35 protein-coding genes, 1 tRNA gene and 2 pseudogenes (1 of these 38 running past the window's edge) are annotated in these 57,671 nt (G+C 58.7%); 14 read left to right on the plus strand and 24 right to left on the minus strand.

From position 1 onward, the window contains the following. Nucleotides 1-136: 136 nt before the first annotated feature. The 8 genes from JTJ32_RS22665 to JTJ32_RS22700 form a co-directional block, all read right to left on the minus strand. On the minus strand, nt 137-397 hold the full coding sequence (locus tag JTJ32_RS22665) for a hypothetical protein (protein ID WP_078731018.1): 261 nt from the start codon (nt 395-397) through the stop codon (nt 137-139). Nucleotides 398-606: 209 nt separating this feature from the next. Beyond that, nucleotides 607-1,137 carry a contact-dependent growth inhibition system immunity protein gene (locus JTJ32_RS22670; RefSeq protein WP_210043349.1) on the minus strand — a complete coding sequence of 177 codons (531 nt, stop codon included), beginning with the start codon at nt 1,135-1,137 and terminating at the stop codon, nt 607-609. A 1-nt stretch (nt 1,138) separates the two neighbouring features. Then, nucleotides 1,139-1,513, minus strand: a complete 375-nt coding sequence (locus tag JTJ32_RS22675; protein ID WP_210043350.1) for an endonuclease toxin domain-containing protein — start codon at nt 1,511-1,513, stop codon at nt 1,139-1,141. A 112-nt stretch (nt 1,514-1,625) separates the two neighbouring features. Further along, complete coding sequence (imm2, locus tag JTJ32_RS22680) at nt 1,626-1,979, minus strand: Imm2 family immunity protein (protein WP_024672729.1); 354 nt, start codon at nt 1,977-1,979, stop codon at nt 1,626-1,628. Continuing rightward, complete coding sequence (locus tag JTJ32_RS22685; protein WP_210043352.1) at nt 1,979-17,404, minus strand: two-partner secretion domain-containing protein; 15,426 nt, start codon at nt 17,402-17,404, stop codon at nt 1,979-1,981. The genes imm2 and JTJ32_RS22685 overlap by 1 nt, the downstream gene beginning before the upstream one ends. A 39-nt stretch (nt 17,405-17,443) precedes the next feature. Then, on the minus strand, nt 17,444-19,120 hold the full coding sequence (locus tag JTJ32_RS22690; protein WP_236059412.1) for a ShlB/FhaC/HecB family hemolysin secretion/activation protein: 1,677 nt from the start codon (nt 19,118-19,120) through the stop codon (nt 17,444-17,446). 172 nt (nt 19,121-19,292) lie between these two features. Continuing rightward, the gene (locus tag JTJ32_RS22695; RefSeq protein ID WP_210043356.1) at nt 19,293-20,069 is read right to left on the minus strand and encodes a thioesterase family protein; all 777 of its coding nucleotides are present in this window, start codon (nt 20,067-20,069) and stop codon (nt 19,293-19,295) included. Between the two features lie 127 nt (nt 20,070-20,196). Beyond that, the gene (locus tag JTJ32_RS22700) at nt 20,197-20,823 is read right to left on the minus strand and encodes a glutathione S-transferase (RefSeq protein WP_210043357.1); all 627 of its coding nucleotides are present in this window, start codon (nt 20,821-20,823) and stop codon (nt 20,197-20,199) included. Between the two features lie 147 nt (nt 20,824-20,970). Here JTJ32_RS22700 and mapR point away from each other — a divergent pair, with 147 nt between their 5' ends. Further along, nucleotides 20,971-22,380, plus strand: a complete 1,410-nt coding sequence (gene mapR, locus JTJ32_RS22705; RefSeq protein WP_210043358.1) for a GntR family transcriptional regulator MpaR — start codon at nt 20,971-20,973, stop codon at nt 22,378-22,380. A gap of 151 nt (nt 22,381-22,531) precedes the next feature. On the opposite strand, the gene JTJ32_RS22710 is transcribed toward mapR, so the two are convergent. Genes JTJ32_RS22710 through JTJ32_RS22725 form a run of 4 tightly spaced genes read right to left on the minus strand, consistent with a single transcriptional unit; the run spans nt 22,532 to nt 29,103 of the window. Further along, nucleotides 22,532-25,618 (minus strand): efflux RND transporter permease subunit, encoded by a 3,087-nt coding sequence (locus JTJ32_RS22710; RefSeq protein WP_210043359.1) that lies wholly within the window; start codon nt 25,616-25,618, stop codon nt 22,532-22,534. Next, entirely contained in the window at nt 25,615-26,715 is a 1,101-nt protein-coding gene (locus JTJ32_RS22715) for an efflux RND transporter periplasmic adaptor subunit (RefSeq protein ID WP_236059408.1), read from the minus strand. Before JTJ32_RS22715 ends, JTJ32_RS22710 begins: the two co-directional genes overlap by 4 nt. A 49-nt stretch (nt 26,716-26,764) precedes the next feature. Further along, nucleotides 26,765-27,598 (minus strand): MipA/OmpV family protein, encoded by an 834-nt coding sequence (locus JTJ32_RS22720; RefSeq protein ID WP_099226639.1) that lies wholly within the window; start codon nt 27,596-27,598, stop codon nt 26,765-26,767. Then, nucleotides 27,595-29,103 carry an efflux transporter outer membrane subunit gene (locus JTJ32_RS22725; protein WP_210043361.1) on the minus strand — a complete coding sequence of 503 codons (1,509 nt, stop codon included), beginning with the start codon at nt 29,101-29,103 and terminating at the stop codon, nt 27,595-27,597. The genes JTJ32_RS22720 and JTJ32_RS22725 overlap by 4 nt, the downstream gene beginning before the upstream one ends. Before the next feature lie 98 nt (nt 29,104-29,201). Here JTJ32_RS22725 and JTJ32_RS22730 point away from each other — a divergent pair, with 98 nt between their 5' ends. Together JTJ32_RS22730 and JTJ32_RS22735 are read left to right on the plus strand one after the other, a co-directional pair. Further along, entirely contained in the window at nt 29,202-29,891 is a 690-nt protein-coding gene (locus JTJ32_RS22730) for a response regulator (RefSeq protein WP_184322988.1), read from the plus strand. Between the two features lie 5 nt (nt 29,892-29,896). Continuing rightward, nucleotides 29,897-31,072, plus strand: a complete 1,176-nt coding sequence (locus JTJ32_RS22735) for a sensor histidine kinase (protein ID WP_099226636.1) — start codon at nt 29,897-29,899, stop codon at nt 31,070-31,072. Between the two features lie 9 nt (nt 31,073-31,081). Here JTJ32_RS22735 and JTJ32_RS22740 read toward each other — a convergent pair whose 3' ends face one another. Beyond that, a complete protein-coding gene (locus JTJ32_RS22740) occupies nt 31,082-32,323 on the minus strand; it encodes a M20/M25/M40 family metallo-hydrolase (RefSeq protein WP_210043363.1) in 1,242 nt (413 codons plus the stop codon). Between the two features lie 249 nt (nt 32,324-32,572). Between JTJ32_RS22740 and JTJ32_RS22745 the strand changes: the two genes are divergently transcribed. Both JTJ32_RS22745 and JTJ32_RS22750 read left to right on the plus strand, forming a co-directional pair. Continuing rightward, nucleotides 32,573-34,246: an AMP-binding protein gene (locus JTJ32_RS22745; RefSeq protein WP_210043365.1), complete on the plus strand. Its 1,674-nt coding sequence runs from the start codon at nt 32,573-32,575 to the stop codon at nt 34,244-34,246. A 168-nt stretch (nt 34,247-34,414) separates the two neighbouring features. After that, on the plus strand, nt 34,415-35,287 hold the full coding sequence (locus JTJ32_RS22750) for a glycoside hydrolase family protein (protein ID WP_210043366.1): 873 nt from the start codon (nt 34,415-34,417) through the stop codon (nt 35,285-35,287). 14 nt (nt 35,288-35,301) lie between these two features. Here the strand turns inward: JTJ32_RS22750 and JTJ32_RS22755 are convergent, their stop codons facing one another. Beyond that, nucleotides 35,302-35,637: a hypothetical protein gene (locus JTJ32_RS22755; protein WP_099226632.1), complete on the minus strand. Its 336-nt coding sequence runs from the start codon at nt 35,635-35,637 to the stop codon at nt 35,302-35,304. Nucleotides 35,638-36,205: 568 nt separating this feature from the next. Between JTJ32_RS22755 and JTJ32_RS22760 the strand changes: the two genes are divergently transcribed. Beyond that, nucleotides 36,206-36,448: a hypothetical protein gene (locus JTJ32_RS22760; RefSeq protein WP_210043464.1), complete on the plus strand. Its 243-nt coding sequence runs from the start codon at nt 36,206-36,208 to the stop codon at nt 36,446-36,448. After that, nucleotides 36,445-39,171, plus strand: a complete 2,727-nt coding sequence (locus JTJ32_RS22765) for a beta-glucosidase (protein WP_210043367.1) — start codon at nt 36,445-36,447, stop codon at nt 39,169-39,171. Before JTJ32_RS22760 ends, JTJ32_RS22765 begins: the two co-directional genes overlap by 4 nt. Nucleotides 39,172-39,186: 15 nt before the next feature. On the opposite strand, the gene JTJ32_RS22770 is transcribed toward JTJ32_RS22765, so the two are convergent. The 3 genes from JTJ32_RS22770 to JTJ32_RS22780 all read right to left on the minus strand — a co-directional run bounded on the left by JTJ32_RS22770 (nt 39,187) and on the right by JTJ32_RS22780 (nt 41,500). Further along, a complete protein-coding gene (locus JTJ32_RS22770; protein ID WP_210043368.1) occupies nt 39,187-39,837 on the minus strand; it encodes a TetR/AcrR family transcriptional regulator in 651 nt (216 codons plus the stop codon). 32 nt (nt 39,838-39,869) lie between these two features. Further along, nucleotides 39,870-41,231: an MATE family efflux transporter gene (locus tag JTJ32_RS22775; protein ID WP_210043369.1), complete on the minus strand. Its 1,362-nt coding sequence runs from the start codon at nt 41,229-41,231 to the stop codon at nt 39,870-39,872. 193 nt (nt 41,232-41,424) lie between these two features. Beyond that, nucleotides 41,425-41,500 (minus strand) — tRNA-Asn (locus JTJ32_RS22780). 173 nt (nt 41,501-41,673) lie between these two features. Here JTJ32_RS22780 and JTJ32_RS22785 point away from each other — a divergent pair. The 5 genes and pseudogenes from JTJ32_RS22785 to JTJ32_RS26830 form a co-directional block, all read left to right on the plus strand. Then, nucleotides 41,674-43,299 (plus strand): NADP-dependent glyceraldehyde-3-phosphate dehydrogenase, encoded by a 1,626-nt coding sequence (locus JTJ32_RS22785; protein WP_099226629.1) that lies wholly within the window; start codon nt 41,674-41,676, stop codon nt 43,297-43,299. 156 nt (nt 43,300-43,455) lie between these two features. Beyond that, nucleotides 43,456-43,968 (plus strand): sigma-70 family RNA polymerase sigma factor, encoded by a 513-nt coding sequence (locus tag JTJ32_RS22790; RefSeq protein ID WP_099226628.1) that lies wholly within the window; start codon nt 43,456-43,458, stop codon nt 43,966-43,968. Between the two features lie 121 nt (nt 43,969-44,089). After that, nucleotides 44,090-45,085, plus strand: coding sequence for a FecR family protein (locus JTJ32_RS22795; protein WP_210043370.1), 996 nt, complete (start codon nt 44,090-44,092; stop codon nt 45,083-45,085). A gap of 412 nt (nt 45,086-45,497) precedes the next feature. Beyond that, nucleotides 45,498-46,367, plus strand: a pseudogene (locus JTJ32_RS26825) (HAMP domain-containing protein); the annotation flags it as partial. Between the two features lie 315 nt (nt 46,368-46,682). After that, nucleotides 46,683-47,228 (plus strand): annotated as a pseudogene (locus JTJ32_RS26830) (methyl-accepting chemotaxis protein); the annotation flags it as partial. Between the two features lie 311 nt (nt 47,229-47,539). Here the strand turns inward: JTJ32_RS26830 and JTJ32_RS22805 are convergent. From JTJ32_RS22805 to JTJ32_RS22825, 5 genes are all read right to left on the minus strand, one after another. Beyond that, nucleotides 47,540-48,379, minus strand: coding sequence for an energy transducer TonB (locus JTJ32_RS22805; RefSeq protein WP_210043465.1), 840 nt, complete (start codon nt 48,377-48,379; stop codon nt 47,540-47,542). Nucleotides 48,380-48,384: 5 nt separating this feature from the next. Further along, the gene (gene tolR / locus JTJ32_RS22810; RefSeq protein WP_099226625.1) at nt 48,385-48,831 is read right to left on the minus strand and encodes a protein TolR; all 447 of its coding nucleotides are present in this window, start codon (nt 48,829-48,831) and stop codon (nt 48,385-48,387) included. A 9-nt stretch (nt 48,832-48,840) separates the two neighbouring features. Next, entirely contained in the window at nt 48,841-49,539 is a 699-nt protein-coding gene (gene tolQ / locus JTJ32_RS22815; protein ID WP_099226624.1) for a protein TolQ, read from the minus strand. Between the two features lie 87 nt (nt 49,540-49,626). Beyond that, nucleotides 49,627-51,549 (minus strand): phytase, encoded by a 1,923-nt coding sequence (locus JTJ32_RS22820; protein ID WP_210043372.1) that lies wholly within the window; start codon nt 51,547-51,549, stop codon nt 49,627-49,629. 63 nt (nt 51,550-51,612) lie between these two features. Further along, nucleotides 51,613-54,129, minus strand: a complete 2,517-nt coding sequence (locus JTJ32_RS22825) for a TonB-dependent receptor (RefSeq protein WP_210043373.1) — start codon at nt 54,127-54,129, stop codon at nt 51,613-51,615. A gap of 393 nt (nt 54,130-54,522) precedes the next feature. On the opposite strand from JTJ32_RS22825, the gene JTJ32_RS22830 reads away from it, so the two are divergent. Next, nucleotides 54,523-55,437, plus strand: a complete 915-nt coding sequence (locus JTJ32_RS22830) for a GGDEF domain-containing protein (protein WP_184323002.1) — start codon at nt 54,523-54,525, stop codon at nt 55,435-55,437. A gap of 8 nt (nt 55,438-55,445) precedes the next feature. Next, nucleotides 55,446-56,483, plus strand: coding sequence for an AraC family transcriptional regulator ligand-binding domain-containing protein (locus JTJ32_RS22835; protein WP_210043375.1), 1,038 nt, complete (start codon nt 55,446-55,448; stop codon nt 56,481-56,483). Here the strand turns inward: JTJ32_RS22835 and JTJ32_RS22840 are convergent. Continuing rightward, entirely contained in the window at nt 56,470-57,186 is a 717-nt protein-coding gene (locus JTJ32_RS22840; RefSeq protein WP_099226619.1) for a response regulator transcription factor, read from the minus strand. The genes JTJ32_RS22835 and JTJ32_RS22840 overlap by 14 nt on opposite strands. Nucleotides 57,187-57,202: 16 nt before the next feature. Then, nucleotides 57,203-57,671, minus strand: partial view of a phosphatase PAP2 family protein gene (locus tag JTJ32_RS22845; RefSeq protein WP_210043377.1) — the 3' portion only. 401 nt of this gene lie beyond the right edge of the window; only the last 469 of its 870 coding nucleotides appear in the window; the start codon falls outside the window, past its right edge; its stop codon occupies nt 57,203-57,205.

The raw sequence follows: 57,671 nt of genomic DNA on the forward strand, positions 1-57,671 counted from the left end.
ATCTGGCTCATGGGCGGCTCGGATCAGGTGGTCAGGCGTATTTCATCACATTTGAGGACTTGTTCGGAGAATCCCTAGCTACATGTTATGTCCGAACACAAAATTTCTGACAGTCTCGCTTTTACTGATGAGCAAACTACTCCTCGATCAATCCCAGCGCTTCGCCCAAGCTTTCCACAAACTCTGCCTGCTCATCTGAATACTCTATTGCGATGCTTTTAAACTGAGAGCACAAAGATGATTTAGATTCCAAGTCCATCATTTGCAATGTCGAAGCTAATTGTTCAAGCCCCTGCATTGCAGCATCTGGATTTAATGCATCATCTCCCGAAAACTCAAGAAATATAGCAAGCTCAACAATGGCTCGCGCAACGTGCTTATTGATTTCCTGGCTCACGAATCACCTTCACTGAAATATTTTTAATGCTCAGCTCATCAAACATTTTCTGAGTTCTATTTGCTTGAGCCTGCGCAGTTACTCCCCAGCACGCAGTTAACTATTTTGACTTAACACGCTAGGCCAGCCAAAGGAAGGGAGGTTTACACTAAGTAGATAAAGCAACACCAGCATGAAGCCGGTGTTAGATTAATCGAAACCTCAACACATTAAGTACACCTACTAAAAGCCAAGCGCAGGGCCGCGCCTATATCAGAAGGGCTACTACCGCTGGGGATAGTGACATAGTTACTCTCACTTATACCCTTACCACTCCAGGCTTCTAGCTTTTCGTGATGGCTGGGGCGAATAGTGATCTGATCACTCTTACTTTCGATACTGCATTTTTTCATATCTTTAAATAATGCACGCTTGGTCTTGTAGCCATAGCGCTCCAAAGTGTTGCCAACCCATTGATCATATCGTTGATTGGTCAGGTTGTAGTCGTAGAGCTCCATATCAAAAGTAGCTTCAGGATGAATCCAAACATCCTTTCGCGGCTCGGGAAGCACAAATCGGCTATGAGCCAAGGCGTCAAGCAAAGCAAGGCCTAGCTCTTTATCGGCAGCGTCAGGGCTGAAAAAATACTCCACACCTTGCGGATCTGCTTGGCTACTTCGATAGCCAGAAAAAGTTTTTACGGAAATGAAATCTTTATTCATTTTCGCATCTGCCCAAGCTGTTTTTACGACATCACTCATCTTAATCTACCTTGGTAATTTTCACCGCAACGCCTTTGCTATGACCATACTCAATAGCTCTATTAATTTGATCCCACTGAGCACTCGTCGTAGCATTTGGAACTGCCACTTGCAATTCACGACTAGTAATTTGACTAGAGGATACTGTTACGTCTTTCAAACCGTACTCAGTAAACCCTGCGGCGGTATCAATATTTCCTTTGAGTGATGAATATACCTGGCTAGGATTGGCCATTTTAGCCGCAGTGGTCGTATCAAGTGTTTTGGCACTAGTCGCAACACCGGTCGCTCTATCAAAAAAGTCAAATGTCTTAAAGTTTGGGGGTAGTCGAGAGCCAGCTGGCAGTTGCGTCCCAAGGTAATCCTCCCAAGGCATGCCCTGTCCTTGGATACCCTTACCCCACTCAATCCCAGTAGTAGCACGGTCTACCACCCCGCCAGTTGCTTTTGCACCAACAAATATTTCGGACTATATCTGCTTTACCCTATTAACATACACCTAATAATCTAAGGTCATCTTTAAGCTCCACGACTTCATCAGAAGGCAGATCTTCCAAGATAGAGGAGAGTTCAAACTCCTCTAACAATTTAGAGATGGTATCCAGATGATATTTCTGGACCTTTTCCGGAGATCGCCCTGCTGAAAGAATAAGCGCTATAACTTCGAGCATTAACTTTTCAATAGGCAATTCAAATGAGTTTTCAAGCTCGCCATAGGCATAACCCACTTCACTTTCACCTTCAGCCCATGAGCTTTGGTGGCTGAGCTTGACCTTGCAATAGCTATAATAGCTACCCAGAAACCAAGCCCGGATTTCACCATAAGTCACTCTGTCTTCCATTACGGCGTCTTCCTCGGAGGGCGCAGCATAACACCCTGATTATCAAGAATATTAACGGTAATATTGGGGTACTTCGCCTTGAACTGCTCAGCCACATTCAGACAGCTGGCACAAGCCGCTTTCTCCGTAAGGATATTTACTGTTCCTCTTGCGGAGGTATTTCTCCCCAACTGGTCAGCGATATTATCTAGAATTTTGTATTCCGTATCTATTCCCCGATAAACCAAGTCTCCAGCCTTATTGGGTACAGATTGAGCGACAAAATTCCCATTTCCGGAGCCGACAAGCCCCTTACCAGCATCAGAGACTTGGCTGTGTGCGGCCATCTGCTTAGGTATTCCGGGAATATCTATTTCCGCGACAGCTACGTTACCACTTCGCCGTAAGCCAGACGGCAACCCAGCTCGAACGTCCATGACCCGTTGGGCCATCGGAGCAGTGTCAATCACGGTCGCAGTCGCTTTTGCGCCATTATCGTCTTTTTTCGCTTGTTCAAGCAACTCGTCGAGTTTTTTCCCGACAACCTTGTCAGCCAAAGCGTCACCGGCGCTAGCAAGCCCCTTCGCTCCCGCTAATGCCGAAAAAACCCGAATTGCCAGCAAGGTTTTCTGTGCGGTCCCGACATCCTGACTATAGATCGCATTGAGCTTGCTGGAAATATCTGTATTCAGGGCAACTGCTGCTCCCTCACCTATGGCTTGGCCGCTTTCCTTGAAGCTATCGACCAAACCTTGGGGCAGCTCTCCAATTCCGCTTATGATCGCGTCAAGCACAGCGCTAGGATTTTTCTGCGCAGCCTCTACCAGATCAACGGCGCCGTTTTTCAACGCGACACCTGAATCCTTCAATTCTTTGACGAGTCCGTCGCTCAAACTGCGGCTTATACCACTCTGTACGAACTGCTTGTAAAAAGCCGGATCGGCCGAATCGGCAAACATTTCAGGCCGGAACAGTTGATTACCGTCGGTGGTAAAGAGCTTTTGGTCCGTCCCCAAGTCATTCACGAACGTTTTGCCAGATTCTGCCAGAAAAGACATGGCCTTCGGATCATCACCATCGGTCAGCAGGGAACGCCATAGCATGTCTGTATTCTTCAAGGCTTGCTGGCTCAGACGCTCCATCGCTGCCTGTTCCGTGATGCCCTCTTTCTCAGCAAAAGCCTTGGCGTTCTCATTCAGCCATTTCTGTTCTTCAAAGTGCAGTTGCCTATTATAAGTTGTTGCATATTTAGCGACCTCTGCTCCCTTGGCCACATCTCCATTTACAGCCGCTGCCGCCACAATACCTGTGAGCTGAGACGCCATTAGCTCAAGTTCCTTGTTACCGCCTGCCATGTTGCCAATTACATTAATCAGTGCCTCATTGGCACCTGCAGCAATAGCGCCAGTTTTAAAATCACTTCCTGTTGCTTCGGCAACAAGCCCCCCTATAAGGGCGTGCGCCAAAACTTTCTGTATACTACCGTCGTCGTACTTACCGAGAGCCCACCCACCAATTGATTTAAACCCAACCGCCATACCAATATTACTGGCTTGCCCTGCCAATGCATTACCAAGATTCTCTGAATAACTTCCCCCATTAATAACAGTATTAACAAAGGCATCGGATGCTGACTTCATCAACACTGCTTGCGCACTTGCCATGTTAAAACCGAGATTGGTAGGGTTGTAGCCGGGCATCAAACCGGCCATAGCTGCGGAAGTTAGATACCCTTTCAGAGAGCTGGAAGAGGTTATGTCTTTAAAGGTCGCGCCAATATTGCCCCGATTATTAATAACACTGACAGCTGCATTGCTCGCCATCGAGGTCAGTGCGGCAGTCGCTATTACGTTGCCAAGTCCCGCAGAAGTGGCACCTCCAACCGTAGCAGCCGCCATTGTGCTCCCCGCACCCGCCCCCATCATACTTCCTGCCGATGCAGCAAGTGTGCTGGCAGCACCTGCCGTCAAAGCCGTCACGATTATGATGATCGCGAGCATCGCTCCTTGACCCAAGCTCGAACTACCGTACTTGAAGGACTCGTGTATTTCCTTGACCAAGCGCCAGTCCACATCACCACGTTTTTCCGCATCCTTGAGCCAAGCGAGTTGCGGATCAGCCTTGACCATGGCTTCAATAGTCTGGCTCACGCTTTGCTGATCGACTTGCTTAATATCGATCCTCAACCCATCTACCGCTCGAATGGCCAGCTCGCCTTTAGCTACGAGCTCGCTTTGTCGCAGTGTTTCATCGGTACTGCCTTTGCCTTTTACCGAACTCCATGCAAGATCACTTTTGTTTTTCTCATGACTTTCTTGGTGTAGATCCTTCACCCCCTCAAACGTCACCGCCCCGCCACTTTCAATCGTCAGGTCATTCCCACTCTCCAGCTTCGCCACCTGATACTTCTGATCGCCACCACTCGCCAGAACCAGATCACCGCCAGTCGTGATTTCACTGCCGATGTTCTTCACATCGGTCACTTCATCGCGCTTGAAGCTCTTGGCGCCAAACGAGCCCTTTTTCTTTTTTTCGTACAGCGAGTAGTCGCTGTCCTGCGCGGCGAGGATGTCGAGGTTTTCGCCTGCCACCAGGTACGCTTCCTGACCTGCTGTAATCCGGCTGGAGATCACGGCGAGGTTCTGACCGGCCTGCAGGGCCACGCTGCCACCGGCATTCAGGTCGGTGGCTACCTGGCTGACGTGATCTTCTTGACGGGTCAGTTTCTTGCTTTTGGACAGGGAGTGCTCTTCGTCCGCCGCGGAGCTGATGGTCATGTTTTCCGTGGCGGCCATTGCGATGTCGCGCTTGGCATCGATGTCGCTGGCGATTAAGGAAATATCGCGGCCAGCTTTGCCGCTCATGTCGCGTCCGGCAGTGACGGTAGAGCCCAGCTGGGTAATGTCGCTGCTGTTGTGATTTTTGTCGAAGAACAGGCTGTTGTTGACTTCCGTCGTCCCGATCGTCAAATCACGTCCGGCAACGATATTCAGATCACGCCCGCTTTCGAGAACGCTGCCACGGTTGATGAAGTCACGGCCAGCCGAAATGCTCATGTCGTTGGCCGCTTCGATGCGCGCCGCGCTATCAGCGAACTCGCTGTGTCGCTGTCCACGGACATCGTTGTCCATCGACGTGATGCTGCGCTCGTTGATCACGTCGCCATTGAGCGAGGTCAGGGACACATCACGACCTTTGATGATGCCGCCCGCCGTATTGATCAGATCGTTGCCTGCCAGCAAGTCCAGGCGATTGCCCGCCTCGATCAAACCGGTGTTGACAAGGTTGTTGCCCGCGACTGCGGAGAGGTTGTTGCTGGCGAGTAATGTGCCGACGTTATCAAGGTTCTGGCCCGCAATCAGCGAAACGTCATTACCGGCGATCAAGGCACCGGTTGGTCCCAGACGGTTATCCGCCTGCGCCAGGTACAGCACCGGAACCAGAACCTTTTCGCCATTCACTTCATGCTCTTCGAGCCACACGATGTCGTGGGTCAGCGCGGCAACCTGCTGCGAACTCAGCGATACGCCGACGGCAAGGTTCAGTTGTTGCTTGCTCGCGATAGCGTTGTTCATCAGGTACTTGAACTGCGCTTCGTTGGAGGTCTGCCCCTGAATGAACGCCTGACCGGTTCGAGCGACCACCGCTTGTTGCACCAGACGCTGTTCATAAAGGCCGTCGCCCAGACGTTTGGCACTGACTTCCGGGTCGTAGCCAAGACCTGCAAGCAGGTAATCCGAACTCATGAACTGCTTGAGTTCAGTCAGTACCGGGTTGGTTTCAATCAGGTATTTCTGAGGCTTGGAGACGAAGGTGCTAGTGGGCAGACCCTGAACCTTCGCGACCGTTTGTGAGGCGGGAGCTGTGACTGGGGTAATGGCGGTACTCTGAGCGACGGTAACCGGCCGCGCTGCGCTGATGACCGGATTGGCTTGAGCGATCACCGATGGTCTGGCAGACGTCGGGATCTGACTGGCCACTGATGTACCGGTGACCTGGGTAACCGAGGTCATCGCGCTGCCCTGCACTGCACCAGGATTTCGGATCGTGCCGTTATTGGAGGAAGCTATCGTAATCAACGGTACTGCGGTCGACGAACCATTACTCTGAACGGGCAATAGAGCACCATTGCCCTGATTGCTCGCTGTCACTCCGGCAACTGCATCGACGAGCGTTAAGCCAGCGGCGTCCGAGCTGTGACCCGGCAAGACGAATCCACCGGTGTTCGAAAAATCTGGAGCACTGGTGTCGAAGGTAGATGCATTGGCACTCAAGCCTGCAGCCTGCCGTGTGGTTAGCGCAAGCTGGCGAGTGGCGCTGTCGATCTGTCCGACCGCACCGAGTTGGATGATGCCCGCTTGTGCGTCGGGGACGGATTGTTCACGCTGAGCCAGCGATATGCTCGCGCCGCCCATCGTCCAGCTTTGCGGGACGCCGGTGGACTGGGAGATAGACGAGGCGCTGCCTGACTGGCCGCTAAGACGGAACAGGCCATTCTGGCCTGCCGGCAGGCTGAAACCTGGCAGGGCAAGTGGGTTGACTTGCTGTTGGGCAAGGTCAGGGGGGAGTTGGGCGTTTATCCTGATAACTGTAGTGCCAGCGCCTGAAGTACTCGTATCTTGGACTTTACTGACGCCACCACCTACCAGATAATCCTGGCGAATAACGCTATTCTGTAACTGCTGCGTTGCGCTTATAGAAACGTTGCCGCCTGCCTGAATAACAGCACTTCGTCCTCCTACGCTACCGTCACGAGCTCTCTCCACATCACTTACTAAATTGTGCCTCGCGATTTCGTCCGGTATCGTCTGGAATAGGTTATGCGGGTCATACATAGATACCGGCAAAGTCCTATTGAACCCACCCTCAGTGTAGTATACAGAATAAGGTACACTTTCAACATACTGCAAGGTTACGGGATCTTTTATCATGTACACGGTCCAATCTACTGGAGTATCGGACCCAACCGAAGTTATTTCAGGCACCGGCACGCCCAACCGGAGTTCTCCATCAACATCGACATAATAAATATTAGGAAACTCTGGATTATTACGTTGATTATAAGCCTTCAGCAAATCCAGCTCACTATAAACACTATTATCTGAGACTCCATCAGCCTTGTAGATACGCGTACGCTCGATATCACCTCCAATCGCACCAACATTTCTGAAATCAACAGCATTAATACCGATATTGCGACCAGCATTAATATTGCTTTTACTATTTAAAAAATCCCCACCGGAAAAATAAAAATCACGTCCAGCAGAAATCAGAGAAGATGCAGATTCGTCGTCATCTGATACTCCCTCGAAAAACTCTCTCAATACATAATTAACTGAATACGTGTCGCCTTTACAGTCTAGACACTGTAGAGCCAAAATAGCTTTAGTAAGTGTACGACCTGCAGAGACTTTCTTACCATCACTTCCCTCTGTTCGATTTTCAAAAACCTTGGCACCTATGGAAAAGTCACCTCCACTCTCCATGCTTCCTGAGATATTTGCAATTCGATCAGCTTGCTCCACCCCATTACCAACAATAAAAGTATTACCTAAACTGTAAACGTCTCCTTTTTGGTTTGAAAAATCACTAGCACCTAGTTTTATATTCGCACCACTGTAAATCAACCCACCGTAATTGAGCACCAAAGAGGCATTTACAGCAACATCTAATGCTCCTCCTAAAGCCCCGTGATTATTAAGTACATTTGCGGCCACCACAAGATCCGCAGCCGAAGATATACGACCGTAATTATCAAACTGCCCAGACGCTTTAAGCTCGCTGTGAGCACCGCCCGCGACACTTGACGTACCATTCAAGGAAAGTCTGCTAGCCGCCAACTTTAGACTCCCGAGACTAGCTACTCGCCCCCCTCCCGAATAAGCCCCCTCGATTTCTAGCGTCAAGCTCCCATCACTCGCAATCAACCCATCATTAGTCCAATTGCCCCCCGTCCCGACAAACGCATTCGACGCCAGCAACTGCCCGCTCGCCGTCTGATTGAATGTCCCGACATTGACCGTCAATCGCCCTGCCTGAATCACACTGCTGTTTGTCCAGCTGTCAGCCGTGAGCGTCAGTCCGCCGCGCGTTACGACACTGCCGCCTGCGTTGGTCAGATTGGGCGTGGAGATCGCGAAGGTGCCTTCTCCGGCATGCAGCAGAGAACCGTTGGCATTGAGGAAACTGGCGGCATTAAGCGTCAGGTCGCTGCTTGCCACTTCCAGTCGGCCGCTGCGGTTGTCGAACTGGTTGCCGATCTGGAAAAGCGTCGAACCACCTGTCCCTAACGCGCGTAGCTGGCCTGTCTGGTTGTCCAGGTTCGCGGCGCTGATGTTCAGCGTGCTGTCACTCTCGATGATGCCCAGGCGATTGTTCAGCAGCCCGCCGAGATTGAGTTCGACCTGGCCGCCCGCAATCTGGCCGTCGTTATCACCGCTGTTATCGAAGTTGACACCCGTAACGCGCACCAAACCTTTCGCGTACAGACCGCCATTACGGTTATCGAAGTCCGATGTGGTTATCAGCGCTTCGCCGGTCCGGGCAGAAACACGACCGCCGTAGTTATTGAAGCCGCCCAATGCGGTCAGGTTGAGACGCTGGGCCTGGATCACACCTCCTTGCCGCTTGCCGTCATAACCGTTGTTCAACACGCCGGTAATAGTCGAAGTGAATGCACCCTGCAAACTGGAAAGCACACCACCCTGGCTGTTGAGGTTTGCTGCGGTAACTCCAAGATCGCCCCCTTGGGCGATAATGCGGCCATTCAGGTTGTCGACGTCTTTGTTAACCGATACGCGAAGCGCTCCCTGACTTTGCAAAGTGCCAAGCGTGTTGTTGAGACCTGCTGCGTCCACCTCTACATCGCCGCCCTGACTGTAGATCAGGCCGTCTGTAGCGTTGACCACATTGCCGGTAGCGATGAGATGCAGCTTACCGTCAGATGCGAGGGTGCCGCGGTTACTGTTATCCAGTTGCCCGGATGTATTGAGCGTCAACAGGCTTTTGCCGACCAGTTGTCCGCCCTGGTTATTGACTTGGGTACTGCGCCGCAGCAATAACGCGCCGCCGCTGGCCAGCTTCCCGTTGGTGTTGGTCAGGGCAGCCAGCAGGTCGAGGGTCATTGCGCCTTTGCTGCTGAGGTTTCCCACGCTGTTGTCGAGAGTTCCGCCCTCGAAACTCAGGTCCTGCGCGGCCGTCAGATTGCCAGCGGTGTTATCAAGCGTAGCGGCTTTGATCGTCAGTCCGGCCCCACTGTCAATCAAGCCTTTCTGACTGTTGTCCAGCCGGCCGGTAACGGTCAGAGTCTGGCCAGCACCGCTGGACAGGATGCCTCCACTGTTGCTGAGGCTGTCAGATTTGACAGTCAGCGCTGTCTGGCTGACCAGCGCCCCGCCACCGCTGTTGAGCAACGCACCGCTCAGGTCGACGCCAACAGAGCCGTTGCGGCTGGACAGCGTACCGTTATTGCGGTTGTCGAGGCTTTTGCCGTGAACGTCCAGACGTTGCCAACCGGAAATCAGGCCGTTCTGGTTATTGATGCTGTCGGTTGCGACTGTCAGTACGTCGCTGCTGATGACCTTGCCGTTTGTGTTTTCGAGCGCACGGCCGTTCAGCTCAAAGCCTTGCGCGCTGGAGATTTCGCCTGACTGGTTAATGAAGTCGCGTACGCGCTTGAAGGTCAGAGGACCTTTGGCAGAAATCAGTCCGCTACGGTTGTTCAGATCAGCGTCTTTCAGATCAATGGACAGACTGGTGTTGCCCATCAAACGTCCAGAGTCAAGTGACAGCGCATCAAGGATGACGCTCATCGCGCCCAATGCCGAAACTTCACCACCGTTGCCCGAATTCAGACTGTTGGCTGTCAGAACCAGCGTACTGCCGCTATTGATCAAGCCGTTGGCGGTGTTATTGATCGTTGTTGCGTCCAGCGTCAGACCCGTTTTAGCCAGTAACTGGCCCGTCTGGTTATCAAGGACGCCTGAACCCAATTTAAGAAATTGGTTCGCGTTGATGAGACCTTCTTCGCGATTGGTCAGCGTCCCGGTAACCGTCAGTTCCAGATCGTTGCGACTGGTCAGGGTCCCGCCGGTGTTGTCCAGCGCACCGGCTTTGGCATCCACGCCTGCTGCGGCGACCATGCCTTTAACGTTATTCAGTGCATTGGCAATACGCAGAGTGAGGAATTGATTACTGAGTACCTTGCCGCCGTTGTTTTCAAGGCTATTTGCAGACAGCGTGAAAGCTTGCCCACTGGAAATTTCCCCACCCTGGTTCAACACCACACCCAGATTTTTCAGCAGCAGCGTGCCTGGGGCATTGATAAGTCCGCTCTGGTTGTCCAACTGGCCATTGTTCAAATCAAGGCTGAGTGAGGTGTTGCTGAAAAGAGTACCTTTCTGCTGATCCAGACGGCTGACGCTTGCGGTCATCGCCTGACTGCTGCCGATGCTGCCGCCACTGCTGTTGGTGAGTTTCGCGGCAGTCAGTTCCAGTCGGTCACCCGTGCTGACACGCCCATTCTGACTGTTATCGAAATCGCCTGTATTGAGCTTCAGCAAGCCTTTGCTGCTGATGGTGCCGCGCTGACTGTTGTCGAGGACGCTGCTCCCCAGGTCGAGCGCACCATCGGTCACCAGTTTGCCGCCCTGATTACCGAATGCTCCAGCGCTACGCAGGTACAGGGTGTCAGCACTGGAAACATTGCCAGCGGTGTTGGTCAGGCTGCCAGCCTTCAGGATCAGCGTACCCTCACTGCTGACCAGGCCCGTTGTATTATCGAGCAGCCCGGACAAATCGATATTGATGTCCTGCAGCCCACTTAACGTTCCGCCAATGTTGTCCAGAGCAGTACCGACGACCGTCAGGCCTGTTGTGCTGGATAGCAGGCCATCGTTCCGGTTGATAGTCCGGGTCACGTTCAGTTTCAGGGCTTTCTGCGCAAGGATCTGGCCGCTGTCGCCGTTATTCAGTTTGGCGCCGGTCAGTGTGATCGTGTCCTGACCCGAGATTTCGCCACCACGGTTATCAATGTCAGCAACATTGATAACCAGCGCCTGGGTTGCACCAATCAGGCCCTTGTTGCTGTTAGTCAGTGCATCACCGGTCAGCGCCAGAGAGCCCTGCGCGATCAATTGGCCGCCTTGCTGCTGCAGGTTGCCTATGTGCGCAACGAGGTTTTTCTTGCTGGCAAGCTGACCTTCCAGATTGTTAACGGAAGCAGCATTCAGTACGACGTCTGCGTCGGCAATCACCACGCCTTTCGTATTGTTCAGAGCGGTATCGACAGTCAGGTCCAACGCACCGCGGCTGCTGATCAAGCCTGCGGTGTTGTCCAGCCCTGCGCTATGCATATCCAGCGCAGCAGCAGAAATAGAGCCTTTGACGTTGGCCAGCGCCTTGTCGATAACCAGCGTCAACTTCTGACCACTCAGCAACTTGCCGCCACTGTTATCAAGGCTGTCGGCCTTCAGTGTGAAGGTCTGATTGCTGGATATTTCGCCGTTCTGGTTTGCAACACCTTTGAGGTTTTTCAGCAGCAACAGGCCGGAGGCATTGATCAGGCCGCCCTGATTGTTCAACTGGCCGTTGCTGAGGTCCAGACTCAACGAGGTGTTGCTGAACATCTCGCCTGCCTGCTGATCAAGACTGGTAACCGTGGCGGTCAACGCCAGTGCGCTGGCGATACGCCCGGCACTCTGGTTGATGACCTTGCCTGCGATCAGGTCAAGCGTATCGCTGCTGGTCAGGTGCCCTTTCTGGCTGTTATCGAATGTGCCGGTAGTTACAGTAACCTTCGTCGCACCTTTGCCCGACAGTGCTCCACCTTGACTGTTGTCCAGGCTGGCACTGGAGATCGTGAGCGTCGAATCCGTGGTCACAGAGCCGGACTGGTTGGAAAGCGCGCCCTTTGTATCAATCTCCAGTGCATCGGCACTGGACAGACTGCCTTTGGCGTTTTGCAGCGAGTCGGCTGTCACACTCAGTGCAGCCTCGCTGCTGAGCAGGCCGCCTGTGTTGTCCAATGCGTCGGTCAACAGGATTGTCAGGTTGTTCTGACTGGCCAGCGTACCGCCCGCGTTGTCCAGGCGCGCGCCGTCAAGATGCAAGGTGTTGCCGAAAATCAACCCCTTGTTCAGGTTGATGATGCGCGCCACTTCCAATTCCAGCGCAGTACCGGCCAGAACCTTGCCGCCGTTACTGTTCTCAAGCATCTTGGCAGTGATGTCTACGCCAATCTGGCTGGATATCTCACCATTGCGGTTGTCGATATCGTCCACGTTGAGTTTCAGCGCTTTTGTTGCGCCTACCAGACCACCCGATCGGTTATCCAGCGTCTTGCCGACCAAGGTCAGATCACCTTGCGCAACCAACTCGCCACCTTGCTGGGTCAGGCTGTCGATTTCAGCAACAAGATCAGCCTGACTGGCGATACGTCCCGAGTCGTTGAGCGCTGTTGTCACCTGCAATTTCATCAGGTCAGCAGCATTGAGCAGGCCGCTACGGTTATCCAGAAACGTGCCTGTCAATTCAAGGCCAGCGTTACTCTGAATACCGCCTTTCTGTTTTGCCGCCAGATCTGCCTGGTTGTTATCGAGTTGATCGACGAACAGTTGCATGCTTTTTTCAGCACGGATGGCTCCGCCGCGGTTGGCGACGCCATCGCTGTGTACGATCAGCAGATCCCTGGCGACGATGCTGCCACCGCGGTTGTCCACTGAGAGGCTGGATAGATTCATCAGCCCCTTGGCCTGAAGGCTGCCCCCGGTTTGATTGTCCAGTGCCCCCGTCAGAACGAGAGAAAGCTTGCCGTCGGTCACTACCGATCCAGACTGACTGTTGTCCAGGCTCACCGCGTGAATATCGACGCCCTGCCCTGACCCCAAGGTGCCTGCCTGATTGTTGATCGCCTTGCCAACGACCATGTTCAGAAACTTATCGGCCATGACCTGACCCTGGGTATTGTCCAGGCTCAGGGAAGCCAAATCGGTTTTGCCGGCGCTGGTCAGTTCACCGAGTTGATTTGACAGATAGCCGTTAACATCAATGATCAGATCGGCGTCACTGCTGACGCTGCCGCCGTTGTTGTTAAGTTCATTGGCACTAAAATCGATCCCCTTGCCGGAAACCAGACCGCGCACGTTGGTCAGCAACTTATCGACGCGTACGATCAGTGCCTGGTCGCTGATGACCGAACCGTCAGTGTTGTCCAGCGAAGTGGCCGACAGTGTGAAACCATTGGCGCTGGAGATTTCGCCGTTCCGGTTATTGACTGTGGTCAGGTTTTTCAAGAACAGCTCGCCAGGGGCGGTGATCAAACCGCCCAGGTTATTCAGCACACCGTTGTTCAAATCGAGGCTGACGTCGCTATTACTGTAAAGCCGACCGTCTTTGCTCTGGTCAAGGCCGGTGACGAACGCTGTCAGCGCTTTCGCACTGGCGATACGGCCTGCCTCACTGTTGTTGACCTGAGCGGCGGTCAGACCCAGCACATCCGTGCTGGTCAGGCGACCGCCCTGCTGGTTGTTGAACGCTCCTGTATCGACCGTTACGCCTTTGCCTGCGATACGTCCGTTCTTGCTGTTATCCAGACTTGCGCTTTTAACCGTCAGGTCGGCGTTACTCAATATTTCACCGCCCAGGCTGACGACGTCTCCGGTAACAGTCAGCAGGGAAGTGTCAGCGCTGGTGATGCTGCCACCAGCATTGTTAAGCGATGCAGCCTTCAGCTCCAACGTACCATCGCTGCGAACGACGCCCTGACTATTGTTCAGCGCACCGGTAACGTTGAAGCCCAGACTGTTTTTGCCATAAAACCGACCGCTATCCGTATTGGTCAACTTGCCCAGATTGAGCTGTACAGACTGCTGCCCTGAGACGACGCCTGCCGTCTGATTATCGAGGCTGTCGGCCGTCAGCAGCAGGGCACCATTGGCCAGCAAGCGGCCTTTGCGGCTGTTATCGAATTGACCCACTGTTGCCGTCAGCGTACCCAGGCTTGAGACTTCTGCATTCTGGTTGTTCAGCGTCGCGGCATTCAGCTCGAGACCTGTGGCAGAAATCAGACCGCGCAGGTTGTTCAGAAGCTTGTCGACGCGCACGGTCAGTGCCTTGTCGCTAATTAACGAACCGTCGGTGTTATCCATTGAGTTGGCCGTCAGCATGAAACCGTTGGCGCTGGAGATTTCACCGCCCGAATTATTGACGGTGGTCAGGTTTTTCAGAATCAACTGACCCGGAGCGGTGATCAGTCCTCCCTGGTTATTCAATACTCCGTGACTCAAATCGAGGCTGACATCGCCGTTGCCGTACAACCGTCCATCATTGGTCTGGTCAAGGGCAGTCACCACGGCAGTCAACGCCATCGCGCTGGCGATACGACCCGCCTCACTGTTGTTGACCTGTCCGGCAGTCAGACGCATGACTCCGCTGCTGATCAGGCTACCGCTGTTCTGGTTCTCGAACGTTCCAGTGGTCAACACAATGCCGTTGCCGGCGACTCGCCCTTTGCGAGCGTTATCGAGGCTACCTGTCGTAAGCGTAAGACTGGCGTCGCTCAGCACCTCACCGCCATTATTGACGGCAGCTCCGGTGGCAGTGATCGTGGAAGTTTGCGCACTGGAAATACTGCCGCTGGTGTTGTTCAGCGATGCGGCCGTAAGCGATAACGTGCCATCGCTGCGGATAACGCCCTGTTCATTGTTCAATGCACCGGCAATGTTGAAACCCAGGCTGTTTTTGCCGTAAACCCGACCGCTGCCGGTATTGGCCAATTGCCCCAGATTCAACTGGACGGATTGCTGCCCGGAGACCACACCGTTGGCCTGGTTGTCGAAACTGTCTGCAGTCAGCAACAATGCGCCGTTGGCCATCAAACGGCCTTTCTGGCTGTTATCGAACTGGCCGACCGTTGCCGTGAACGCACCGAGGCTGGAAATTTCCGCGTTCTGGTTGTTCAGGGTTGTCGCGTGCAGCTCGAGGCCGTTGGCAGATACCAGTCCGCGCAGGTTGGTCAGCAACTGGTTCACGCGGAGGATCAGCATCTTGTCGCTCAGCAGCGAACCTTCGGTGTTTTCCAGCGAAGTGGCCGACAGCGAGAAGCCGTTGGCGCTGGAAATCTCACCGCTCTGATTGTTCACCACGTTCAGGTTTTTCAGCAGCAGTTGGCCGGGTGCGTTGATCAACCCATCCTGGTTATTCAGCACGCCGTTGTTCAGATCCAGGCTTACGTCGCTGTTGCTGTAAAGACGACCATCATTGGTCTGATCAAGACCTGTGACCACCGCCGTCAGGGCCATGGCGCTGGCGATGCGACCTGCCTCGGTGTTGTTGACCTGAGCAGCAGTCAGCCCGAGGGTGCCGGTACTCGTAAGACGGCCGTCCTTGTGGTTATCGAATGCGCCCGTGGTGACAGTAGCGCCGTTGGCCGCAATCCGCCCGCTCTGACTGTTGTCCAGCGAGCCGCTGGTCAACGTCAGGCTGGCATCACTGAGAATCTGTCCGCCCCGATTGACGACGGCGGCATTGGTGGTAATCGAGGCCGTTCCGGCGCTGGTGACGCTGCCGCCGCTGTTGGCAAGGCTCGCCGCACTCAGGCTCAGGATGCCGTCACTGCGCAGCACGCCCTGATCGTTATTCACGGCTCTGGTGGCAGTCACGCCCAGGCTGTTTCTGGCGTAAACGCTGCCCTTGCCGGTGTTGGTCAGTTGCCCCAGTGTCAGTTGTACGTTCTGCTGGCCTGATACCGAACCGGCGTTCTGGTTGTCCAGCGTGTCGGCCGTCAGTTGCAGGGTGCCGTTGGCCAACAGGCGACCGCTGCTGCTGTTGTCGAACTGAACGAGCGTGGCGGTCAGGTTGCCCAGGCTGGAGATTTCACCGGTGCGGTTGTCAACGGTGCCGGTGTTCAGCAGCAGGCCACCTGCGGCGTTGATGATGCCCAATTGGTTGAGCACCTGGCCGGAGATGCGCGCAGTCAGCACAGCGCCACTGGACAGTTTGCCTTGCTGGCTGTTATCCAGCGTTTGGGCCGTGATGTTCAGATTGCCGCTGCTGCTGATAAGCCCGCTCTGTGCGTTCAGTACTTGAGAGGCGTTGATGTCCACGTTGCCGCCCTGGCTCAGAATACGGCCGGACTGACGGTTGTCGATCACGCCCGCAGCAACCCGTGCGCTGGCCTGACCGTTCAAGGTTGCGCCCTGGTTGTTCAGCGTCTGGGTAACGGTAGCCTGCAAGGCACGGCTGGCAGTGATGCTGCCGCTGTTGGTCAGGCCGTTGGCCGACAAGGTCACATCGCCCGACGCGTTGCGGCTGTTGTCCGCGTTGACACCCGCTTCGATCACGGCCGTGTTGCGCAACTGGCCGCCAGCGGAAAGGGTCAGTGCATCGCGTGCAGCGACGTTCTGCCGGGTTGTGAGATCACCGCCGGTGGTCATCGCCAGTGAGGAACCGGCGTACACCGGCCCGTTGACCTCGGCGGTGTTGGCCCGCACGTTTACCGCGCCGCTCGCCGCCACCTGCATGACGTTGAGGTGGCCGTTGGCATCGATCTGGATATCGCCGCCGCTGGCCGCCAGGTCTCCGGCGAGCCTGACGCCGACGCCCGCCTCGGTACCGACCAGCCGGATGGCACCGGCGTACATGCCGCCCAGGGCCGAGCTGTCGATCGCCAGTTCCGGCTTGCTGCTGCCGTCGTCTGCCAGTGCCGTCGGGTTCAGGGTCTGTGCATCGACGTCGTTGCGACCGGTGATGACGTTGAGGCGTTTGGCGTGCAGTTCGGCGTTGATCTTCGCGCTGCGGGTGATGATGTCGAACTGGTCGACGTTGTCGGCGTTCACTCCCACGCCGTCAATCGAGATGCTGCCGCCCTGAACGTTGAAGCGCTGCAACTGACCACTGGCGTCGAGAACCGGCTTGCCGGTGGTCAGCGTGACCTGCGGCGTATTGATGAACCCGCAGCCATTGCAACTGATGCCATACGGGTTGGCCACGATGACGCGTGCCGCCTGCCCTGCCACTTCCGTGTAACCCCTTAGCTGGCTGGCGTTGGCGCCCACCACTTCGTTGAGAATCGTGCTGGCCGCTGTGCCACGCAGATTGGAGTTGCCGACGATGATGCCGCCCAACTGGGTGCTCTGGGTCTGGTTGGTCGAGTTGTTGAGAATCACGCCCTGACTGTCAACGTTGTACTGCTGGAACTGGTTGTGCGACAGGCCGCTGGCATTGGGCGTGGCGATGTTGATGATGGGCACCCCATTACCGGCCTGACCCAGCGTGGTCCCTGTGCCACTGACGGCGATGCCTTCGGCCTGGACCAGCAGCGGCTGCCAGAACAGGGCATTGGCCAGAATCAGCGCAAGGCCACGCTTGGGCATTCCCCAGAAATGCTGACGCTCGGTCAACGCCGCGGAAGGCTGGCGGGCGAGCAGAGCCAACTGGTGAACGTCCATGTAAGTGACCTCGAAACGGGAAAGATGAAAAAGGCTGGGTTACAGGAAGAAATCCACGCGGACGTAGATCGGCGATTCGCGCTCAATCACATCGGGACGTTCCAGGGAGCGGGCAAAGGTCACCGACGCGGCGACATGCTGGCCACGGGTAAACAGTTCCAACGAATGGCTGGACAGGCGGCCATGCTGGTCGCCGTTATAACGGTCGCCTCGGATCACGCCCTGGTCGTAACCCGCCGCGGCACCATACTCGGCGAAGACCGGCCGCATCCAGTCGAGGGTGACCGGACGAGTCAGACGCACTTCGTTGCGCCAGTAGCCACCGCTGTCGCCTGACAGAAACTGGTCCTTGTAACCGCGTACCGACGACGAGCCACCCAGGCTCTGGCGCTGCGGACTGAACAGCACATCTTCACTGCGCTGTCCGGTGGCCAGGCTGGTGAACGTCAGCTTTTCGCCCCATAACTGAAACGGCTGCAGGTAGCTGAGGGTGCCGGTGTATTTGCGGTAGCGCGCATCGGCTTCGCCCGGACCCGGGTCGTGACTGCCCTGAGCATCCAGGGCGCCAATGCCGTGCTGCATGCCCAGGTCGATGTTGAGAAACGCCGAGCCTATCCGGCGTCCGTGGTTGATGCCGAACTGCGCCTCAGTGATACGGTTGCTGCTGAGCGCCAGCTTGCTGTCTTCTACATAATTGTTCGTGCGCAGGTACGCCAGACCGGCATTGAGCGACGTCTTGCTCAGCGCGTCACGGTGCACGACCCGCTCAGCCCTGAACTGATGGTTCTGACTGTCGCCGTCCTGCTTGAAGTCGATATTGGACGCCTGGGCCACCGAGCGATATTCACTGGTGCTGTACAGGTAACTGAAAGTCCACCAGCCCCAGGGCATGCTGTACGACAGCGAGGCATTGCGAGAAGCTTTCTGGCGATCGCTGATCGCATCGTGTCCGCCGCGCAGGCTGAACTGATCGGCCAGGCCCAGCGGGTTGTCCCACTCGAGCCCGGCGTTCCATTGCTGCTCACCGGTACTGCGCTGACCTTCGTTGGTACGCGACAGGTTTGCTCGCCAAGGCTTTTGCGGCGTGTTCTTGACCACCACATCGCTGCCACCGACCGCCTCGCCAGGTGTCAGTTCCATCTGCGCCTGATTGGACGGCAGGCGGTTGAGCTGATCGACCATCTGCTCGATCTCGCGCAGGTTGACCATCTCGCCTTCCTGACCTGGAAAGGTCATGGCCAGCTCACGCGCCGACAGGCCGCTGTCGGCAGCGCCACGCAGGTTCTCGAGTTTGCCTTCAATCACCAGCACCTGCAGATCGCCCTTGGACAGATCCTGCTGCGGCAGATACGCCCGCGTCGTCACCAGACCTTTTTCGATGTAGTGATCGGTGATGACCTTGAGCAGCTCGTTGAGCTGGGGTACGCCCAGGCATTGCCCGATATAAGGCTGGATCAGCTTGTCGCGCTCAGCGGCTGAAAGCGAATCCGCGCCCTTGAGTTCGATGCGATTGATCGTGAAACAGCGTGTATCGGCAGGCGCGACCGGAGCAGCAGGCTCCGCCTGCTTGCCCGGCAGATCCTTGAGGTCTTCGAGACGGCGGCGCTGCTCTTCAAGCAGGCGATCCTGACGATCTCGGATGAGGTCCTGCTCGCCGGGTGTGGTGGCGGCTAAAACAGACAGCGGCGCGGCAGCCAACAGCGCCAGCACGGCCAATCTTGAAGCGAAAAGATACACGACGCGTCCCTGCGATATCACATTGATATTAAATTCGGGCGCGATATTAGTTCGCCATTATGATGACGTCAAATAATTGTACAACTTTGTACAAAATCTTATCACCGAGGTCAAAGGAGCCCCCCGAGGCACTGAAACGAACAGGATTTAGCTACGCAAAAATCGCAACCGTCTGCCGCCCCCTCAGCACCAATTCTCCGCGTTCACTCCAGATTTCCATGTCCTGAAACGAATAGCCGTCAGCCGACACATGGCTTGAGGCTTTGAGCAAAAACCACTGATCCGGTGCAGGCGCGTTGACGATATCCAGTGTCCAGGTGATTGTGCTGAGCGGGACGTGTGTTGTCAGGGTGGTGATGGATGCCGGGGGCAGCGCGTCCGCCAGTGCCATGAGCGCCACCATTGGATCGATGCCTTGTGCATCCTCATGCCTGACCCACATCAGCAGTTCGGGCTCGGCGGCGCCGGAGAAAGGCAAGGTGCCACCGGCAGGTCGTTTCTGGAAGTTGTGGACGCAATTGGGGGCGTGTGGTCCTGCATCCCACACTGGATAATCGTCGGGTCGGCCGACGGCGGGTCGCTGTGAATAATCGTGAAGAATCCGGCTGTCACGCGAAGCGGCAAACACCATGGTCATGTGCAGCGCCAGCCGCGCTGATGAAAAGCAGTCGGTGGTCATCACCGTGACTGACTTTCCCTGACGCAACACGGTTGGCTTGAAGGTCTGCTCAAGCATGGCAGGACCGACGAAGGTGATCTGGGCAGATTTCAGCGGCGGCAGCTCGGGACCGCCCGCCTGTATCGCCGTATGCAACGCGAGCGCGGCTGTCAGTCCGCCATAAACCGTTCTGCCTTGCAGCCAGTTTTCGGGGGCGTTGAAGGGTGTGGAGGGGTCGAAGCTCTGGAATATCTGTGCAAGTGAAGTCATTGTCTTCTCCTGAATCACATCAATCGGGATCAACACAGCACAAACGCCCAATGAGGGTGGTGTCGAGCTTACCTGAACAGGCTGAACGAACGCTGAACACACCCTTCCCCAGATTCAACGTCACACCTCAAGGCCAGTGGCGCTGAACTACTGTATCAACGACGGGATGAGCATCGATCTGCAGCAGAGAAGCATGAAATGTCGGTCGCGAACCATGCAGGTCGTCACGCGCCCCGCTCCACCGGCTTGCGATGCTGGCGAGGATCTCGACCGCGCCGGGTGCTTGAGGATGCCAACTTCCCGGCTGGGTGAACAGATCGCTGAACATCTGCCAGTGCCAGTAAAGGCGCAACTGCGCGCCGGCCTCCAGCTTCCTGTGAGTCTTTTGGTCACTGTCGGGTAACCAGCGCTCCGGGAAGTCGATAATGGCGCTGGGCACGTAGCAGTTGGTGGCGATATAGACCAGCGCCCGGAGCGCCTGTGATCGCTCGGACGCTGCACGCGGCAGAAGGCCGGCTGCCGGGAACTCAAGCCCCAGGTGAATCAGGATTGCCGCACTCTCTGTCACGACGGTGCCGTCGGGCAGCACCAGAACAGGCACTTGCATCAGGGGATTGACCTGTTTCAACGCTTCCCTGCCCGGCCCATCTTCCCAAGCGTGATCGTCGACCAGCGTGTAGGGTGTTGCGCAAAGCTCAAGCGCGACCTCAATGGCTGCCGAACCGCAGCCCCTGGCACCGTAGAGCGTGTACATGGCTGATATTCCTTACAAAGAAGTTCAAGCCTAGCTGACATCAGAAAGCTGTGCAGACCCGCTCGGCGACCAGATCAAACGCTCGAAGCGTTGTGGCAACAACCCGCTTTCACGCATCATGCAACCGCCCTCTTCTCGATGCCTTCCATGAAACGCTACGAAAAATTCGCCGCCGACATCGCTGAAATGATCCGCAGCGGGATTCTGCCACCCGGCGAAAAAGTCCCGTCCGTGCGTGTGGCGAGCCGCACGTATTCGGTCAGTCCGACGACGGTTTTCAAGGCTTATTATTTGCTGGAAGACAAAGGACTCATTCAAGCGCGTGCCCGTTCGGGCTATTACGTGCGCGAGTACGGCCCGCAGACCATGACCGAGCCCGAGTTGGTCAGGCATGTCAGTGAAGGGACCGAGGTCAGTGTCAGCAACCTGATATTTTCGGTGCTGGCGTCGCTCAAGGACCCGGACACCGTTCCATTCGGCTCGGCGTTTCCCAGCCCTTATCTCTATCCGTTGCCACGACTGGCGAAATCCATGGGCATCGCCGCAAGAGCGCTGACCCCGGCCACCATCATCAATGACATGACCACGGGAAACGCTGAGCTGCGTCGGCAGATTGCGTTGCGCTACATGATCAGCGGTGTACGCCTGCCGGCACACGAACTGGTGATCACCAACGGCGCCATGGAAGCGTTGAACCTGTGCCTGCAATGCGTCACCGAGCCCGGCGATCTGGTTGCCATCGAAGCGCCTGCCTTTTATGCGTGCCTGCAGGTTCTGGAACGCCTGAAGCTCAAAGCCGTGGAAATCCCGGTGCATCCCCGTGACGGCGTGGACCTGGATTCGCTGCATGACAGCCTGAGCCGATTGCCGATCAAGGCCTGCTGGTTCATGAGCAGTTTTCAGAATCCGCTGGGGGCCAGCCTGACGCCGGAAAAGAGGACCCGGCTGTATGAGCTGCTGGACACTCACGACGTCCCGTTGATCGAGGACGATGTGTATGCCGAGTTGTATTACGGAACCACCGCGCCGCAGCCGGTCAAGAGCCTGGATCGCAGCGGCCGCGTCATGCACTGCGGCTCGTTTGCCAAGACGCTTGCGCCAGGCTACCGGGTTGGATGGGTAGCGGGCGGACGCTATACCGAGCAGATCAATCGCCTGAAACTCATGACCACGATTTCACCCTCGGTCCCCGCGCAGGCGGCGATTGCCGACTATCTCAACCATGGCGGCTATGACCGACATCTGCGCAAGTTGCGCGATACGCTGGAAATTCAACAAGGCGCCATGCTTGCCGCAGCGGCTCGCTACTTTCCGACGGGCACTCGCGTCACGAAACCGGCCGGCGGGTACTTTCTGTGGTTCGAGTTTCCCGAACAGGTGGATTCGCTTCGGTTGTTTCAGCAAGCCCTGGCGCAAGGCATCAGCCTGGCACCGGGACCGATCTTTTCGCCCTCGCAGCGGTTTCGTAATTGCGCACGCCTGAACCACGGCAGCCCCTGGGATGACCGCTGCGAGCAGGCCATGGCGACGCTGGGCAAGATTCTCGCCTCATTCTGACCTCGCCCCCGAAACTGATCCCTGTTTTTTTATGCTTTCTGAATCTGTACCAGAATTTGCCAGCGCCCGATAATTGCCCTGCGATCCACACCGATCAACGAAGAGGTTCTCATGGGCAAGATGGCACTGGGTTTACTGGCATTTCTGGCATTCACGATTGCAGTCGGCCTGCTCGGGACGATACCGCCTTCGTGAGGCCGGAACTGTCAAACCTGCCGAACAACAGCCAGTAAAGGGTGGGTATCAGGCCCAGGGTCACCAGCGTTCCCAAGGCCAGCCCGCCCATGATGGTGATTGCCATGCCTTCCCACAGCGGACCGGCAAACAGCATCAATGGAACCAGGCCGATGATGCAGGTCAGCTTGGTCATGACGATGGGACGTAATCGTTTCACGGCGGCGTTGACGACCGCTTCGCGCACCGACAACCCTTCCTGGCGCTCCACATCGATACGCTCCAGTAGCAGCACGGCGTTATTGACAATGATGCCTGCCAGCGACAAGAGGCCGAATGTGGCCATGAAGCCAAATGGATAGCCGGTGAGCAGCAAGGCTGACGCAGCACCGATCAGCACGAAGGGTACGCTGGCAATCACGATCAGCAGTTTGCGAAACGAATTGAATTGCCAGACGAACAGCAACAGCATCCCCACCAGTGCATGGGGCATGTATTGCAGCAACGCCTGATTGGCATCGGCAGAATCTTCGATTTCACCGCCCAACTCGATGCGATAACCAGGCGGCAGATCGATTGCCGCCACTTTCGAAGCCAGACGCTCAACGATGGTAGTCGCGGTCAACGACGGATTGTGTCCAATCACTGTAATTGCACGCTCCATGTTTCTGCGCAGCAGCGTGGACGCTTCGGATCGGGGTTGCTGTGTGGCGATTGCCGACAGTGGTACAGGCCCCGAGCCCGAGGCCGGATAGATGAACGTGCTGTCCAGATCGCTACCGGAAACCTTGCCATCGGATGCCTCACGGGCGACCAGCGCTACCGTTGTTTCGCCGTCTTGCATCGATGACACGGCCAGCCCGCCGTTGCGCAACTGCAGCGCCTGAGCGATGTCCTGACTGCTGACGCCTGCCAGCCGCGCTTTATACGGATCCACCCTTACCTCATAACGCAGCAGGCGATTACACCAGTCATTCTGAACGTCGACAGTGCCGGGCAACGCCGACAGCGCGTCCTCAAGCTGACCGGCCGCCTGACGCAACACCTTCTCGTCAGGCCCGATGATTCGGTAGATCGCGACACCGGCCTCGGTGGTGCCCATGGAAAAACGCTTGGGTTGCGCCTGGACTTCCGGATGTTGTTGCAACAGAAAGCGCCGGGTTCTGGCGATCACCGCGTCCACGTCGGCGCCTTCTCGCACGCTGACCGTGAAGTAGGCGATATCCGGGGCTGGCAACGGTGGATTGAGGCCCAACACAATCCTCGGCCCACCGTCGGCGACATAGCCGATACTGTCAACCACGTCGCCGTCACTGCTCAGCCACTGACTGATATCGCGCACGGTCTGCAAGGTCGCCGTTGCGCTGCTGCCGGGCTGCATCGTCAGCGGAATCTGGAACTGCAACCGGTCGGACTTGGGTAGAAAGTCATAGGGTACGTGGATCAGCACCACAACCGCACCTGCCAGCAATCCGAGCATGCTGCCAAGAAACAGGAAAGGATGGTTGAGCAGTTGCTCGATGACCTTGCGATAGCCCCGGTACAGCCCTGATGCGTATTCGTCGGACGCTGGTGCGTTCTCGTGAACAGTCGGTGTTTTGGCGAAGTAAAAACACAGCAGCGGCGTCACCGTGATGCTCAGCAGCCAGGAGCTGATCAACGTGGTTGCCAGGACGACGGCCAGCGAACGCAGGTATTCATTGGTGCTGGTCTGGCCAAGAAAGAACGGCGAGAACGCCAGCACGATCACCAGCGACGAGGTCAGCAACGGAATCGCCAGCGTGCGCCCCGCTTCCCCACAGGCCTGACGTCGATCCTCACCGGCATGCAGCCGTCGCTCGATGTCCTCGGCAATCACGATGCCGTTGTCCACCAGCAGCCCGAGGGCGAGAATGATCGCTGCAATTGAAACAGTCTGCAGCTCAAGCCCCAGCGAGCGCATCACGATGAGCGTGGCCAGGATAGTCAGTGGCACGATAGCCCCCACCACCAGCCCCGTGCGCCAGCCCAGAAACACCATCACCACACACATGACGATCACCACGGTTTCGCCCATGACGTGGTACATCTTGCTCATCTCGTGCTGCACCACATCGGATTGAAACGTCACGATGTGCAGGGCAAAGCCTTCCGGCAACTGCTGCTCAAGTTCTCCCAGACGTGCACGCAGCGCTTTTCCGAAGGCCTGTACATTAAGCCCTGACTGCATCGATACCGCGAGCACCACCGCCGGCTGACCCTGATAGATGGCGGCCGTTTCAGGCGGATCGACCGGTGCCACCGCCACCTTCGCCAGCGCTTGCAGCGGCACCCGTTCGCCATTCGCCAACTGCACGGGAAACTGCCGCAGTTGCTCCAGAGAAAGAAGTTCGCCACTCACCGACAGTGTGGTGTTTTGTTCGCCCACAATCGGATTGCCGCCCAACGCAATTGCATTCTGGCCTTGCAACTGTTGCAGCACCTGCTGCGGCGCAACACCGGAGGCACCCAGCGTCTGATGGTCGAAATCAAGGTAGATGCGCTCATCCTGCAGGCCATATAGCTCGACCTGATCGACCCCGTGCAGATCATACAATTGATTACGAAGACGTTTGATCGGCCCGCGCATCTCACTCATGCTGAAACCGGACGCCGTGACAGCGACCGATGCCACGGCGACACGGCCGAAATCATCGTCCACCAGTGGTCCCTGCGTGCCAGGCGGAAAGCTTCCGCCCAGTTCACCGACCTTGGCCCTGAGTCGCTGCCACAGAGCGGCGAGGTCCTTGACGCTGTCGTAGGCGGTGACCTGAACGATTACACGGCCCGGTTTGATGGTCGTGACCACGTCCTTGATCTCGGCCAGCTCTCGAATCTTGTCCTCCAGCGGCCGTGCCAGCAGTTCCTCGGCACGCTCGACAGGCAAACCGGGCAGCGCAACACTGACCAGTGCGTCCCGCACCGTGACGGAAGGTTCTTCCTGCGACGGAAAACCCAGAAAGGTCATGGCGCCAGCGATCAGAATCAGGCCGGCGGCGAACAGAGTCAGGCGACTGGCACCCATGGCGCTACGCGTAATGTTCATGGGATGCTCTCAGTCAGACGGGTTGTGGGGTGGAACAGGCTGACGGTCTGTCCGTCCCGCAGAAAAGCGGCTCCGGCGGTCACCACTCGCTCTCCCGCTGACAGCCCCTCGGTCACCACCGCGCGTCCTTCCCTGATCGCACCCAGCGCAATGGTTCTGATCGCGACGGTCCCGGAGGGTTGATAGATAAATACCTGGGCACTGCGCTTACCCATGCCCATCCATAACGCTTGCACCGGTATCGACAAGGGCTGCGCACTTGGATTCGGGGTCATCTGCACCAGCAATGTGACGCCGCTGGCAACCGATTCAGAAGGATCAGCCAGACGAAACAGGCAGGTGCGCACCAGTCCGTCCTCGGCGCGTGGCGAGATCCCTTCAAGCACCAGATCAAACCCGGGAGGCGAGCCGGTCGTGTTCCAGGCATGCGCCGGATCACCCACTTTCAACTGACTGGCCTGCTCAACCGGCACCGCTACGACGACTTGCTGCCGACTGCGTGACTCGACCTGCAGCACAACCTGCCCGGAAGCGAGCAGCGTGTGCCGCTCGGCCCGACGCGCCACGACTTGTCCTGCGAACGGTGCGATCAACTGACTGCGCTCGACCTCCCTGCGTGCCAGCGCCACCTCCGACTGAGCTCGCCGTTGCTCGGCCACAGCCTGTCCGTTAGCGGCCTGCGCCGCCTCGGCAACACTTTGGGCAACACTGCCAGCGGCCAGCAGACTTTTCTGACGTTGATAGTTGAGCGCGCGCTCGGCAGCCTGGGCGTTGGCAGCACTCAGGCTGGCCTGAGCCTGCTGGAGATGCAAGGCAGCGGGCTGGCGGTCGAGCGCCGCAAGCACCTGGCCCTTTTCGAAGGCATCGCCGATGTCGACCGTCAACTCGGCGAGCGTGCCCGCCGACTCGAACGCCAGACTGGCGCTGTCACGCTGGCGAACGACGCCAGCAAAACGGACACCCTCGCTCACTCCGGCCTGCACAGTTTCGACCTTGACGGCTCGCACCGCCGGCGCCTCGGCAGCCGGCTTGTCGCCGCAGCCGCTGACCATCAAGGCAAACAGGACAGGACCACAACCTTGTGCGAGGCATCTCATGAAACCGGGCGATGTAACGGAATGAAATCGCATGGCAGGCCTCTGGCCGTCAAAAGGCATAGTTCAATGCGAGCAGGCCGCTCGCTTCGGCATCGGTCTCGACCAGCGGGCTGCCTCGGGTCTGATCGGTGTAATGCGTGACGCCGACGCTGGTGACCGTCGACCAGTGCTCATCGAAGCTGTGTTGCCAACTGAGTGCTGCGGAGTACGCATAGATGCCGCTGTCTGCCGTGAATCGGGAGAAGCCGGTGCGCGAGCTCTGGATCGGACTTACACCAAAATAGGTCTGGTTGTAACGACCGTCCCCGGCATGCGCGTCGATATCGACGGCCACCGTGTCCGACTGGCTGTGATAGGCAATGCCCTCGAAACCCAGGCGGTAGCGATTGCCCCGCTTCTCGCCCGCCAGCCGCAACTCGGCTTCACCGCTGAGCGTCAGCCAGGGCAAAAGCTGCTGGGAAAGCATGAGGTCAGCGACCGTGGCGCCCTCAACCGTGCCCATGCCCTTGAGCTCGTTGGAGCCCGGGCGGCTGGCGCTGTTTTTCTCGGTCCGGCCGAAGTCGTAGTTGAGCGCGGCACTGGCACCGAAACCCGAAGCTGACTGGTATTGCAGCCCCAGTCCTCTGAGGCTGTCAGCGAACAGTATGCCGCTCTGTACGGTGAACATCGGCAGCACCTGACTGCGGTATTCATCTGCGCCCATGTAACGCGGCACCACACCCATGCCCAGTCCCAGATTGACATTGACCTTATCGCCCAGCAGCGATGAACCGGAGGCGGCATCGTCGGCGCATGCCTGACCGGCCAGCGCCACAGCAGCAGTGGCGATCAATAATTTGAACAGCAAGGGACGTGACGGGGTGTAGGTGTTCATGACGTTCATGGGGCAACTCCAGATTGAGTCAGGGAGGAAGAAGTGACAGGTTCCGCGCCGTGCAGGACGCGATAGAGGTCCAGGCGGTTTTGCTGCAGATCGTTGAGGGACTTGCGAAAGGTCGCGTCGGCCTGGGCCATTCGAATGACTGAAACCAGCGGCGCGCTGCGATCCGCATTGCCCGCTTCCAGTTCGAAGGTCATACGCTGGACCTTTTCCTGGACCAGCGCGACACGCTTGACCTCATCGCGCACGTGATCCAGCGCTTGCTGGCGGCGTGTCAGCACATCGGCCATTTCGCGAAACGCGGTCTGAATGGTTTTCTCGTATTCGGCCACCGCGATCTGTTTGCGCACCTGCGCCACGTCCAGGTTGGCGCGATTGCGTCCGCCGTCGAACAGCGGCAGGTTCAACTGCGGACTGAACAGCCATGCACCGCTGCCGTGACTGAACAGCCTGCTCAGGCTGTCGCTCTGCACGCCGATTCCGGTGCTGAGCGTGATGGACGGAAAAAAGGCCGCACGGGCTGCGCCGATGTTTGCATTGCTGGCCTTCAACGCCTCTTCTCGCTGACGCACATCGAAGCGCTCCAGCAGACGTTCGGATGGCAGATTCGCCAGCCATGCGGGCGTATCGGTCGCAGTTACCTGCGGCGGCGCAGGGTCCGGAGTCATGACCGGCAACGGTGCCGAATAGCCGGTCAGCAACAGCAGGGACTGTGAGGTGCGTGAATGATCACTGACAGCGTCCTGCAGTTGCTGCTGCGCGGTCAGGACATCCAGGCGCTGCAGAGCGACATCGTCAAGCGAAATGGCACCCGCACGTTGCTGCCCTTCGAGCAATCCGCGCAACATGATGCGAGAGTCACTGATCCTCTGTGCATCGACCCGCAAGGCGGCCGCCATGCGCTCGTCGAGCCAGGCCTGCGCCACTTCGGCAATCAGGGCGCTGCGTGCGGCCTGCTGACCGCAGGTGGTGGCGAGGTAGTCGTGTCGCGCAGCGTCGGACAGGCTGCGCAGGCGGCCGAAGAAATCCAGCTCGTAATTGGAGATGCCTAACGACGCAATCGAAATGTCCTGACCGTAGCGTTCATCGGCGGCCTTGTTGTCGAAATGCTGGCGGTCACGCTCAAGCCCCGCGGCCACCGTCGCAAAGCGCTCTGAGTCGCTCACGCCACGCATCGCCCTGGCTTCCTCGACGCGTAGCCCGGCGATACGAAAATCACGATTGAACGCCAGTGCCGAGAGCACCAGCGTGCGCAGATCACCTCTCGGATCCAGCTCGGCAGTCAGGCTTTCTTCGTCAGGTGTCAGCAGCGTTGCTGCGGGTTTGAGTTCGACTGAAGAAACGCTGGATGACGCAGTGGCCGGCACGGGCAACGCGGGCCGCTGGTAGTCAGGAGCCGCCAGTGAGCATCCCGAAACGCTCAACACCATCAGCCACCCCGTACACCACCACAGTGAGCGATGCCGGGAAACGCGGATAGGCTTGGACAGCAGCGTGAGAGTGGGCATAGGATCTGTTCGCGACAGTGGGGTCTGAACGCAATCCTGAACGTCGACTATCAATAAACCGTTCGTGAATTATCAAGATTTGATCAAGAGGCGGCCCTGTGTCAGGAAAACGTATTCTGGTTGTCGAAGACGATGCCGACAGCGCCAGCATTCTGGAGGCCTACCTGCTACGGGACGGCTTCATCGTCGGCCTCGCGGAAAACGGCCAGCGCGGTATCGATATGCATCGGCAATGGAAGCCCGATCTGGTGCTGCTGGATGTGATGTTGCCGCTGGTCAGCGGTACCGATGTGCTGTCGACAATCAGGCGTTGCAGCGATACGCCAGTGATCATGGTCACCGCCATGGGTGATGAACCGGAAAAGCTCGGTGCACTGCGCTACGGCGCAGACGATTACGTGGTCAAGCCGTATAACCCCAAGGAAGTGGTGGCACGGGTGCACGCCGTTCTGCGCCGTGCGCAACCGGCCGGCAATGCTGAGCGGCAGTTGAGCCACAAAGACCTGGTGGTCGATCTCGAAGCGTTCACGGCCCGCATTCAACGACGGGAACATGACGACATACTGCTGGACCTCACCCCCACTGAATTCAAGATTCTCTCTACGCTGCTGAAAACCCCGTCCAAGGCGTTCACTCGTGAGGAACTGCTCGAAATCTGCCTGCCTGAAAGCGAAGCGCTGGCGCGAGTGGTGGATGCTCACGTGCATAACCTGCGCCGCAAGCTGGAACTCCACGGCATCGACAACGTACTGGTGACAGTGCGTTCCGTCGGCTATCGGTTCAGGTGACCGGCATGCCAGATCGACTTCGCTCCAAGGCAAGACCGCTGTGGCACTGGGTCGGGATGCGCATGAGCATGCTGGCGATCGGAGCGGTCATCGTGATCGCATTCTGCATGTGGCTGCACGTCACGGTAACCGACTGGATCACGCTGCACGCCATCCCCGAGAACGTTCGCATGGAGCTGCAGCAGTTGCAGGCAGAACCGGCCCTCAACATTTCCAGACTTCGTGAGCTGTTCGTGCAGTACTACCCGACCGACTACATGCTGCCGGGCATCGCCAATCAGGAGTGGTGGCTGCTGGCAGGCCTGGTCGGGGTGGCAATCCCCGTCATCATCTTTCTCGGCTTCCTGTTCTCACGTCCCCTGTCGAGCCAGTTTTCCCTGATCGCCAAGGGCGCACGTCAGGTGGCGCGAGGCGATTTCAAGACGCGGTTACCCACCATCGATCACGGTCCGGACGAGCTGCAATCACTGGTGCGCGACTTCAATACCATGACTACCCAGCTCGAACGTTACGAGCTGGAAGTGAGTGAATCCAGTGCCATGATCGCCCACGAACTTCGCACCCCCCTCAACGCTGCAATGGGCCGTGTGCAGGGTATGATCGATGAGGTTTTCCCAAGCGATCTCGCGCAACTGAAAATGGTCAGCCGACAGCTCAACCAGTTGAATACGCTGGTCAATGACCTGCATCTGCTGTCACTCGCCAGCGCAGGACAGCTCGTCTTGAACAAGACTTCCTTCTCGCTGGAAAAACTTGTCACCGAACGTCTGGACTGGTTTGCCACGCAGCTTCAGCAGGCAGGCATCGAGGTGGCGCTGGACATACCGTCCGCGTTGAAACTGAGCGCGGACCGGGACCGAATCGGTCAGGTTGTGAACATTCTGGTCGACAATGTGTTGCGCTACTCGGCACAGGGCGGCGAACTGCACATCACGGCGAGGACCATCGGCGGGCAGGTGGAACTGGCGTTTGCAGACAGAGGGCCGGGGTTTGGCGAGGACAATCTTGAACAGGTGTTCGACCGTTTCTGGCGCGCCGAGCGTTCCAGGGCCCGCTACTCGGGCGGCAGCGGGCTGGGACTTTCCATCGCGCGGGCCATCTGTCTTGAGCACGCTGCAGTCATCAGCGCGCAGAACAGACCGGGCGGCGGATCGGTGATCCGCCTGATGATCCCGGTCTGAACCAGAGGATTACTGCGCCCCGGCGACCTTCATGATCATCCGCGACAGCAGATAGATACGCGGCGCGACGCTTGCGACCTCTGCGTATTCCTCAGGTGTATGAATATTGCCGCCGACGATGCCGAAACCGTCCAGTGTTGGTGTACCCACGCTGGCTGACAAACTCGAGTCCGCCGCCCCGCCGCTGCCTTCGATGGTCAGCGTGCGCCCCAGCTCGCCATAGATGCCCTGCGCCATGGCTACCAATGCATCGGACTGCGGCGTCTGCGGCATGGGTGGCAGGCCACGTACCAGACGGGTCTTGACCTCGGTGTCAGGGATGAGTCTATTGGCGGACACCTTGGCCATGTCCTGCTCGATGCGATCAAACTCTTCTGGCAATACCGCACGCACATCAGCCTTGGCGCTGGCCTGATCGGGTATCACGTTGGTGCGGTCACCCGCCTTGAGAACGGTGAAGTTGATGGTGGTCTTCTTCTCCTCGTCGCCCAGCTTGCCCAGTTGCAGAATCTGATGGGCAACCTCGCTGGCCGCGTTGCGTCCCAACTCCGGTGCAACGCCCGCGTGGGACGCCTTGCCCTTGACCTCCACAAGCGCTGTGGCAACCCCTTTGCGCCACACCACCAGCCCGTCGGCCGGACGACCGGGTTCCAGATTGAGGGTCACGTCATGGGCCTTGGCGGTCTTCTTGATCAGCTCGGTGCCGACCGTCGAACCGATTTCCTCGCTGGCGTCGAGCAGTACCGTAATCTGCGCGTAATCCTTGAAGTTGAGGTTCTGCAGCACTTTCAGCGCGTAGATTGCCGTCACGATTCCGCCCTTGTCGTCCATCACACCGGGGCCATAAGCGCGGCCATCCTTGATGTGGAAGGGTCGCTCGGCCGCGGTGCCCTCCTTGAACACCGTGTCCATGTGCGCCATCAACAGAATCTTCGCCTTGCCAGTGCCTTTGATCGTGGCCAGCACATGATTGCTGGCCTCAGGCGTATTGGGAACCCGTTCGATGGTGGCGCCGAGCTTTTTCAGTTCTTCGATGGCGATGTCGCTGACCTGACCGAGTCCCTGTGTGTAACCGGAACCTGAATCGATGTTCACCAGTCGCTCCAGCAGCTTCAAGGCCTCGTCCTGATATTGCTCGGCATCGGCCTGAATCTTCTGATGGGGCTCGGCCATGGCAAGCGGAGTGAGGGCAGCAAGCACGAAGACCAGTCCGAGCCGAGTCGCCAGGGGTGAGCGGGAAAACAAGCGCATGCGCAATCCATCCATGAGAGTGATTGAAAAAGTTTTCAAGAACCTACCTCAAGCCGGCGCGTCGGAACAGGCATTCATGAAACCGGATCAGGCAATCATCGGCAGAAACGGCGCTGTAATCTGCTGATAAGGTCACCCAGCGATGCCGGCCGGGAGGAACTGGACAGCGTTTCGCCATGACGTTAACGTAAGCGGCAACCTTCACTCGCAGTCATCACATCTCAACAATAAAAAGATCGAGGATGCGACATGCTGAGCTACTCCGCTGGATTGAAACACCCGCCCCTGCTTGAACAAACGATCGGCAGCGCCCTGTCCGAAGCCGTAAACCGCTGGCCGGAGCAGGACGCGCTGATCGTACCGTTCCAGAGCGTTCGCTATAGCTGGCGCGACCTTGGGCGTGAAGTCGATACCGTGGCCCGCGCCCTGCTCGCTCTGGGTATCGAAAAGGGTCAGCGGATCGGCATCTGGGCACCGAATTGCGCACAGTGGTGCATCACACAACTGGCCAGCGCGAAGGTCGGTGCAGTGCTGGTCAACGTCAACCCGGCCTATCGCACCTCGGAACTGACCTACGCATTGCAACGTTCAGGCTGTTCGTGGCTGGTGACAGCAGACCGCTTCAAGGACTCGGATTATCACGCCATGCTTGGCCAACTCGTTCCGCAATTGTTGAACCTGACGCCTGAAACCTGGAGCAGCCAGGACCTGCCGGACCTGCGCGGCGTGATCAGCCTGGCCGACAATCCGCCGCCCGGCATGCTGGCGTGGGGGGCGCTTCACTCGCTGGCTGAATCGACGCCTCCGGACGCCCTCGAACTGCGCGCTGCCAGCCTGGAGGTGAACGACCCCATCAACATCCAGTACACCTCGGGCACCACCGGTTTTCCAAAAGGCGCCACGCTGAGTCATCGCAACATCCTCAACAACGGTTACATGGTGGGCTACAACCTGGGGCTCGGCTCCGGGGATCGGCTGGTCATTCCAGTGCCGCTTTACCACTGCTTCGGTATGGTGATGGGCAACCTCGCCTGCCTGACCCATGGCGCGACGATGATCTATCCGGCGCCGTCGTTCGAACCTCTGGCGACACTCGAGGCGGTCGCCAGCGAGCGGGCGACGTTCCTGTATGGCGTGCCGACCATGTTCATCAAGGAACTCGATCTTCCCGAACGACAGACTCTGGACCTTTCCAGCCTCAAGGGCGGAATCATGGCAGGCAGCATCTGCCCCATCGAGGTGATGCGTCAGGTCATCGACCAGATGCACATGAGCGGTGTGCAGATCGCCTACGGCATGACCGAAACCAGCCCGGTTTCCCTGCAGACGGCCAATGACGACCCGCTGGAATTACGCGTGACCAGCGTTGGCCGCACTCAGCCGCATCTGGAACACAAGGTGATAGACGCTGATGGAAACACGCTGGAGCGCGGTCAGGTCGGTGAACTCTGCACCCGTGGCTACAGCGTCATGCTGGGTTACTGGCAGGATGCCGAAGCCACCGCCAGAGACATCGATGCCGCGGGCTGGATGCACACCGGTGACCTGGTGCAAATGGACGCTGACGGCTACGTGACCATCGTAGGCCGCAGCAAAGACATGATCATTCGCGGTGGCGAGAACATTTATCCGCGTGAGATCGAAGAACTGCTGTTACAACACAACGACGTCGCCGAGGCCTATGTCGTCGGCATCCCCTGTGATCGCTATGGCGAGGACCTGGTGGCCTGGGTCAGGCTGCATCCCGGTCACACCTGTGAAGAACCGATGCTTCGCGATTTCTTTCGCGCCCGCGTTGCGCATTTCAAGGTGCCACGGCACTTTTTCTTCGTCGACGAATTCCCCATGACGGTCACCGGCAAGGTGCAGAAATTTCGCCTGCGGGAGATCAGCGTGGAGCGTTTGAATCAGGCCCGTGACTGACGCGCAGAGACATTGATCAACGATTGGGGTAACGTCCGGGCTTGTCACCCAATCGTTGTAATGGCTGGAAACAGACATTCGGGAAAGCAACCACAACACCTATAACGCCCATCTCGCACGAAAGGGACTGCCAGATCATCAGCCATTGATTCCAGGGATGTTCGAATCATGATCTTGAGAAAGGCCCTTGAAAGACGCTATGCACTGATCGTCCTGACCCTGCTGCTGAGCGTACTCTCCGAGTCCGCTTGGACGGCCACCAAAAGTACGAAGCGCGGCGTCGCCTATGACGTGGCGTCGTCAGCGGACCTGAGCGCTTTGTCGACTGGCGTGAGCTGGTGGTACAACTGGAGCCCCAGGCCGCATGATCGTCTGGCCTCCTATGACTACGCAGGGCAGTACAACGTCGATTTCGTACCAATGGTCTGGAATGCCAATCTCGATGACGGTCAGTTGAAGCTCTATCTGCTGGCGCACCCCGGCATTCGTTATCTGCTGGTCATCAACGAACCCAATCTGGTCGATCAGGCCAACATGACACCCCAGGCCGTCGCGCAGTTGTGGCCACGCCTGGAGCAGATATCGGCCCAGACCGGGGTCAAACTGGTCGGTCCTGCGATGAACTGGGGAACCATGGCTGGCTACGGTGACCCGGTGGCCTGGCTTGACGCGTTTTATGCAGCCTATGCGTCAGCGCATCAGGGACGCGACCCGCAGATCGATTACCTGGCCTTTCACTGGTACGACTACGGCCTCTCCAGCATGCTTGACCGCCTGTCCAGATACGGCAAACCGTTCTGGGTGACAGAGTTCGCCAACTGGCACACGCTCGATGACGGACTGCAGATCGATTCGCTGGAAAAACAGAAGCAGCAGATGGCCGAGATGGTCGCGATACTGGAGCGACGCACGGATGTGTTCAGGTACGCCTGGTTCACCGGGCGAATGACGCCGGATCCGCATTTTTCGAGCCTGCTGGATGTCGAGGGAAGGCTGACGGAGCTGGGTCAGTATTACCTCTCGCTGCCGTACAACGAATGAACGACGGGTTCGGGTCAGCCGAAGCAGCGACTTCTGGCTGACGGCGCTTCACGCTCATCCAGTGAGGCGGCACCTACATCGCTCAGGCCGCTGATGAGGTGCTGCGTGTAAGGAAAGGACGGATCGACTTCCAGCACTCTTTCCGAGATCAGCAACCCTTCACTTGCCAGCACATTGACCGCCAGCACGCACTCGATGAGGGGGCAGACACGTGGAGAACGCTTGAGCAGTTCCATGTAGATCTGGCCGAAGGTGAGCCTTCGCGTGCGATCCGGGCTCAGGCGCCTGACAACGCTCAACAGGGCGACATCGATTCGTTCGGATTCACTTTTAAAACTGTCGGACGTCATGTCGGAACACACACTGTTTCAGGCGGGCGAAAAACCCAGAATTACATTGAAAATATTAAACACACGCGTGCAAAAACCGTTTCGGACAGGCAGTTATTATTAACCACTGACAATAACCACCGCATTGAAATGCGCAATAAATTGGCAAAACCCGTATAAATAACCTTGACCGGAACGCCTGCAAAACATCTGCAACTCTGACTGGATGCACATGGTACCAGATCACTAAACCTAACCACAGCTAGGTTTAGCAAATTGGTTATTTATAGCCGTAAATACTTATATCCGGCAATTTAAAACCATAAAATAATATATTTTTACTTAAATAGTTCATTTTTACCTGCTTCACCATGATTTCCTCCCCTCCGGGCCATCGTCAAAAACCCAAAATCTGACGCATAGCCATGTGCCATTATTTAATAAAACCGGCTGATCAAATACTTTATAAAACAGCTGAACTTTCAGCGCACTTTCCGGACTTAACGTTCGGCTGACAGGTATGTCGCTTTTTACCGTTCATTGATCCCCCTTGAAACCATCCATCGAGATGCCATTGATGACCAGAACCATGCTGCCTGTTTTTGGCGCTGTACTTTTGTGCGCGCAAAGTTTCTCCGCCCTGGCGGCGGAAACAACTTCCACTGCGAAAAGCGGAACTTCCGACGCGCAAGTCAGGTTGCAGATCGAGTCTCGACGCGACCAGATTTCCGGCGCAGACAAGATCACCGCTCCCGCGCAGAAAGGCGCCTCGACCCTGCTCGATGAACCTGTGAAAACCGATGACGCTCCCGCTCAGGAGCAACGCCCATGACCCCCTCCACCCTTCAGCCGTCGCCTGCACTGTCGTTCATCAGACAGACGCTGAGCCTGAGCCTGCTGGCCTTCGGCATCATGCAGGCCAATCTTGCGCTGGCCGCTGTCACGCCCGCCACCGGCAATGAAGTCGAAGCGCGGGTCAGCTCGATTCTCGACAACATGAACACGTCGGAAAAGATCAACTTCACCCGCGTCAATGACGGGCACATGATCCCGTCGCTGCTCAAGTGGGGCATCAAGGGCACGGTTGCCTACGACTCATCCATGGGCGTGCATGTCAACAATGCCACCTTCGGCGCGCAATACCCTTCGCAATCTGCGCTGGCGGCGACCTGGAGCATCAACCGCGCCAAGGAGTTCGGACAGGCGATTGCCTACGAGACCCGTATTTCCGGCGGTCAGCAGATGCTGTCGCCTGGTGCGAATCTTTACCGCACACCATTCAACGGACGGTCGGCCGAGTACGTGAGCGGTGAAGATCCGTTCCTGGGCGCGGTGCTGGCACCGGCGATCGTCAACGGCATTCAGGTGCAGGGCATTCAGGCGAGCGGCAAGCACTACCTGGCCAACGAGCAGGAAGCCAACCGTCAGGCACTCAACGTGAACGTCGATGAACGTACCCTGCGCGAGCTGTACCTGCCGGGCTTCGAATCGATGGTCAAGAACGCCAACGTCGCGTCGATCATGTGTGGCTTCAACAAGATCAACGGCGACTACGCCTGTGAAAACCATCACCTGATCACCGAAGTGCTCAAAGGCGAATGGGGTTACCAGGGTACGGTCATCAGCGACTTCAACGCCATTCATGACGCGTTCAAAGGCGCGTGGGCCGGCACCGATATCGATATGCCGTCCGGCCTGCAATTCACCGAAGCCAACCTGCTGCCCTACCTGTGGAGCGGTCAACTGACCCAGAACGTCATCGATGACAAGGTCAAGCGCAACCTGCGCGCCATCGTCAGCTACGACTTCCAGGAAAACCTCAACACCGCCAAGACCCTGGACCATCCCGAGTACGGCATGCGTGCGGCGCTGAACACTGCGCGTGAATCCATCGTCCTGCTGCGCAACGAAAACACCGCTGCGGGCAAACCGCTGCTGCCACTGGCGCGGACCGCGAAGATTGCCGTGATCGGCAACTGGGCACACGAGGCCCCTGCTTCGCCTTTCGGCACCGCCAACTCGCCACCCAACAGCTACGTGACAGAACTGAGCGGCCTGCAGCAACTGGCGTCCAGCAGCGCCAATGTGACCTACCTTCCGGAACTGAGCCTGAACCCGGCCAGCTCGGCCTGGTTTCAGCCTGCAACCGGCAATAACGGGATCAGCAATTCCGGGGTCAAGGCCGAGTACTTCGCCAACACGACGTTCTCCGGTGACCCTGCGCTGACCCGGGTCGAGCCAGGTGTGAATCTGAACTGGACCACCGGCACCAACATCACCGACGCAGGCACCACCGCCGTTTCCGGTTTCAGTCCTTCACCCGGCTCGTTCTCGGCGCGTTTCACGTCGGTCATCAAGCCAACGGTTTCCGGCCCGCAGGTCTTCAAGGTGCGTGCGGATGGCCCGTACAAGCTATGGGTCAACGACGAACTGGTCGTGGAAAGCGACGGCGTTCCGTACTCGTCCGACGTGGTCAACGCACTGACCACTTCCGGCAAGACCGCCGCATTGACAGCAGGCAAGTCCTACAGCGTGAAGCTTGAATACAAGCGCGTGCAGGGCAACTTCATTCCGGCCCTTGGTGGCGTCACTGGCGTGCAGATGAGCTGGGCGTCGCTGCGACCGCCCAAGGATCTGTCGAAATACGATGCGGTGGTTGTTGCCACTGGCACCACCTATGAAAACGAAGGCGAAGGCTCCGACCACGGTTTCGACCTGCCGGACCAACAGGCCGAGCTGGTCAGCTACGTCACGAAAGCCAACCCCAACACCATCGTCGTGATGCATGGCGGCGGCGTGGCCAACATGCAGCCGTGGGCCAACAAGGTCGGCGCAACGCTGCAAGCCTGGTTCCCCGGCCAGCAAGGCGGTCAGGCGCTTGCGGAGATTCTGTTCGGCAAGGTCAACCCGTCGGGCAAGCTGCCGATCACCATCGACAAGAAGATCGAAGACAACCCCAGCTACGCGTCGTATCCGGATCCGGCCGCTTACCGTGGTGACAAGGCCCTGACTGAAATGACCTACAGCGAAGGCCTTTACATGGGTTATCGCGGTTATGACAAGAAGCACGCCAAGCCGCTCTACCCGTTCGGCTACGGCCTGTCCTACACCACATTCAGCTACGGCGACCTCACGCTGTCGACCAATGTGCTGACCCCAGGCTCCACCATCGACGTGAAATTCACCCTGACCAACACCGGTGACAAGGCCGGTTTCGAAGTTGCGCAGCTTTACGTGCAGCCAGTGAAACCCGCCGTCGATCGTCCGGAAAAAGAACTCAAGGGCTTCACCAAGGTGTACCTGCAGCCGGGCGAGAGCAAGACCGTCAGCATCCCGATAGACTCGCGTTCGCTGGCTTACTACGTCGACAAGACGGCAAGCTGGGATGTGGATGCGGGCAAGTACAAGATTCTGGTCGGCGCGGATTCGGAGAACCTGACGCTCAACCGGACCCTGATCACCCTGTACCCGGAAAAACTGACGACCCGCGACAGCAACCCGCTGCCAGTACCCCTGCGCAAGGCCGTGCAGGTGTCGGCTTCACAGAAATACTGATGTCAGCGTCAAGGCTCATGGACGAGCCTTGATGTCCCTTCCCAATCGCTGCGCGTAAATGTCGAAGACCGCCATCACGTCCACTTCTTCAGGGCACCTGAGCCACTGAATCTGCAGGCCGTCCATGACCGAGAAGATCTCCTGGGCCAGAGCTTGCACGTCGATGTCCGCACGAATCTCCCCCGCGTCTTTCAATGCGTTCAAGTGGCCGCGCGCGTGCTGATGGGTCAGATGAAAGCGTTCGTTGTGCCAGGCCCAGGCCGGATGTTCAGGCGACAGGCTTTCGGTATTCATCAGCAAGGCCGCCTGACACTCTGCGGCGTCCTCGATGCTGAAACTCATGCTCAGTTTGATGAATTTGATAAAGCCTTCGAGCGTCAGCTCGGTGACCAGGTCCTGAAATCTGGACACTACCCGCTGATCGCGGCGCTCCAGCAGCGCATTGAGCAACGCCTCCTTGTTGGGGAAATGGTGCAGCAACCCTACCGTGGTGATACCTGCAAGCGTTGCGACGTCACGCATCGAAGCGCTCGAATAGCCATTGCGAGCGAAGACGAGTGTCGCCGCATCCAGCAAGGCCTTTCTGCGCATGTCACCCTTGGGTGCGCGGCGGCGTTTGGGCTGCACGATCTCTTCGGATTCATTCCCTGAGTCTTCAACTGACATAAAACCTGATAACACCTTGAGCCGATGCGTCTTCAATATTTCCCAGTGCCTGAAGCCTGGGCCCTTCGCATGAAAAACCGTTTTGCGGTCACTGATGCAGTGACGATGGAGATCGAGGCGATCACGGCATTACCGGCAAACATCCCCGGCACCGCACCGCTGCCGCCGAACCAGTGAGCCCCGACATACACGAACGGCACAGTGCCCAGCGTCGCGCGCAGCCAGGCGAAAACCGCCACCAGCCATGACCGGTTCATGGTCATGAATACCGCGATGGCGACGAAGTCCAGGCCAATGATCACCCAGAGCCCGCCACCCAGACGGCAATAATTCAAAAAGACCGCGCGAACCTCGCCTTCCAACTGATAGATATCCGCGATAGTACCGCTGAACACCAGCAGCGCCAGCCAGACCGCCAATCCGTAGCCGACCACCAGCCTGCGGGTAAACACGATGGCCGAACGAACCCGGTCGTCCTGTTGTGCCCCGATATTCTGCCCCAGTATCGGCGCCAACGCGCCGGGCAGCGCGAAAAAGGCACAGTAGGAAAATTGCAGCACGCGATCCATCACGCTCATGGCCGCCAGCGCCGAGGTGCCGAACGCTGACAGCGAGGCGACCAGATAGGCCAGTCCGACCGGCGTCGCCAGATTGGCGGCCATGGCTGGCAGCGCCAGCTTGAAGGTCCGGCCTGCGTGATTGCGCAGCCGTTTCAGGTTGCGGGAGAACGTCAGGCCGATTCGCCTGCGCACCCAGTACACGCCCAGGCAGGCCGACACACAACCGGACAGCGCGAACGCCAGCCCCGCACCTTCCAGCCCCAGACCAAGCCCGAAGATAAAGAACGGATCCGCCACCGCAAGCGTCGCGGCGCCTGACAGCACCACACCCAGCGCACGGCGGTTATCGCCCGCCGTCCTGAGCATTTGCGCGGCCATCTGCATCACGGCCTGCAAAACCGTCGCGGGCAACGCCAGCCGGATAAACCCGCGCGCCGCCTCGTAAACCGTTGCCTCAGCACCCAGCCAGTGGGTAATCGGCACCATCAGGACCAGTTGCAGCACCGCTGCAACACCGGACACCACAATGATCATCAGCATCAGGCTGGCGCAGAGCCGCGCCACCGATTTCGTCACCCGATGACCGATGCGCGCCGACAACACCGCCGTGGCCGCGATGATGAAACCGCTGGCCAGCGACATGTTGATGAACATCATCACCTTGGCGATACCAACCGCCGCCAGCAACACCGGGTCGTGCAGCATGGAAACGTAGACCAGCGTGAGGATGTCGACCAGAAACACGGCGAACAGACTCAAGGCGCTGGTGCTGGCCGTGACCATGACGTGTCGTGACACGGGACCTTCGGTAAATATCGCGCTGGCTGCAGCCATTACGCTCCCCTGAACGGACTGGGGCTGAGCGTTTCAGGCGAAGGCTCAGCGAGGCGGCGATTCCATTCGGGTTGTGGCGTTACAGGTAGTCTTCGTAGTGGACAACGGTACAAAACAGGCACAAACAAAAAACCCGCCAGTCAGGCGGGTTTTTTGAGTGATTCCAAAGACTTGGTTTCTTTGGAATCTTGTATGGCTCCACGACCTGGACTCGAACCAGGGACCCAGTGATTAACAGTCACTTGCTCTACCAACTGAGCTATCGCGGAATGAGCGCTATGTTACTGATTCGCAAAACGAAGTCAAGCGAGCGGCTGAAATTTTTTCACTGAAAGTCCGATGAAAGAACGCTCGCTCGTCGTGAGACGGGTTCATTTGCGCGTCACAGGTGGCGTAGTGTATTGGCCCTTGACCTGACGCAACCATTTTCGAGGTAAAGCCGATGCCCTTGAATAGCCATCTTGAAACGCTATTCCCCACTGCCGATGACATTCCGGAGCAGTACCGCCCAGGCCCGCCCATCGAGCAACGCGACTATCTGGTCGATGGCAAGCTGCAGACCTGGAACGGCCCATTGGCGCCGGTGCGCAGCCCGGTGTGCATCAGAAGCAGCACCGGTCTTGAACCGATGATTCTGGGCAGCACGCCCTTGCTCGACGCGGCGACCGCGATGACGGCACTCGACGCTGCGGTCAGCGCCTGGGACAGGGGCCAGGGTCGCTGGCCGACGATGCGCGTTGCCGAGCGTATTCAGCATGTCGAGGCGTTTCTCAAGCGCATGCGTGAGCAGCGCACGGCAGTGGTCAACCTGCTGATGTGGGAGATCGGCAAGAACCTCAAGGACTCGGAAAAAGAGTTCGATCGCACCTGCGATTACATCGTCGATACCATCAACGCGTTGAAGGAACTCGACCGCCGCTCAAGTCGCTTCGAGCTGGAACAGGACACGCTCGGGCAGATCCGCCGCGTGCCGCTGGGTGTCACGTTGTGCATGGGGCCTTACAACTATCCGCTGAACGAGACGTTCACCACGCTGATTCCCGCGCTGATCATGGGCAATACCGTGGTGTTCAAACCGGCCAAGTTCGGCGTACTGCTGATCCGTCCGCTGCTTGAGGCGTTTCGTGACAGCTTTCCGGCCGGGGTTATCAATGTGATCTATGGCAGCGGTCGCGACACGGTGAGCGCGCTGATGGCCAGCGGCATGATCGACGTGTTCGCCTTCATCGGCACCAATAAGGCCGCCAGTGACCTGAAAAAACTCCATCCGCGCCCTCACCGCCTCCGCGCGGCTCTGGGTCTGGATGCGAAGAACCCCGGCATCGTCCTGCCTGATGTGGACTTGGACAACGCCGTCAGCGAAGCGGTTACCGGCTCGTTGTCCTTCAACGGCCAGCGCTGCACGGCCCTGAAAATCTTCTTCGTACATGAAGACGTGGTCGAAAGCTTTCTCAAGAAATTCCAGGAGAAGCTGGCACAGCTCAAACCCGGTATGCCCTGGGAGCCCGGTGTCTCGCTGACACCGCTGCCCGAGCCGGGCAAGACCGATTACCTGCAAGGGTTGGTGGCCGACGCACTCGGCAAAGGCGCAAAGATCATCAATAACAACGGTGCGCAGGTCAGCGAATCGTTCTTCCACCCTGCTCTGCTGTATCCGGTTACACCTGAAATGCGCGTCTATCACGAAGAACAATTCGGCCCGGTTGTTCCCGTCGTGCCTTACCGCGACCTGAACAGCGTGATTGATTACGTACTGGATTCAGATTTCGGCCAGCAGTTGAGCATCTTCGGCAACGACTCGGCGCAAGTTGGACGGCTGGTGGACGCGTTCGCCAATCAGGTCGGCCGGATCAACCTCAACGCCCAGTGCCAGCGCGGCCCGGACAAATACCCGTTCAACGGACGCAAGAACTCGGCAGAAGGCACCCTGTCGGTTCACGACGCGCTACGGGTGTTCTCGATCCGCACGCTGGTGGCGACGAAGTTTCAAGAGAGCAACAAGCAACTGGTCAGTGACATCATTCGCAACCGCGAGTCGAGCTTTCTGACCACCGATTATATTTTCTGAAACCTTGAAACCCGCGGGTGCAGCCCATGCCGCGCCCGCGACTCAAGGGTTAACGACCACAGATCGCATTTGATAACGATTATCGAAAACAGGTAGCATGCGTGTTTCCGGGCAGGACATATCGCTTCTTCCCCTACGAAACGAGCATCAACCCCCGTGGATTCGTCCGCCAGCAAACTCGACCTCTATCTCGCGCACCGTTCGGCACTGGTGGACTACGCCACGCCGATCGTGGGTTGCCGTGCGCGTGCCGAAGATGTCGTTCAGGAAGCCTGGCTGCGATTCAACGGACGCCAGGACCAGAGCCTGTCGATCAACAATCCGGTCGGCTACCTGTATCGCATCGTACGAAATCTTTCGCTGGACGTTACGCGCAGCATGTCCACTGAAAAGCGGCAGCCCGACAGCGACGCCGTTCTGGCCGAGCTGCCTGCTGTCACCGCATCGCCCGAGCAGGAAGTGGTGGGCCGGGACGAGCTGCAACAGGTCGCTGATGCGCTGGGGCGTCTGCCGGAGCGCACGCGCATGGCATTCGAGATGCACCGCCTGGGTGGTTATACCCTGCAGCAGGTGGCCAGTGCGCTGGGCATCTCGGTCGGTCTGACTCATCAACTGGTACACGACGCCCTGAGCCACTGCGCAGCCTGGCTGGATCGCGGCAATGATTGATCCACGCGAAGAAAACACTCAAAAGAATCTGAAAAAATCCGGCAGCCATCCGTCTTTTGCTGAAGGGCGCGATCCTGTGCGACCCTTGCCTCCCTTTTCTGCCGCTGGAGCCTTGTCGGACATGCCGCAAGCCGAAACTCGCCAGGCCCGTCTGGACATTGCTCTGGACTGGCTGATGCGTGCCCGACAGGCACCCGACGACGCTCGCCTGCACGCCGATATGCAGCAGTGGCTGGACGCTGACCCCGAAAACGCCGAGGCCCTGCGCAAGGCGGAGCGGGTCTGGCAATTGACCGGCCAGCTCACGCCGGGCACTGCGCACAAATGGCCAGCCATTCCAGACGCCAGCGAATCACCCGTGCCGAAAGCACCGATGACGGCGCGCCCTCGACGGCGCAGAACCCTGAGCTGGGCGGTTGGCGGCGCCCTCGCCGCCTGTCTGGTGATCGCCCTGAACCCGACGCTCAGCGCACGCCTTCAAGCCGACTTCGCCACCGCCAGCAACGAACGTCGCGAAGTCCAGTTGCCTGACGGCAGCCGGGCCACGCTGGACCGTGACAGCGCTATTGCGGCGGACTTTTCCGGTGCGCGCCGAAATATCCGGCTGCTGCGGGGTCAGGCTTTTTTTGAGGTCCAGCCCGATCGCAGCAAACCGTTCAATGTTCAGGTCCAGAATCTGGACGTCACAGTAACCGGTACCGCGTTCAACGTGGATCTGGAGTCGAGGACCATTGAAGTGGCCGTCCGGCACGGCTCGGTCAGGGTGAGCGAACGCGACACGCAGCGCCTGCTCAACCCCGGCTTGATGGCAGGGCAGCGTCTGGACGTTGACCGCTACAGCGGACAGGCCCGACTGCTGGCCCAGCCCGCCAGTCGTGTTGCCATCTGGCGTGATAACCAGTTGATCGCCGACAACGCCCGCCTCGGCGACATGGTGGACGAACTGCAGCGCTATTTGCCCGGCAAGGTCTGGCTCAAGGACCCGCAACTCGCCGAACTGCGCATCACTGGCGTCTATGACACCCGTAACCCGCAAGCCGCCTTGCAGGCGATGGCGCAACCCCACGGCGCACATGTCGAAAGCTGGACGCCCTGGCTCCAAGTGCTGACCCGATAAACCCACACCCGCCTGTACACCGCCAACGATTGCCGGACCGGTCGTCGACAGACCGGAATGTGGCGCTTTCACCCTCTCAAGAACTGCCGCGCGAAGCCGACACCTCGGCATCACAGCCCCCCTCTCACGCGCAGGTATAAGAATAATGGCCACGCTCAAGACCGTTCAGGCACGCTACACCGCTACATTCGTGGGATTCATGGCGCTGGTCATCCTCCTGACCGTTTACGGGATCAACCAGTTCGTGACGCCCAGGCTCACGGCCAACGATGAAAACATGCTGACCGTGAAGGCAGCCGACATCAGTAACGAGATCAAGACCGAGCTGGCCCGTGTTCAGGCACAGGCTCGCGTGATCACCGAGATCGTTCCGCAACTGTCCAGCGATGACATTGACCGGTTGCTGCCCTTCATGGTCAACCAGTACGGCGAGGCCAAGGTCTTCGGTGGCGGTATCTGGCCGTTGCCCGAAGTCCGTACACCGGGCCGCGCCAAGCACAGCACCTTTTACCATCGCGACGCGTCCGGCAAGCTGATCGTCAATACCCACTGGAACTCGCCTGAATCGCTCAATTATTTCGAGCAGGGCTGGCACAAGGGTGGCCTGAGTTCACCTGCCGGTCAGTGCGCCTGGGCCCCGGCCTATCAGGACGCAGCCAGCCCCGAGCCGCGCACCAACTGCGCGATGGCAATCAACAAGGATGGCAAGCCGTGGGGCGTATCGACCATCGACGTGACGCTGGGCTTCTTCAACAAGCTGGTCGAAGCCAAGGAGCGGGAAGTCAACGGCCGGATCATGATCATCGAAGCCGATGGCAAGATCCTGTCCAACGTGCCGGGCAGCAATGACAAGATCGTGCTGCGCAACATCTCCGAACTGGCAGGACAATCGCCATTCATCAACGGCATCAAGTCCGCGCTGACGCTCAAGAGCGGTGGCACCACCCGCCTGACCTACGAGAACAGCGACGGCGAAGAATCGACCCTGTTCCTCATGCCGGTCGCCGGCACGCCCTGGCTGCTGGCCGTCTCGCAGAACACCGCACTGCTGAAGACCCAGAGCGAAACAGTCCTCAAGACCCTGGCCTGGCTGCAGATTCCGATGGTGCTGGTCCTGCTGGTGCTGATGATCGTTGCTCTCGGCGCGCTGATGAAGCGCCTCGCAGTACTCAAGACCAATATCGATACGCTGTCGGCCGGTGACGCTGACCTGACGCGTCGTATTGCAGTGAAAGGCCACGATGAAGTCGATCAGGTGGGTGAGTCGGTCAACCGCTTCATCGCTTACCTGCAACGCATGATGGTCGAAGTCAGCTCCTCGACCAGCGACATCGCCACGGGCATCGAACAACTGCGCAGCCAGGCAGGCGCGACCAACGCGATTCTGGTGCGTCATGCCAACGAGACCGATCAGGCAGTGACTGCAATCACCGAGATGTCTTCCACCGCTGATGAAGTGGCGCGCAGCGCCGCCCAGACCGCCAGTTTCACGCAGTCTGCCAACGAGAACGCGCAGGTCTCCAAGACCGTGGTCTCCGACGCTTCGGACAGCGTGAATGCGCTGATCAGCGAAGTGGATTCGGCCACCAGCAAAGTGCAGTCGATGGAACAGGACGCCAAGCGCATCAATGCCGTGCTGGCGGTGATCGGCGAAATCGCCGGACAGACCAACCTGCTGGCGCTCAACGCCGCCATTGAGGCCGCGCGCGCGGGCGAACAGGGCCGTGGCTTCGCCGTTGTCGCCGACGAAGTGCGCGCCCTCGCCGCCCGTACCCAGGCCAGCACCTCGGAAATCAACGAGATGCTCGGCAGCCTGCAACAAGGCGTCAGCGCTGCCGTTGCGGCCATGGAAAAAACCCGTCAGAGCTGTCAGGCCACGGCGGGTAAGACCACGGCCGTCACCGCCGGGCTGGATGACATGACCAGTTCGGTTCTGCGCATCAACGACCTCAGCACCCAAATCGCCACGGCGGCCGAAGAGCAGAGCGCGGTGTCCGAAGAGATCAGCCGCAACATCATCGCGGTGAAACACATTGTCGAAGAACTGGTTGAAGGCGGCTCAAGCAATGAACGCAGCACAGCCGCGCTGGCCGAGTCCAATACGCGACTGATTGCGCTGGTCAGACGCTTCAAGGTGAGTTGATCCAGAGCAAGCCCGGGTGTTTCGTGAACAGGCGAAACACTCCGGGCCCATGCTGATATCTGACCTGTAACCGGCGCTGTCTCGCTGCGAACACCGTACTGGGACAGTCGGCTTGCCGGCGATGCGATTGTCCTGACACACCGCGCCGCCCTCAGCGCGGGCGAGCCGCCTCCCACAAAAATCGCATCTATTCAGTCGCCTAGAGTTTTTCTGTAGCGCTGTCTGGCAGCGAACGAATATCTGTGGGAGGCGGCTTGCCGGCGATGCTGTCGACGCGGTGTCAACGGTATTGCCGCATTTACGCCGCTCTCTCACTTGATCCGATAATGAAACGTGTTCTTCACGTCTGACACCGTCACCGGCTTGCCGTCGACGATGCGTGGCTGATAGCGAAACGTTTCGGCAGCCGCCACTGACGGGCGCATGAACAGTGGATGGCAGGCGCCCTGCACTTGCGGGTTGACGACGCGACCCTGGGGCGAGACGTCGTAGACCACGGTGCAATCACCTTCGATGCCTTTGTCCAGCGCACGTTCGGGGTAGTCCGGCGCTTCCTTGCTCAAGGGCTGGTACTGACTGTTATCGGTCGCGGCCGCCTGTTGTGACTGCCGGGCGCGCTCAACAGCCTGCCGGGTCTGTTCGGCCTGCTGACGCTGCTGTTCGGCGAGGCGCTGTTGGTTCTGCGCCTGTTGTTGCTCGGCCAGTTTCTGTTGCTCGACGGCCCTTTTCTGCTGCTCGTTACGGCGCCGTTCGAGGTCACGCTTCTGCTCCTCGACCCGCTTGCGCGCCAATGCAGCCTGCTCGACCTGCCGCGCCTGACGCTGCGTGTCCGGCTGCGGCACGGGTACGTCGACGGGTTTCGAAATCGGTTCAGGCTCAGCAACCGGTACCGCTGCCTGAACAGGTTCAACGACCGGCTCGGGCGATGGCGCGACAGGTGCAGGTGCAGGTGGCAGAATCAGCAACTGGGTGGTCAGGGTTTTCACCGGTTCCGGCAGTTTCTGCTCGGCAACCCAGCCTTGCATCAGCGCCGCCAGCACGACGCCGTGCAGGGCCAGTGCAATCGCGACCGCCAGCCCATGGCTGCGTAACCGGGGCCTGTTCAAGGTCTCGGGCCGGAAGTCAGTCCAGTGAAAGGGCATCGAGGTCATGGCAGTCATTGCGGCGCCTCTGTGACCAGCCCCAACTGCGTGACGCCACTGTGTTGCAAGGCTGCCATGGCCGCGACCACACGCCCGTAATCGGCCTTGTCATCGGCGCGAATGAACACTTGAGTGTCCGGTCGCTCGGTCACCAGTTGTGCGATACGTCCCTGCATGTCTTCAAGGCTGGCGGCAGTGTCGGTCTGCGCATGGGTGTCAACGGTGTCGCCCAGATTCCAGTAGTACCCCCCCTCTGCCTTGACCGACAGGGTCACGATGCGCTGTTTGGTATCGCTGGCGAGTGCTTCACTCGCGACCCTGGGCAGCTCGATCTTCACGCCCTGCGTCAGCATCGGCGCGGTGACCATGAAGATCACCAGCAGCACCAGCATCACGTCGATATAGGGCACCACGTTCATTTCGGCTTTAGGGCCGTGTTTGCGTTGCGGTTTGACCAGCATGGCAAGTCCTCAGGCCGCAGCGGCCATGTTGCGTGGCGTGGCCTGCAGAATGCGGTTCAGGCGCACCTGCAATTCGTTGCCGAAGCTGTAGTAACGGGCTGCCAGCGTATGGCCACGCGCGGCAAAGCGGTTGTAGGCGATGACCGCAGGAATCGCTGCAAACAGGCCGATGGCGGTCGCGATCAAGGCTTCGGCGATGCCGGGGGCGACGGTGGACAGCGTGGCCTGCTGCACCTGCGAAAGGCCGATGAAGGCGTTCATGATCCCCCAGACCGTGCCGAACAGACCGATGTAAGGACTGACCGAGCCGACCGTGGCGAGAAACTGCAGGCCTTTTTCCAGCTGCAATTCCTGTTCGCTGATCGCCACCTGCAAGGAACGCTCGACGCCCGACAAAATGGCTTCCGGTTCGGCACCGGGACGCTGCTTGAGCTGAACGTACTCAGCATACCCGGCGCGAAACACTTGGCCGACGCCATCGTCCTGATCCTGCTCGGCATACAACGGAGCCAGATCGGCCTCACTGCGAAAACGTGCTTGAAAACGGTCCAGCGTGCGCTCGTAATGGCGCAACGCAAGGCTGCGCTGAACGATCAGGTACCAGCTGAGCAGCGAAGCCAGCAGCAGGGTCAGCATCACCGCCTTGACCAGCAGGCTGGCGTCGCTGATCAGGCTCCACAGGGTCATGTGTTCCAGGGTTGCGTGCATCGGTCTTTCCTCGTCTTGCAGTGCCGTCCGGTTGCGGTCGGCACGCGGGATGAATCGACTGTCTATCACCGTTCGATGACAAACGACTTACGGCAGCGACAGGGTTTTCACCACATCGGCCCACGGGACGAATTTGAAGTTCTGCGCCTGCTCGGGCATGCGCTTGCGACCGTCCTGTACCACCAGCATGCCGCGGCTCCAGGCTCCGCCCAGGTTGGCGGATGTCACTTCGATGCCGTCGGTTTCAGAGCTGCCATCGATCCCGGCCTGAGCATTTAGCCCGACCCGAAACGCGCCGCGCAGGGCATACGGCGGCTCGGCATCGACCACCACGTAGCTGTCGTTGCCCTGGCTGGACATCACCAGATAGTCGTGCTGTTCGCTCTGGTAGAACGCCAGCCCCTCGACATCGGCGTGCAGCACGTCACCCACTTTGATCACGCTGGACAGGGTCGCCGGCTGATCGGCGCGGGCGTCCACTTCCCAGACGCCCACGTCTTCCTCACCGAGATACAGGCGTTGACGCTGGTCGTCGGCCACGCAGCCTTCCGGCTGCGTCTCGACCTTGAAACGACGCACCAGGTCCCCCTGCGCCTTGCCGTTCGGCGCACTCAGGCGGTACTGCAGAAAGCTGCCGTCCTTGCCGTTGGCGAAGGCGTACAGCTCGCCATTGGCAGGCTTGAACAGGCAGACACCGTAGATTTCCGTCAGTGGTGTCGGGATCTCGCCCGCTTCACGCAGTTCGCCGGTGGTTCGGTCAATGCTGAACAGACTCAGGCTGTTGCGATCACGATTGCTCGCCACCGCCAGATCGACATTGCGCTGGCCAAGCATGAAGCCGGAGCGCACATCGACGTTGTTCAGGCGTCCTACCGGCAATGACTGCAACTGTTTGCCTGTGAGGTCATACACCAGCAGGCCCTGTTTCTTGTTGGTACCCAGCACGCGACTCAATGCCGGTTTCTGTGGATGAACCCAGATCGCCGGGTCATCGGCGGCATCGCCCTGGCGTGCGACCGGCTGGGTCTGCGCGAGCGGCAACACGCCGGGCAAGGCTGCCTGGACGGGAACCGGTGTCGGCGTCCAACCCAGCGTGCCCTGATACAGCCGCTCGCCATCGTTGTCATTGACCAGCAGCTGCAGGCCGTCCTTGCCCTGATTCACCGACAGCCCTTCGGGCTTTTTCAGGGTCATCAGCGACAGTTCGCCAGCCGACGTCCAGCCCTGCGCGTGCTGCTGATAGAGGTGCAGCGCCTTGCCCCTGGGGTCCAGCGCCAGCAGGCCGCCGGGCACGATCGCCATGGCACCTGCGGCCTGTTTTACATCGCCGAACGGCTCCCGCAACGCCACCGGCTGGCGCGCGACGTGGGCTTCGGGATGCGCTGGATAGGCCCACCAACCGATGTTCTGCTCGTTGACGTACAACTGATGCGCCGCGTCGTCTACCTGACAGAACTCGGCATTGGGGGGCAGCGGCAAATGGCGCACCAGACGCGGCGCGTCATTGAGCTGATCGCCCGCTCCTACCAGCCACTGCTCGCCCTTACCCTCCTCGCCGACCAGAAACACGAACAGGTTGCCGGCCTCGTCGCGATACAGGCACAGACCGGCGACCGAATAGTCGCGGACCGGTACATACACCGGCTTTGACCAGCCGTGCCGGTCAGCATCGAGTCGGGTCAGCATCGCCTGTTGCCGGGCATTGTCCAGCGTCGCGACCAGTAGCTGTGAACCCGAGACGCGGCTGTCCAGTCCCTGAAAGGAGCCTGGCAATTGCGCGAGTTGCTTTCCCTGTGCATCAAGCACTAACAGACCGCTCTTTACACTCGCTGCCAGACGCTGCGTCCCGTCGCTGCCCGGCACAAAGGCCAGTGACTGCGCCTTGAATGGCTGATTTTCGGCCCAGCGCGTCAGGTTCAGGTCCAGGGGTGACGAGGCCTGCGCAGTCGAAGCCATCAGACCCGAGAGCAACGCAAGGCACAGGGTCTTGGGTAATACCGAAATCATCATCAACGGTCGAATCCTTGAATGAGTCCGTGCGACCGCCCCGCCACAACGGCGCGATCGCCTTGATCAGAAGTGGGTAAAGGTCAGGCCGACCTTGTAAGTCGGGCCGTACTCTTCGTACTGGCCGTTGTAGGCGCGATGACCGCTGTATACGAAGTACGGCTGGTCGGTGAGGTTCTGCGCCTCGAAGCTGACCTTGAGGTTCTTGGTCAGCGAATAGCGGGCGCTGAAATCGACGAAGGTTTGCGCATCGACGTACTGGTCGTGGTCCTTGTCGCCAATCGCGGCGAGTTCGTAGAGGTAGGACGATTTGTAGTTGGCCGACAGACGCAGACTGAGCTTGTCGTCCTCCCAGCCGAGCATGACGTTACCAACGGTTTTCGACTGGCTCGGCAGGTCGATATCGCGCTTGCGGTTGGTGCCCGAACTCTGGTCGAAACCGTTGATGCTGGCATCGGAGCGGCTCAGGGTGGCGTTTGCGCCCAGCAGCAACCCATTCCAGGGCGCAGGCAACCAGTCGAGCTTCTGTGAGTACGCCAGCTCCAGCCCGTACAGCTTGGCCTTGTCGCCATTGGCGAAGGTGTTGGCTTCGGAGAAATTCGCCCACTGACCCGTACCCGCCAGGTCTGTGTTGTAGACAAAGTTCTGAATGTCCTTGTAGAACACGAACGCCGAGACCGTACCGGCACGGCCCATGAAGTGCTCGATACCCAGGTCCAGGTTGCTGGATTCCAGCGGCTTGAGTTGCGGATTGCCAAACGACGCCTCGTCGTCATCGATTACGAAACCCGGCGCCAACTGACCGAAAGTGGGGCGTACCACGGTCTTGGTCCACGCTGCGCGCACCTGCGTGTTCTTGTCCACCTGATAACGCGCATGCAGGCCGGGCAACCAGTGGTGATAACGGCGTTCGGTGTCGCTGGTTTCGAAATGCCCGTCGCGCACGCCGGTGCCTTTGGCGTTCATCTCGGTGCCTTCGTAGCGCAGCCCTGCGATGAAGCGCCACTTGTCGACATCCAGCGTATTCATGAAATAACCGGCGTTGATGTCTTCGCTGATGTCGAAGTCGTTGGCGCGGGATTCAGCCGGGTCGTAAGCGGTGGCGGCATCGAGCCCGCCAATCAGCCCTTTGACTGCACGGGGGCTGATACCGCTGCCGAAGTTGCCCAGCCGGTAGTCGATGTTGCCCTTCTGAAATTGCGTCAGGTTCAGTTGGTTGTCACTGATGCCCTGATCGTCGAAGTCCTGATATTTCCAGACTTCCAGGTCGTTGGTCTTGTCGCGGCGACTGACTTTGCCACCGAACTTGAATTGCGAGGCGTAGCCGCTGAAATCGTAGTCGCGGGCCAGGTCCAGACGCAGGTTCTTTTCCGTGTCCTTGGTGTACTGCCTTTCCCAATCGACCTTGTCCAGGGTGAAGTTGGAATTGTCGTAGAAGGCTGAGCTGACAATGGGCCGTGGCTTATCGCGGTCATAGAAACCGCTGTCCGAAAAGTCGTCGTTGCCGGTAAAGGTCGCCCCGGCGATATGACCCGGACTGTCCTCACTGGATTCGCTGTAACCGGCCTGACCGCTGAGGGTCCAGAGCCCGAGCATGCGTTCACCACCGAACACATAGGATTGAATTTCCTGGGTTTCGGTACGCGCCTTCAACTTGCGCGTGCCTTCGGCATCGCCGGTCTGGCCTGCGGCCTGTGCATCGGAGAATTCGAAACCATTGGTGGTGCGGACTTCATCGTCCTTGAAGCGGCTGTACAGCGTGCGCAGGTAATACTTGCTCACGTCGTCAGGCTTGTAATCGAAGTTCAGGCCGCCACCGGCACGCTCGCGACTGATGTCGTAATCGCGCTGCTCGAACTCCTGCAAACGCGCGCCGTCCCACGCACCGCCGGTCTCGACGTTGTCGGAGCCGAAATCGCGCTTCTGCCAGCTCAGCGCAGCCGCCACGCCAAAATTGTCGATGCCGTCACCGAGGCTGAACCGGTTGCTCGCTGCACCGGAAAACTTGGGGCTGGTCTGGCGGGTGTTCTTGTCGTAACTGGCTTCACTGCTGCCGGTGTAGAACAGCCCCTTGTGATCGAATGCCGACAGGCTTTCGACATCCACGGTGCCGCCCAGCGAGTTGGCGTCCATGTCGGGTGTCAGGGTCTTGATCACCGACAGCGATTGCACCAGCTCGGCCGGCAGCACGTCCAGCGCCACGGCGCGGCGACCGCTTTCCGGGGCGGGTACCAGCGTGCCGTTGATGGTCACACTGTTCAGGTCCGGCGCCAGGCCGCGCACGGTCACAAACCGTCCTTCGCCCTGATCGCGCTCGACGCTGATGCCGGGCAGACGCTGCACCGCTTCGGCGACGTTCTGATCAGGCAACTGCGCCACGCCGTCGGCATGTACCACGCTCTTGATGCTGTCGGAACTGCGCTGTTCCTTGAGCGCGTTGTCGATGCTTGCCGCCTGCCCCACCACCTGAACATGCTCAGTGGCGTCCGCTTCGGCGGCCTGCAACCGCTCACCGGCAATCGCCAGTGCCAGCCCGCTGAAGGTAAAGCCAACCAGTTGAGCCCTGCTGCGGCGCATGTACATGTGAGTCCTCCCCAGAATTCCCGACGGGCCAGGCAAATTGGCCCGGCAACTGGAGGCGCAAGCTAGAGTTGTGCAATGACGGTTCTGTGACAGGTACGGCGCAGTGCCGCTCGAAAGGCCGCTTTTGAGGGGGGACTCATCAGGAAATGAGCTGATATGACTTCGCTGTGGGGTCCGGCCAACGCCGGGCGCTTCCTTTCCGAGGATCATGAGAAGGCCATCAGGCCTTGAAAGCGCGGCATTCCGGGGTGACGGCGTGCAGGCTTTGACCACGAAAGATGGCAACAGGCGTGAGCTGATTCGACCCTGACCGACGTGTGTCACTCGTCACGCAAGTGTCATGCGCTTCTGTTTTGCTGGCCGACTATCAGCACTTCAGGAGCGCCACTGGCCATGTTCAGGATTATCCAACCCCACCGCTGGAAGCTCGCTGTCCTGCTGATTGCCTCCAATCTCGGCTTGCTGGCGTTCCTGGCCTTCGGCGACATCAAGTATTTCAGCGAATGGAAGTGGCTGGACATCATCGGAGAAGGCGGTTCGGCGCTGCTGTCGCTGGTCTGGTTGTTTCTGGTGTTCAAGAGCCGCCCGGCAGGACGGGTCACCAACTACCTGTCGATCGGTCTGAGCTGCGTGTTTTTCTCGTGGTGGATCGACGCACTGGATGAATTCATCCGCCTGCCGAGCGAGATCGAGTGGGATCACTGGCTGGAGTCCGGGCCGATGCCGGTGGGCCTGATCCTGCTGACCATCGGTATCTACCACTGGCATCGGGAACAACTGGCGATCAGCGCGCAGATGGAAAAACGTGAACGCGGCTTCCGTGAGCATCGGCTGTACGACAAGCTCACGCCGCTGGGCAGCGCGGATTACTTGAAGCGCCAATTAGTGTTGAGCCTTGAGCAGAGCGTGACCGAACAGCAGCCCTTGTCGCTGATGGCCGTGGACATCGACAGCTTCAGCGCAATAAATAATGCCTACGGCCATGCCGAGGGCGACGAGGTGCTGTCGGCACTCAGCCATCTACTGGTACTGAATCTGCGGCGTCAGGATCTGCTCTGTCGCCTGGCGGGCGACCGCTTCGTGGTGCTGCTGCCCAATACCGGCGAGAGCCAGGCAAAACTGCTGGCCCTGGAGCTGCAACAGGCAGTCGCCAGCCTGGCGCACAAGACCCGGCAACAGGGCGAGCGGCTTCAGCTGTCGGCCAGTGTCGCGGTGGTCATGGCCATCAATGAAACGCCGGACAACCTGCTGCGGCGCCTGAACCTGTCGCTGGCCCGAGCCAGACGTCCAATGCCGCGCACCGCCTGAGGCCTGCTGTGACCATCAAAAGCGATTGGTACGAAGCCGACAGCCGCTTCATCCCGGGCCACTATCAGCCTGCCACGCTGATCGATCTGGCACTGTCGCGCGGGCTGGACAGTCATCGTCTGCTCAGGGGCACCGGCCTGTTTTACGAGGACATTCTGGCGGGCAATACGCGCTTGAGCCCGCAACAATGCTTTGTCCTGATTGGCAACGCGCAGCGGCAAATGGAGGCTGACGACACCAGTTTCCTGTTCGGCCAGCGGCTGTTTCCAGGCCACTACGGCGCCGCGAGCCACGCCCTGCGCCATGCGCAGAACCTGCATCAGGCACTGGAGATCGTGATTCATCAGCGCGCCCTGCTCAGCCCGCTGCTGACCCTTCGACTGGCGCTGGACGAGCATTTCGCCTACGTGTACTGGCTCGATAACTGCGGTGCAGGAGAACAGCAAGTGTTTCTGCTGGAAGCGGCCATGACGTCGATGGTCGCCATGAGTCAGCAGTTGAGCGGTGAACGTCTGCCGTGGGAATGCAGCTTCAGTCATCCGGAGCCGCGTTATGTCGAGCAGTACTGGGTGCATCTGGGCGAAAACACGGTGTTCGAACGGCCGCTGGACATGATGCGTCTGCCCCGGCACTACCTGACGCGACCATGGCCTGGCGCTTCGCCCATCGCAGCGCAGGTCGCCCAGCGGGAAGCCGCGACACAGCTCGCCGCGCTGGGCATGTCCGCCAGTCTTCTGGACCGGCTGCACCAACACCTGACCGACACGGTACGCGACGCCACCAGTCTGGAACAGGTCGCGCAGACCTTCGCCATGAGTCCGGCCACCCTCAAGCGCAAGCTGCACAAGCACGGCACCTGCTTTCAGGCCCGGCACGACCTGGCGCGCAAGCATGTCGCGCTGTACCTGTATCAGATCAAGGGTATGAGCAACGAGGCAGTGGCCGAGTACCTGAACTTCAATGACCCGGCGAATTTTCGGCGTGCGTTCAAGCGCTGGACCGGCAGCACACCCACACTGATCCAGCGCCTGTTCAGTTTCGACTGAGCGGGCGTCTGCCTGGCAGATCGCCAAGAACCCGTTGCTCGCAGAGTTTGTAGCCCAGCCCATGGGCGGTGTGCAGCAGCGGTGTGTCGAACTCTTTGTCCAGTACCCGTCTGAGCGTGTGGATGTTGCTGCGCAGGCTGTCGCTCTTCGGCGCATCGCGGCCCCACAGCACTTCCTCCAGCTCGGCCCGTTTGACGATGTGCGGGCTTTTGCGCATCAGCAATTCCAACAGCTTCATGTTGGTCGGGTTGAGCTTAAGAGGCACGCCGCGCCGCGAGACTTCCAGCGTATCGAGATCGAACACCAGATCAGCCACCACCATCTGACGGTTGTCCTTGCGCTGCCTGCGCCCGACGACGGCCTCGACCCTGGCCAGCACCTCGGACATCGCGAAGGGTTTGGTGATGTAATCATCCGCCCCGACCTTGAAGCCGATAAGGCGGTCTTCCAGCTCATCGCGTGCGCTAAGCATGACGATGGCGACTTCCGACTGTGAGTATTGACGCAAGCTGCGACATATCTGGTTGCCGTCGATGCCGGGCAGCATGATGTCGAGAATGATCGCGTCGAAACGCTTCGACGCTGCCAGATGCAGCCCGCTCAGACCATCCAGCGCGCCTTCGACTGCGTGTCCTCTCAGTTCGAAAAACTCCAGCAGGTTGTCGTGAATATCACGGTGATCCTCAATGACCAGAATGTTCATGGCAGCGTTCCTGTCCCTACCTGACCCATCCGGAACCTGCCATGGCAGGCTGGCGAACAGGCGCATCCGACAAGGGCTGCTGCAACCGCGAGCGGCCATAGAAACACAGCGCAACCAGCAGCGTGCTCAACCACACCACGAGCCCGGCCCAGAAAGTGTGCGACATGAAGTGCCAGCCCTGCAGCACCCGGGTGGTGCCATAGATCGTGCCCAGCAGCAGGATCGCGACCAGCAGGCGCTTCGAATGCTGCCAGCGATAGCGACGGGCGACGAAGTACAGGGCCAACAGGCTGAACCCGCTTGATGCATGACCACCTGGCCAGCAACGCCCTGCCCCTGCCTCATGCCACAGGTTGAAATTGCGAAACCATTCCACCTGAGCCTGCACCCCGCCATACAGCGTGGTTTCCACCGGGCAATAGATACTGGTGTGGCTCTTGAGGAAATGGATCATCCCGGTGCTCAACGCAAACGCGACGACCACG

Origin of the sequence: Pseudomonas alliivorans, assembly GCF_017826695.1 — a bacterium.
Classification (GTDB): Bacteria; Pseudomonadota; Gammaproteobacteria; order Pseudomonadales; family Pseudomonadaceae; genus Aquipseudomonas; species Aquipseudomonas alliivorans.

Excerpts from the sequence above, each read along its gene's own strand:
- JTJ32_RS22670 (WP_210043349.1), bottom strand. The coding sequence starts at position 1,137 with ATGAGTGATGTCGTAAAAACAGCTTGGGCAGATGCGAAAATGAATAAA.
- JTJ32_RS22675 (WP_210043350.1), bottom strand. The coding sequence starts at position 1,513 with ATGCCTTGGGAGGATTACCTTGGGACGCAACTGCCAGCTGGCTCTCGA.
- imm2 (WP_024672729.1), bottom strand. The coding sequence starts at position 1,979 with ATGGAAGACAGAGTGACTTATGGTGAAATCCGGGCTTGGTTTCTGGGT.
- JTJ32_RS22685 (WP_210043352.1), bottom strand. The coding sequence starts at position 17,404 with ATGGACGTTCACCAGTTGGCTCTGCTCGCCCGCCAGCCTTCCGCGGCG.
- JTJ32_RS22695 (WP_210043356.1), bottom strand. The coding sequence starts at position 20,069 with ATGACTTCACTTGCACAGATATTCCAGAGCTTCGACCCCTCCACACCC.
- JTJ32_RS22700 (WP_210043357.1), bottom strand. The coding sequence starts at position 20,823 with ATGTACACGCTCTACGGTGCCAGGGGCTGCGGTTCGGCAGCCATTGAG.
- mapR (WP_210043358.1), top strand. The coding sequence starts at position 20,971 with ATGAAACGCTACGAAAAATTCGCCGCCGACATCGCTGAAATGATCCGC.
- JTJ32_RS22710 (WP_210043359.1), bottom strand. The coding sequence starts at position 25,618 with ATGAACATTACGCGTAGCGCCATGGGTGCCAGTCGCCTGACTCTGTTC.
- JTJ32_RS22715 (WP_236059408.1), bottom strand. The coding sequence starts at position 26,715 with ATGAGATGCCTCGCACAAGGTTGTGGTCCTGTCCTGTTTGCCTTGATG.
- JTJ32_RS22720 (WP_099226639.1), bottom strand. The coding sequence starts at position 27,598 with ATGAACGTCATGAACACCTACACCCCGTCACGTCCCTTGCTGTTCAAA.
- JTJ32_RS22725 (WP_210043361.1), bottom strand. The coding sequence starts at position 29,103 with ATGCCCACTCTCACGCTGCTGTCCAAGCCTATCCGCGTTTCCCGGCAT.
- JTJ32_RS22735 (WP_099226636.1), top strand. The coding sequence starts at position 29,897 with ATGCCAGATCGACTTCGCTCCAAGGCAAGACCGCTGTGGCACTGGGTC.
- JTJ32_RS22740 (WP_210043363.1), bottom strand. The coding sequence starts at position 32,323 with ATGCGCTTGTTTTCCCGCTCACCCCTGGCGACTCGGCTCGGACTGGTC.
- JTJ32_RS22745 (WP_210043365.1), top strand. The coding sequence starts at position 32,573 with ATGCTGAGCTACTCCGCTGGATTGAAACACCCGCCCCTGCTTGAACAA.
- JTJ32_RS22750 (WP_210043366.1), top strand. The coding sequence starts at position 34,415 with ATGATCTTGAGAAAGGCCCTTGAAAGACGCTATGCACTGATCGTCCTG.
- JTJ32_RS22755 (WP_099226632.1), bottom strand. The coding sequence starts at position 35,637 with ATGACGTCCGACAGTTTTAAAAGTGAATCCGAACGAATCGATGTCGCC.
- JTJ32_RS22760 (WP_210043464.1), top strand. The coding sequence starts at position 36,206 with ATGCTGCCTGTTTTTGGCGCTGTACTTTTGTGCGCGCAAAGTTTCTCC.
- JTJ32_RS22765 (WP_210043367.1), top strand. The coding sequence starts at position 36,445 with ATGACCCCCTCCACCCTTCAGCCGTCGCCTGCACTGTCGTTCATCAGA.
- JTJ32_RS22770 (WP_210043368.1), bottom strand. The coding sequence starts at position 39,837 with ATGTCAGTTGAAGACTCAGGGAATGAATCCGAAGAGATCGTGCAGCCC.
- JTJ32_RS22775 (WP_210043369.1), bottom strand. The coding sequence starts at position 41,231 with ATGGCTGCAGCCAGCGCGATATTTACCGAAGGTCCCGTGTCACGACAC.
- JTJ32_RS22785 (WP_099226629.1), top strand. The coding sequence starts at position 41,674 with ATGCCCTTGAATAGCCATCTTGAAACGCTATTCCCCACTGCCGATGAC.
- JTJ32_RS22795 (WP_210043370.1), top strand. The coding sequence starts at position 44,090 with ATGCCGCAAGCCGAAACTCGCCAGGCCCGTCTGGACATTGCTCTGGAC.
- JTJ32_RS22805 (WP_210043465.1), bottom strand. The coding sequence starts at position 48,379 with ATGACCTCGATGCCCTTTCACTGGACTGACTTCCGGCCCGAGACCTTG.
- tolR (WP_099226625.1), bottom strand. The coding sequence starts at position 48,831 with ATGCTGGTCAAACCGCAACGCAAACACGGCCCTAAAGCCGAAATGAAC.
- tolQ (WP_099226624.1), bottom strand. The coding sequence starts at position 49,539 with ATGCACGCAACCCTGGAACACATGACCCTGTGGAGCCTGATCAGCGAC.
- JTJ32_RS22820 (WP_210043372.1), bottom strand. The coding sequence starts at position 51,549 with ATGATGATTTCGGTATTACCCAAGACCCTGTGCCTTGCGTTGCTCTCG.
- JTJ32_RS22825 (WP_210043373.1), bottom strand. The coding sequence starts at position 54,129 with ATGTACATGCGCCGCAGCAGGGCTCAACTGGTTGGCTTTACCTTCAGC.
- JTJ32_RS22830 (WP_184323002.1), top strand. The coding sequence starts at position 54,523 with ATGTTCAGGATTATCCAACCCCACCGCTGGAAGCTCGCTGTCCTGCTG.
- JTJ32_RS22840 (WP_099226619.1), bottom strand. The coding sequence starts at position 57,186 with ATGAACATTCTGGTCATTGAGGATCACCGTGATATTCACGACAACCTG.